The organism is Flavobacterium aerium, from assembly GCF_030766725.1.
Classification (GTDB): domain Bacteria; phylum Bacteroidota; class Bacteroidia; order Flavobacteriales; family Flavobacteriaceae; genus Flavobacterium; species Flavobacterium aerium.
The window spans coordinates 173,015-230,685 of record NZ_JARQWR010000005.1 but is presented as its reverse complement, the minus strand read 5'-3'; the positions used below and the strand labels follow the sequence as shown (position 1 = coordinate 230,685).

The following is a 57,671-nucleotide window of genomic DNA, read 5'->3' as shown; positions in this document are numbered from 1 at the left end:
ACACACATACTTTCTTAGAAAAGCCTACATTGGTTAAAAACCTTGATGGTGTAGAAGTATTAGTGAATCAGGTAGGTTGTTATGGAATTAATCTAGGTCGAATTGACTTTTACTTTGATTCAGACAAATCAAAATCACATAGCGGAAGAACTATTGTTGTTTAAAAAATAATATAAATAAAAAAAGAAGTCATCTCAATAGTACAGATGACTTCTTTTTTTTTATGTAAATCTTCAAGAATTTAAAAAACCTCAAGAAACACAACCGAATCACTCGTTTGGATCCAGATGGATATTGTATCTTAACGAATCAACCCAAGTAGATTTCACTAAAGCTTATTCTAGCATTTGAATGAAATCATCTTCAGAAATAATAGCTACATTCAATTTAGTAGCTTTTTCAAGCTTAGCAGGCCCCATATTCTCTCCAGCTACCACATAATCCGTTTTAGCAGAAATCGAACTCCCTACTTTACCTCCATGGTCTTCAATTGCTTTTTTAAGTTCATCTCTCGAGAATTTTGAAAAGACTCCTGAAACTACAAATGTTTTACCCACAAATTTATCACTAAGATTTACTGTTTCATGGGTTGTTTCTAATTGAACACCGTATTCTTTGAGGCGTTGAATAATTTTCTGATTTTCTGTATTTTCAAAGAAATCTACCACACTTTGCGCTATTCTTTCTCCAATTTCATCTACCAAAATCAAATCCATCAAAGTGGCTTGACTCAAAGCATCAATATTCTTATAATGTTTCGCTAATTTCTTCGCTACAGTTTCTCCTACATAACGGATTCCCAAGGCAAACAAAACGCTTTCAAAAGGAACTTCTTTTGATTTCTCAATACCGTTAATCAAATTATCCGCTGATTTTTCTGCCATACGTTCCAAAGGAATCACTTGCTCCTTCGTTAATTCATATAAGTCAGCATAATTATGAATTAAACCTGCATTAAATAACAGAGCGACAGTCTCACCACCCAAACCTTCAATATCCATTGCTTTACGAGAAATGTAATGCTGAATTCTACCAATAATTTGTGGAGGACAACCATAAAAATTTGGACAATAATGCTGAGCTTCTCCTTCTTTCCTAATCAATTCTGTTTCACATTCTGGGCAATGGGTTATATACACAACAGGTTCTGAATCTATAGCACGCTGTGTAATATCAACGCCAATAATCTTAGGAATAATCTCTCCTCCTTTTTCAACAAAAACTGCATCATTCACACGAACATCTAGCTTTTGAATCTGATCGGCATTATGCAAGGAAGCACGTTTTACAATAGTTCCTGCTAACTGTACAGGTTCTAAATTTGCCACTGGCGTTATCGCTCCAGTTCTTCCTACTTGATAGGATATTGAATTTAATTTTGTAGTTACTTGTTCTGATTTAAACTTATAGGCAATCGCCCAACGTGGTGATTTTGCTGTATAACCAAGTTCTTCTTGACTATAAAAACTATTTACCTTAATTACAACACCATCTGTTTCATAGGGTAAATCATGACGATGGATATCCCAATAATCAATAAATGCAAAAACCTCGTCTAAGTTCTTAGCCAGCTTTGCTTCATTCGGTGCTTTGAACCCCCAGCTTCTCGCTTTCTTCAAACCATCATACTGAGTAGAAAATGGCAAATCATTACCAATAATAAAGTATAACAAGCAGTCCAATGGACGTTTTGCTACTTCGCTACTATCTTGTAATTTTAAGCTTCCTGAAGCTGTATTTCGAGGATTAGAATACGGCGTTTCACCAATCTCAATCAATTCTTGATTCATTTTCATGAAACCCGCAATTGGCAAGACAATTTCACCTCGAATTTCAAAATGAGCAGGGTAATCTCCTTTCAATTGTAAAGGAATCGAACGAATCGTTTTAATATTATTTGTAACATCATCTCCCTGAAATCCATCACCTCTTGTTACAGCTCTTGACAGTACTCCATTTTCATAAGTAATACTAATTGAAGCGCCATCATATTTTAGCTCACAGGTGTACTCTAAGGGAACATCACCTAATACTTTTTGTATACGCTTCTCCCAATCCAATAAATCATCTTTTGAATAAGAGTTATCCAAAGAATACATTCTATTTGCATGGCGAACCGTATCAAAATTTTTAGTTATGGTTCCTCCTACTCTTTGCGTAGGAGAATTAGGATCAAAAAAATCAGGATTTTGATCTTCTAATATTTGCAACTCTTTTAATTTTATATCAAAATCATAATCAGAAATGGTTGGATTATCCAAAACATAATAGTTATAATTGTGTTGATTTAGCTCATCTCTCAGAGCTTGAATAGTTTGCAAAGTATCCATACAGAAAAGGGTTGACTTATTTAATATTTGAGTACTAAAATACGTGTTTTACGGTATTTATTTCAAAAAATTACGCTTTGATAATACTGTTTATTTGCTGCATTAATCGTCCATCACTCAAGAAAGCTCCTTCTTTAATTAAATCGAAAATAGCCACATTGCGTTCTGCTCCGAAATCTTTCTTTCCTAAATGCATTTCTACAGTTTCCGTAAACATATTATCGCTCAACCATTGTAATCCTTCTTTGGTTAAGAAATCAACATCTGGAACCAATGCTTTTAGCACAATTGAATTGAATTGATTTTCCAAGCAATGGAAAAGGAAAATATGGCTTTTAGAAAAATGTTCTAAATATTCTGCTTTAGTCAATACACCTTCCCAAATCAAATCTGAGAAAACATCTAACTCTTGTTCTGCTACTTCTGGTTGATCACGCTTAATGGTATCCCATTCTGCTTTATCAATAGATTGAGTAGCCAAGAAGTTAATAAACTCAGGGTGTAATTCTTCAAATTGTTCTTTTGTTAAACGAGTATATTTCATATCCTCAAAAATAATTATATTAAACAACTGGGCACCACAAAGCACCCGCACTTTTATTTACAAAAAAAAGCCTTCTCTTGCGAGAAGGCTTTATATATACTATTACGATAGATTACTTTTCAGCAACGATTTCGTATGGTAATTCAATGATTACATCTCTGTGTAATCTAACGCTAGCTGTATATTTACCAGTACGTTTAACGATTCCACTTGTGATGAATTTTCTGTCAATAGATTGACCGTTTTTCTCTAAAACTTCAGCAATATCAATATTGGTTACAGAACCGAATAATTTCTCACCACCTGCTTTAGCAGAAATTTTAATTTCAATAGCTTTTAAAGTTTCAGCTAATTTCTTAGCGTCATCAACAATTTTTTGTTCTTTAAATGCTCTTTGTTTTAAGTTTTCAGCTAATACTTTTTTAGCTGATGGAGTTGCTAAATGAGCAAATCCTTGAGGAATTAAAAAGTTACGACCATAACCATTTTTCACTGCTACGATATCGTCTTTAAAACCTAAATTTTGTACGTCTTTCTTAAGTATAAGTTCCATAATTACGCCTGTTTTTTATTTTAATAAATCAGCCACATATGGCATTAATGCTAAATGACGAGCTCTTTTAACAGCAACTGACACTTTTCTTTGATACTTTAAAGAAGTTCCAGTTAAACGACGAGGAAGGATTTTTCCTTGCTCATTTACAAACTTCAATAAAAAGTCAGCATCTTTATAATCAATATACTTGATACCAGACTTTTTGAAACGACAATACTTTTTAGTCTTGTTAGTTTCTATATTTAAAGGCGTAAGATATCTGATATCTCCGTCTTTTTTTCCTTTAGCTGATTGCTCTATTGTAGACATAATAATTAAGCTTTAGTTTTCAATTTAGTTCTTCTTCTTTCAGCCCAAGAAATAGCATGCTTATCTAAACTTACAGTTAAGAAACGCATGATTCTTTCATCACGTCTAAATTCAGTTTCAAAACCAGCTAAAACTTCTCCAGCTACTTTGAATTCAAATAAGTGATAAAAACCACTTTTTTTGTGTTGGATTTCGTAAGCCATTTTTTTTAGGCCCCAATCCTCTTTAGATACCATCTCTGCTCCTTTTGAAGTAAGAAAATCTTCGAATTTGCTTACTGTTTCCTTTACCTGTTGTTCAGATAAAACGGGATTCAAGATGAAAACAGTTTCATAATGATTCATAATAATTCTATTTTATTTGTTAAAAATATGGGTGCAAAAGTAATGATAATTCTCTAACTAACAAACCTGTTTGGCTTTTTTATTTTATTTTCCTATTTTCGCTTAATTGTTTTAGGATAACAATAATATTATAATTATTTTTATTGACCATTCTGCTTATTAATTTAATGCTTGCTTATGAAACTGAATTGCGTAGTTGTTGACGATAGTACTATACAGCGAATGACTGTTACAAAATTAGTGAATACGCACTCTAATTTAAACCTTGTCGGAGAATTTTCCAATGCCATAGAAACTAAAAATTGCTTATCCCATAAGGCTGTCGATTTGATTTTCCTGGATATTGAAATGCCTGTAATTAACGGATTTGATTTATTAGATGGTTTAAAGATAAAGCCTCAAATTATATTCATCACTGCTAAAGCAGAATATGCATTAAAGGCATTTGATTATGATGCTACTGATTATCTCCATAAACCTATTTCAAAAGAACGCTTCAATGCTGCTGTAAAAAGAGCGATTGATATGTTCCAATTGAAAAAGGAGAGTATTGACGAGGATGGAGAGCATATTTTCATTAAAAGTAATCTTAAGAAACTAAAAATATTTACATCTAAAATCAAATGGATTGAAGCCTATGGTGATTACGTTAAAGTAGTTACTGAGGATGAAAATCATTTGGTGTTATCTACGATGAAGGCATTTGAAAGTGACTTACCTAAAAACAAGTTTATTCGCGTACACAAATCCTTTATCATCAATATTGATAAAATCGAAAAGTTCAACAGTAAGTTTGCCGAGATAGGTATTAACAAGATTCCTCTGAGTCGTAACAAGAAGGAAGATTTGGTTAAGGCTTTAGCTACTGACTAATAAAAATCTACATTTACACTAACTTTTATAGCTCTGTATTGTGCAACAGCTTCAAAACTATTCAATATTTTCTGAATAGTTTTTTTTGTGCCTCCAATGGATTGATTTTGTGGAATTTTCACCATAATCACTCGGATATATTCATTTCTTATTCTACTAATAGGTGGTTCTTCTGGCCCTAAAACTGGAATGTCTAGATTTTGCTTCATCACATTAAACAACCATAAAGCACCTTCTTTTAATTTATCAAAATCACGGTGTTTTAAAGTCAATTTAATCAAACGGAAATAAGGTGGATATTTATATAAGTATCTTTCATATACCTGCTCATTGTACATTCCCAAATAATCATTGTTTGTCACCTGTTGAATCACATTGTGATCTGGATTATAAGTCTGGATATACACTTTTCCTCTTTTCTCAGATCGTCCTGCTCTACCCGCTACCTGTGTCATCATTTGATAACTTCGTTCAAAAGCTCTAAAATCTGGATGATACAGCATATTGTCTGCATTCATTATTCCAACAAGGCTTACATTATCAAAATCTAATCCTTTGGCTAACATCTGAGTACCTACTAATATATCGACTTCTCTGTTTTTAAAGCTGTCAATTATTTTTTCATATCCATATTTTCCACGGGTAGTATCTTGATCCATTCGTCCAATTTTCCGCTCTGGAAAAAGAGTAACTAATTCTTGTTGGATTTGCTCTGTTCCAAATCCTTTTGTCGTTAAATCAACGCTATGGCATTGATGGCAATTTGTTGGGTTTGCCATACTATACCCACAATAATGGCATCGCAGTTGGTTTTTATGTTTATGATATGTCAAACTCACATCGCATTGCGGACATTGCGGAACATTCCCGCAGGTCATACATTCAATCACTGGGGAATATCCTCTTCTATTTTGAAACAGTATTACTTGCTCCTCTAATGCCAATGCTTCTGTAATAGCGTCAATTAAGGTATCGCTAAAATGACCGGACATTTTTTTACGTTTGTATTTATCTTTTAGATCAACTAATTCAATCTCTGGCATCATTCCATTCCCATAGCGTTCTTTTAAAAACACATAACCATATTTGCCTGATTGTGCATTAAAATAGGTTTCAATACTGGGTGTTGCAGAACCTAGAAGCACCTTTGCTTGATGACTGTGCGCCAAAACAATTGAGGCATCTCGTGCATGATAGCGCGGTGCCGGATCAAATTGTTTAAAGGTTTGTTCATGTTCTTCATCAACAATGATTAATCCTAAATTTGAAAACGGTAAGAATAGAGCTGATCGTACACCTATCACTATTTTTGCTTTTGCAGATTGCGTTCTAATTTGTTGCCAAACCTCAACTCGTTCATTATTACTGAATTTAGAATGATATACTGCTACATCATTACCAAAATAAGCTCTTAATCTCCCTACAAGCTGGGTTGTCAAAGCAATTTCTGGTAACAGATACAATACCTGTTTTCCTTCCGCTACATATTGCTCAATTAACTTACTATAAATTTCCGTTTTTCCGCTGGCTGTTACACCTTGCAAAAGAGTAACTGATTGATTTTCAAAAGTAGAAACTACTTCATCAAAAGCTTTTTGTTGGGGTTCACTTAGCGTAAAATTATATTTATCCGCCACACCTTTAACAGTCAATCGATCTTCTTGTAAATGGTATTCTTCAAAAATTTCTTTTGTAATTAGCGCCTTTACAATAGCATTCGAACTATCAGCTGCTTCTACTAATTTCTTAACGGTAATTGGTTTCTTCTCTGTGGCGCTAATTTGGAAAAAACTCATTACAACGTCTTTCTGCTTGGGCGCATTTTGTAATTGTTGTAACAATTCACTCAATCCTTCATTGGTTCTGTATTGCTCACACAAACGAACGTATCGAGTCATTTTGGGTTTATACACTTCGACTACTTCTTCTTCTAACACGACTGCATCTTTATCCATCATTCCTTTTACAATTGGAAAGACATTTTTCTTTCCAAGAATATTGATAATATCATGTAGTTTTAATGAAGTTTGTCGCTGTAAAGCTTCATAAATTAAAAATTCATCGTCCGAGAATCCCGTTTGATCTATAGTCGTATTTGGTTTTTGTGAAATAATCGTTTCACTTTCTAATAATAAAGCCGAAGGCATTGCACCGCGATATACATCACCTATTGCACACATATAATAGGATGCAATCCACTTCCAATGTTCAATTTGAAGTTCATTGACAATGGGTTCTTCATCTAATATTTGGTGAATTTCTTTTGCTTCGTATAAAGCAGGTGGCGTTTGATGTATTTCGATAACTAAACCAGTATATACTTTTGTTTTACCAAAAGGTACAGCAATACGCATTCCTTTTTTAATATAATTGAATTCGGCTTCAGTAATACTATAGGTAAAAGGCTTTGGTAAGGATAATGGTAAAATTACTTCAACGAAATAAGGCATATATTGAGTTTAGAATAACAAAGATACTCTTCAAAAGGCATAAAAAAAAACACTTCATCGCTGAAGTGTTTTTCATTTTGGTTGGTATATGTTTTACTTGACTCTAGACCAAGTTTGTGTTCTTCCTAAAAGAGAGATTCCAATATATCCTCTAACGTTTAATTTATCTTTTCCGTCAAGGCTAACATTGCATTTGTACAGTTTTCCTTTGTTTGGATCTAAAATTTTTCCGCCAGAATACTCTTTACCACTTTTTGATAATCCTTTAATAATTGTCAACCCTAAAATCGGCTTATCTTTATCTTCTCCAGGACAATCTTTGCATTTTGCGTTTTTTTTCTCTGGGTTTAAGATTTCAACTACTTTACCATAAATTTTCCCGTCTTTCTCCGTAATCTCTACGATTGACTTCGCTTCTCCGGTTTCATCATCTACGGTTTTCCATTTACCTGTAACGTCTTGTGCTTGAACTGAAAAAACGCCAGCAACCGCTACAAATAAGATTGTTAATAAATGCTTTTTCATTTTCTTTTGTTTTAAGGTTTGGCTAAATATATAAATTTTTTCTTTTTAATCTATGAATTGTTGCATTTAATTCGAATCCTAATAATAAAATCATGCAGTTAATCCAAATATAGATCATTAATACAAGAAGCGTACCAATAGAGCCATATAACTCATTGTACTTTGAAAATCGCTCTACATAAATCCCAAAGAAATAAGAAGATATAATGATTAATATCGTTGTAAAAACTGAACCATAGCTAATGAAGGAGTTTTTTGATGTTTCCTTAGCACCGTATTTAAACATCACAGAGGTTGTCACTAGAATCATAATAATTACAAACAGGTATCTCCCCCATTCCACAAGATATACTTGATCCTGCAAAACACCTTCACTTTGTAGCTTTCGAATAAATATTTCAAAAATTACAATAGCAGCCACTGTAATCAATAAAATGAAAGACAATAGAATAGACATCGCTAATGCAACGGCATATTGCCTAAAGAAACCTCTTGTAATTGTAATATGATATGAGTTTTGGAAGCCGCCAAGAATAGCATTAACACCATTGGCCATTAAGAAAATAGACAATATAAATCCCGAAGAAAGTAAACTCTTGTAACTTTTATTTAAAATATCATTAATAATTGAAGCTACTGCTTCATAAGTATTTGGCGGAACGCCCTCGGCAACGAATTTTAAAAAATCTTCTTGAAATCCTTCTAAAGGGATATAAGGAATAAGGTTTAAAATAAATAATGCAAAAGGAAAAAGCGCCATAAAGAAACTGAATGCGATGGCTCCAGCACGATATGAAAAAGCACCTTTGGCTATACCGATTCCGTATAGCTCAAGTAAATCATATAGTGATAATCCTTCAAAACCGGGAAGTTTTACCTTTTTCCCCGATCGAACCAGATTCCTGATAACAGGTATCTTTTCGAGCTTATCTTCAATTTCTTTAGACATACATTATATCGCCTTCAAGCTTAAATCCATATTACTCACAGAATGAGTCAATGCTCCTGACGAGATATAATTTACTCCACATTTAGCATATTCACGTATTGTATTTTCATTAATTCCACCTGAAGATTCTGTTAAACACTGATTCCCGATTAGCTTTACAGCTTCTCTAGTCATAGCATAATCAAAGTTGTCCAGTAAGATTCTATAGACTCCTTCATTGGCTAAAATTTCTTTTACTTCTTCAATATTTCTAGCTTCAACAATAATTTTAAGGTCTAAATTGTTAGTCTTCAAATACGCATTTGTTTTTGTAATGGCTTGTGTAATACCTCCTGCAAAATCATTATGATTGTCTTTCAACATAATCATATCGTACAATCCAAAACGGTGATTCTCTCCACCTCCTATTTTCACCGCCCATTTTTCAATTGCTCGAATTCCAGGTGTTGTTTTTCTTGTATCTAATATTTTTGTTTCTGTTCCTTTTAAAATTTCAACATATGATTTTGTTTTTGTTGCAATAGCACTCATACGTTGCATTGAATTCAAAACCAAGCGCTCAGCTTTTAATATGGATTGTGAACTTCCCGCAACATGGAATGCAATATCTCCATATTTCACTGGTGTTCCGTCTTCAATAAAAACTTCTACTTTTAAGTCTTTATCTACATAATTGAAAATCATTTTAGCAAATTCTACTCCCGCCAGTATACCATCTTCTTTTACTAATAGCTTTGCTTTTCCTTGCGCAGTAGCAGGAATACAAGCTAATGAACTATGGTCACCATCACCTACATCTTCACGAATTCCGTTTTTTATAATTAATTCCAATTCTTCTCGAAATTGTGCTTCGTTTATCATATTATCAATTTTATTGAAGTGCTAAAATAGTGATTTTTTTATTTGTACTGCCTCATATTGTGTTTGCATATTACGGTTCTCTTTCTCAAATATAAAAGATTTTAAAAAGATCATGGAAACAATGTTTTATCTCATATTTTAGTTTAAAAGTAGTCTCTACTCTTGATAAAATTTAAAAAAATGTAATTTTGCAACGTAAAACCCATTCTCATGAACATCAAACTTATTGCAATTGGTAAAACGGATAACAAGGCGTTACAAACGCTAATTGATGATTATACCAAGCGATTATCTTTTTATATTAAATTTGATTTGGATATTATTCCTGACATTAAGAATGTGAAGAACCTTTCGGAAAATCAACAAAAAGAAAAAGAAGGGGAACTTATTTTATCTAAACTGACTCCTACAGATCAACTCATTTTATTGGATGAAAATGGGAAAAATTTTTCCAGTGTAGGATTTTCAGATGAACTTCAAAAAAAGATGAATTCTGGTATAAAAACTTTAGTGTTTGTTATTGGTGGTCCTTATGGTTTTAGTGAAGAAGTATATAAAAAAGCGCAAGGAAAAATTTCATTATCCTTAATGACTTTCTCTCATCAAATGGTTCGCTTGTTCTTTATTGAACAGCTCTATCGTGGATTTACTATTCTAAGAAACGAACCGTACCATCATCAATAATTTGGAATTCCTTTATTTTTGAATTGCCGCAATGATTTTAATGCATTCTACCGCTTCTTTTACATCGTGTACTCGAAGAATATTTGCGCCTTTGGTCAATGCAATTGTATTTAACACAGTGGTCCCATTCAAGGCGTCGTCTGGTTTATTCTCTAACAACTTATAAATCATAGATTTTCTTGAAATCCCAATTAACATTGGCAATTCCAGCATTTCAAACAATTCTATGTTGTAAAAAACATGGTAGTTTTGTTCTATTGTCTTAGAAAAGCCAAAGCCCGGATCAATAATCAAATCATTAATCTTGTAGCTTCTTGCTTTATTTATTTTTTCAGAAAAATAAAACAACATTTCCTTTAGAATATCATCGTATTGTGTAAATTGTTGCATGGTTTGTGGCGTACCTTTCATATGCATCATGATATAAGGAACTTGTAGTTTTGCTACCACTTCAAACATTTTCTCATCCAAGCCACCAGCAGCAATATCATTAATCAATGCTGCACCTGCTTCAACACTTTGTTTTGCTACTTCACTACGAAATGTATCAATGGACAATAAAGCTTCTGGAAAACGCTTTAAAATGGATTGCAGAATAGGTAGAATTCGTTCCAATTCTTCTTCTTCAGAAACATATGCTGCGCTAGGTCGAGAAGAATAAGCACCTACATCAATAAAAGTTGCACCATGGGTTAACATTCCTTCTACTCGATTTAGAATTTCATCTTCTTGTTTATATCGTCCTCCGTCAAAAAAAGAATCTGGGGTAATATTCAAAATTCCCATTACTTTTGGAAGTGATAAGTCAATTAATTCTCCTTTGCAATTGATAACCATTTTTATGATATAGTATTTGTATTGTATTATTCTTTTTATTCCTTCATTTTTTCATCCCAATACTGCGTAATCAATACCCAATACTAAAAATTAATTCCTATTTTTGAAAAAATTTCACACAAAGATACACCGAAAATGAATAATACGGATCAGGAATACGATAAGGTCATTGCAATTTGCAGAGAACTTTACATCAACAAAATGAAAGATTATGGTAGTGCATGGAGAATACTAAGATTGCCTTCATTAACGGATCAGATATTCATCAAAGCACAACGTATCAGAAGTTTACAGGAAAATGAAATTCGCAAAGTTGATGAAGATGAATCAGGCGAATTCATCGGAATAATCAATTACTCTATTATGGCTTTAATCCAATTGGATAGAGGTGTTGCTTCTCAACCTGATTTGGATGTAGAAACGGCTACAATTCTTTTTGATGAAAAAGTAAAATTAACAAAGGAACTCATGGAGGCTAAAAACCACGATTATGGTGAAGCATGGCGCGATTTAAGAGTGAGTTCTTTAACCGATATTATTCTTCAAAAATTATTACGTGTCAAACAAATTGAAAACAATAAAGGTAAAACTTTAGTTTCCGAAGGTATTGATGCAAATTATCAAGACATGATTAACTATGCTATTTTCGCTTTAATTTTAAAAGGTTTTGCAGATACAAAATAACTAACCCATAACTCTTCAGTACAAAATCTAGATTAAGGTTTTGTATTGAAACTTTAAAAATACTATTATGAAATTATTAGTCCACTTTTCAAGAATTTTTGTCGGTATATTATTCATTATTTCAGGTTTCATCAAATTGAATGATCCAGTAGGTTTCTCTTTTAAGCTTCAGGAATATTTTGGTGAGAATGTTTTAAATCTTGAATTTTTAATCCCATATGCTCTTGGAATTGCACTGTTTGTAGTCATTTTTGAAGTTGTGTTAGGAATTCTACTTTTAATTGGCTTCAAGTCAAAATTCACAATGTGGAGTTTATTATTGATGATAATATTTTTCACTTTCCTTACTTTCTATTCTGCTTACTTCAATAAAGTTACAGATTGTGGTTGTTTTGGTGATGCCGTAAAACTAACGCCTTGGCAATCATTTTATAAAGATTTAATTCTTTTATTCTTTATCTTAATCTTATTCTTCAACAAGCATTTAATAAAACCGATATTCAGTCGTACAGGACAAAACTTAACTGTGTTTGTGAGTTTTGCAGCTTGTATGATTTTCGCTTATTATGTATTAAATCACTTACCTCTTATTGATTTCAGACCTTATAAAATAGGAAACAACATTCAGGCTGGTATGACAATTCCAGAAAATGCTCCAAAATCAGTATATGAGTACAAATGGACTTTTAAAGTAAATGGGAAAGAGGAAGTAATTGTAAACAAAGGGGCTTATCCTACTATTGCGGGAGAATATGTATCTGTTGAAACAACAGAAATGGAAAAAGGATATGAACCGCCTATCCATGATTTTTCTATTGAAAAAGATGGAGAAGATTTCACAGAAGCCATGTTGAATGAGCCTAAGTTGGTTATGATCGTTGCTTACAATTTATCTAAATCAAACCAAGATGGATTGGCAAAACTGGAAGAATTAAATCAACAGGCAAAAGCAAAAGGCTATAAAGTAATTGCCGTTACTGCTTCTTTAGACAATCTTATTGCTAAAGCAAAAGCAGACTATCACTTTACTTTTGATTTCTATTTCTGTGATGAAACAACATTAAAAACTATCGTTCGTTCAAATCCTGGTATCTTAGTATTAGATAAAGGAACCGTAAAACAAATGGTACATTATAATGATATCAAAAAATTAAAACTGTAATTGTAGCACTGATTTATTCTAAAGAGTTTTAAATTAAATACGCCATTGATTAAATATTTCTTACATAAAACGGGGTATGCTTTACTCACTCTTTGGGGTGTAATTACAGTAATATTCTTTTTATTCACCGTATTACCTGGCGATCCCGCACGAATGATGTTGGATCAGAATGAGAATTCAGAACAGCTGGCTATCGTAAAAAAGAAGTATGGTTTTGATAAACCAGTAGGTCAACAATATTTGTATTACCTCAACGATTTATCACCGCTTTCTTTCCATAGCACTAATAAAGAGGATTATACATTCCTTTCTCCTGATAAATACAATGCTTTGTCGTTGTTTTCAATTGGGAATACTACAGTTGTTTTAAAAACACCTTACTTACGGGAATCATTTCAAAAAAGTGGTAAAAAAGTAACGCAGGTTATTGGAGATACACTACCCAACACTGTTGTGTTGGCTTGTTTAGCCATTATTATCGCATTGATTATTGGAATTATATTTGGAATTATTTCTGCTTTGTATAAAGATACTTGGATTGATCGTTCCATCGCTTTACTCAGTACCTTAGGAATGAGTGTTCCTTCCTTTTTTAGTGCTATTATTTTTGCTTGGCTTTTTGGTTTTGTCTTGAATAAATACACTCACCTGAATATGACTGGAAGTTTATATGAGGTGGATGATTTTGGTTCTGGTTCTTATATCCAATGGAAAAATTGTATTCTTCCTGCCATTGTTCTAGGTATTCGTCCCTTGGCTGTGGTTATTCAATTAATGCGAAACTCCTTATTAGAAGTTTTGGGTCAGGATTACATCCGTACTGCCCGAGCCAAAGGATTAACGGAATTTCAAATTATACGAAAACACGCTGTTAAAAATGCTCTAAACCCAGTTGTTACAGCAATATCAGGATGGTTTGCCTCTATGCTAGCAGGAGCTGTTTTTGTAGAATATATTTTCGGATGGAATGGATTGGGTAAAGAAATAGTAGAAGCTTTAAACAATTTGGATTTACCTGTAATTATGGGATCAGTTATTGTAATTGCTACTACTTTCGTTGTCATCAATATCTTGGTAGATATCATTTATGCTTATTTAGATCCTAAAATTCGATTGTAATAATTATTTATTAAAATTGATTAAAAATAATTCTGGTTCACTAATTTTACAATAAAATCACACTTATGAAAAAACTATTGTTGTTATCTCTTTTCATTTTATCTAGCGTTGGTACTATCCAAGCACAAACCCCTACAACGTTCACCCCAGAAGGTTTAGCAGAAAAGCTACAAACTGTAGACGGAAAAGAAATCAGTTTTCAAGAAATACTAAAGAAATACGAAGGAAAAACCATCGTCATGGATGTATGGGCTTCTTGGTGTAAGGACTGTGTTGCTGGTATGCCTAAATTAAAAACATTACAGAGCACTTTCAAAAAAGATGTAGTTTATCTTTTCATATCCATGGATAAAAATGCTGAAGCTTGGAAAAAAGGTATTGAAAAATACGATGTAAAAGGAGAGCATTATTTAGTTTCTGATGGAATGAAAGGTGTTTTTGGTAAATCAATTACTTTAGATTGGATTCCAAGATATATGGTTATTGACAAAAAAGGTAAAATTGCTTTGTACAAAGCTATTGAAGCAGATGATAAGAATTTGAATACTATATTAAAAAAAATTAAATAATGAGAAAAAAGATTGTCGCTGGTAACTGGAAAATGCACAAGAACAGCCAAGAAACAGAAGCTTTATTAGATGAATTACTATCAAAACGTCCTGAAAACACTACAACTAAAATTGTAGTTTCTCCAACGTTTGTTAATTTAGTTCCTGCTGTAAAACAATTATCATCCTCGAATATTATTGTTGCTGCACAAAATATGCATCAGGCAGAAAGCGGTGCTTTCACAGGTGAAATTTCGGCTAGTATGCTCAAAAGTATTGGGGTAAATACCGTAATTCTTGGTCACTCAGAGCGTCGTGCTTATTTCCATGAAACTGATGCCCTTTTAGCTGAAAAAGTAAATACTGCACTAAAATATAATTTTACAATTATTTTCTGTTTTGGTGAAGAATTAAAAGACAGACAATCTGAAAATCATTTTAATATTGTTGAAAATCAATTAAGAGAAGCTTTATTCCATCTAACTGTTGCAGACTGGCCTAACATTGTTTTGGCATATGAGCCTGTATGGGCCATCGGAACAGGCGAAACTGCTTCTCCTGAACAAGCACAAGAAATGCATGCTTTTATCCGTAATACGGTCAAAAATCAGTATGGTAATGCTACAGCAGAAAGCGTATCAATTCTTTATGGTGGAAGTGTAAAACCAGACAACGCTAAGGAGATATTTTCTAAGCCAGATGTTGATGGTGGATTGATTGGTGGGGCTGCTTTAAAAGCAGATGACTTCCTAGCAATCGTAAACGCGATGTAAGATAAGAGAATCATTTATATCATAAAAAAGCCTGTCTAAATTTAAACAGGCTTTTTTTATTTTTAGTATAAATTTTTATATTCCGATTTCAACTTGAAAGCGAACATACCAATTGTTTTTCATACTTCCATCAATATAATGTAATTCATCCAAGCTCACTTCCGCTTGCAATTTGAAGGCATGTTCCCAAATGTATTTTGTAACTCCTAAACTATATTGATTTGTATCTGGTGTTAGTGCCTTAATATCATCATTGACATCTTGGGTAGAGTAGCGACCAATAATTTCATATTTTGAAGGAAAAACATAACTCAACTGATAATCCATTCCGCTACCTGTAAAAACATATACTGGTTTTATAGTAGGATCCGTAAGATCTACTGTAATAGGGTCTTTGGATACACGATTCATATAAGCAGTTTGAAAAGCCCAGCCATTGTATTTGAACATCGCATCCAACAACAGTGAAGACATATTTCTTTTTTCAAAAAGATATTCTCCTAATTGCCCTTGTGTTTTTCGTGCCTTATTATTATACTGATAAGCTCCAGAAAACATTAATTTCGGTTTCTTTTCACGTACAACATCCCCTTCAAAATAGGTACCATCTTTTGTAAATGACCCTAATGGAAAGATCTCAACTTTACCGGTATAGGCTAATCCATTATCGGGTTGTTTTGTTGAGTTACGCCCTTCTCCCGTAGAAATAGCAGCTTTTAAATTATAGGAGAATTTATCGATGTATTCATTCAAATGGTGTACTTGAAAACCGAAATCTCTATCAATCGTAAACTTTGCATTATTGATCGTACGGTCTGTTAATTGCAACCCTCCTGAGGAGTTTACACGTTGTCTATTTCCTGGTAACTTTGTTTGTCCAAAAGCAATATTCCAATGCTTATTTGGTCTATAGAAAATTACCGCATCTCGGATAATATTAATATTTTCACCGTCTTGAATTTCTCCTACATCTCCAGGAGCGAAAGACAATTGAATTGCATATAAAAATCGTGGATCTCCTACATAACCATCAAAACGTAATCGCAAACGACGAATTTGACCATCGAATGCAGATTCTTGACCTTCGTTATCCAAATAGGTCACTCGGTTTTGCATTCTAAAACGAATATTCAGTTGAAATATACTGTCGGGTGAGGTTAACCCAAGTCCTTTTCCGTAACTATAATACGGTAGTGCTGAAAGCTTTAAATCATTATCTGTCTTAGATTGTTTAATACTTACTTGTCCTTGTACTGTAGCTATAAAGCCCAAAACAAGAACACATAATAACAATTTCTTCATGTTTTATTTCTTTAAACAAAACTAGCATTATTTTTTTAGGTTTCAAAGTCAAGATAATACTACCTTTGCCGAAATTTAGAAATTATGTCAAATATATATTTAGGTTACCATTTTAAGGTTGAACCAAAAGAATTAGGTTCAGAAATTTTAATTGCTCAATTAGGCGAAACAGCCTTTGAAAGTTTTATTGAAACCGAAGATGGTTTATCTGCTTATGTACAGAAAGATTTTTGGAACGAAAACATTTTAGAAGAGGTTACTATTCTTGATTCTTCTGAATTTAAGATTAGTTATACTTTTGAAGAAATTGAACAGGTAAACTGGAATGAAGAATGGGAAAAGAATTTCGAACCTATTGAAGTTGATGGAATCTGTCAAGTAAGAGCTCCATTTCATCCGAAAAAAGACACACAATTTGATATTATTATTGAACCAAAAATGTCTTTCGGAACGGGTCATCATGAAACTACACATATGATGATTCAACATTTATTGGAAACTGATTTAACGGGTAAAAAGACATTAGACATGGGTTGTGGCACTGCTATTTTGGCTATTTTAGCTGAAATGAAAGGTGCAAATCCTATTGATGCTATTGATATTGACAACTGGTGTTATTTGAATTCTATTGAAAATGCAAGTCGTAACAACTGTCATAATATTACAGTATACGAAGGTGATGCTGCCTTATTAGAAGGTAAAAAATACGATGTTATCATTGCTAACATCAACCGTAATATCTTATTGAATGACATGGAACAATATGTTTCTTGTTTAAATCCAAATGGAACATTATTTTTAAGTGGATTCTATGAAGAAGATATTCCTTTTATTGATGCTTCATGTACCGAAAAAGGCTTAAAATATGTTAAAAAGTTTCAAAAGAATAATTGGGTTGCTTTAAAATATGTAAATTAGCTTTTTAAAGATTAAACGTTTGAATATGAGTACCAAAGAAAAAGTTTTAGAAGAAGTATTAGTTGAGGAATCCATTGCACTAAACAATGAAATTGTATTGTATAATGATGATGTAAATACCTTTGACCACGTTATTGAAACTTTAATTAAAGTTTGCGAACATACTTCGGAACAAGCAGAACAATGTGCCTTACTGGTTCATTATAAAGGAAAATGTACTGTCAAAACGGGACAATTGCAGGAATTAAAACCGCAATGTACTCGTTTACTAGCGGCCGGTTTGAGTGCTGAAATAATTTAAATAAAAAAGACCTCACTATTGAGGTCTTTTTTTTATCTTTCTATTTCTTAGACTGAAAACAATCACATGAAAGAATTAGCAGAGATTATCACGAAACATTTAAGTAGTATTGTCGAAATCATTGCTGCTATAATTATCAGTATTGCTTTACTGAAATTCATATATGGTTATCTAAAAAACATTTTCATATTAGATAACGCTACAACAAATCAACTTTTAAGAATCCAATTTGGAAGTGCATTAGCACTGGCATTAGAGCTATTATTAGGCGCCGATATCCTTGCTACAGCTATTGCTCCTACTTGGGATGACATTGGCAAGCTAGCTGCTATTGCTGTTCTCCGTACTGCATTAAATTACTTCTTAGAACGAGAATTAAAGGCTTCTGATTTAGGTAACAAAAAAGAACCCATCTTACCCGAATAAAACAAAAAAGTCCCGATTATATCGGAACTTTTTTGTTTTATTAATGGGGTAACTTGTCTTTAAACAGTCCATACAGGAAAGTTCCAAGCATGGCTCCTACAAATACAATAAGCACGCTCCAAAAACCTGCTCCAAGTAATATAAAAATTGGCCCAGGGCATGTTCCAACTAAGGCCCAACCTAATCCAAATAATATTCCACCTAGCCAATATCTTGTAAATCCTTTTTCTTTATCTTGAATTTCAATTGGATTTCCTTTGTAATCTTTAACGTTAAAACGTTTAATGATTTGTACACCTACAACACCTGTTACTACAGCTGTCATTATTATACCATACATATGAAAGGATTGAAAATGAAACATTTCATATATTCTGTACCATGATACGGCTTCTGATTTCGTCAAAATGATTCCAAAAACAAATCCGACTACTAAAAATTTTAAAAATTTCATCTCTAGTTATAGTATTAAAGGCAATAATAAATGTGCCATGATTAAACCTCCTATAAAAAATCCGACTACCGCAATCAGCGATGGAATTTGTAAATTACTTAATCCTGAAATCGCATGTCCCGAGGTACAACCTCCTGCATAGCGGGTTCCAAAACCAACTAATATTCCTCCAATTAATAATATTACAATTACTTTAGGAGATTGAAGTGCCTCCATACTAAATAATGCATCTGGCAATAACTTCCCTTCTGGTGCATCAATATGTAATGCGGACAGTTGTTCTATCGTTTTTGGATTCAACTTTACTCCTTGCCCATCGTTCATATAATTCACTGCAACAAAACCACCTAGCATTGCACCAAGTACTACCACTAGGTTCCAACGTTGACTTTTCCAATCAAATCTAAAAAAATCAGAAAATTTCCCTGCACCCGATATGGTACACAGTGTTCGGAGGTTCGAAGACATTCCAAAACTCTTTCCGAAATAAATAAGCAATAACATTACCATTCCTATTACGAAACCCGCAACATACCATGGCCAAGTTTGATAAATCCAATCCATTATATTTATATTTTCCCCAAAAATACAAATTCAAAATTAGTTATCTTACTCTCTGTCGAAAGGAAATAAATTTTAACCTTTGCCGTTCTTTTAAAAACCTTTAACTTTGATAGGTAATAACCTGTATTGAACCGCCTTTTTATGAAAAAAATATTTTTATTATCCAGTCTTTTATTACTTACCATAGTAACTTCTTGTATCAGTACAAAAAATACAATTAGAAATATTGATGATAGTGCTATTGCTCCTACTCTATTGGATGAAAATACTTATAAAATAACGGTACAGAGTACGGATAAAAAATACGGTTATGATAAAAATTATCCTATCCATGTAGGTTTCACCAAATTGGAAGAGGGCCCCGTAAACCAAAGGCGTTTCCTTAATGCTTTGGCAGGTCCTAATGGAGAAAAAATAAAATATGAAAGATTATTCAACTGTTGCCCTTTTCCTTCTAAAAAAAGTGAACTGGGAAGTGGTTTATTAGATCAATACAAAATCACATGGGAAGGTCAAGAGAAACCGATTATGTTATACTTGGACATGTATGAAAAAGGGCAAATAATGATTCCTGTTGGCCTAACTGTGAAACAGAAATAAAGTACAGAAATTTCTTCTTCTTAAACGCAATAATATTTCAGTATAAAATCTTAAAATTAACCTTTTCCATCTTAAATATCGTAAATTTGCGGTGTTTAAAAAATATTGCAAATGAACTTACAAGATATACCACAGATTAAGCATTTAGATAGCGGTAATTTTTTCCTTTTAGCTGGCCCTTGCGCTATTGAAGGGGAAGAAATGGCAATGCGTATTGCTGAAAAAATCGTTACTATTACTGATAAATTACAAATTCCTTATGTATTCAAAGGATCTTTTAAAAAAGCAAATCGTTCAAGAATTGATAGTTTCACTGGAATTGGAGATGAAAAAGCTTTAAAAATCCTTCAAAAAGTATCTCAAACTTTTGGAGTTCCAACGGTAACTGATATTCATACAAACGAAGATGCTAGAATGGCAGCAGAATATGTTGATATTCTTCAAATCCCTGCTTTCTTAGTACGTCAAACTGATTTAGTTATGGCTGCTGCGGAAACTGGAAGAACGGTTAACCTGAAAAAGGGGCAATTCATGAGTCCGGAAAGTATGAAACATGCTGTACAAAAAGTTTTAGATTGTAAAAATGACAAAGTCATGGTTACAGATCGTGGAACAATGTTTGGTTACCAAGATATGATTGTAGATTTCAGAGGTATTCCAACTATGCGTGAATACGCATCGACAGTATTGGATGTTACTCATTCTTTACAACAGCCGAATCAATCTGCTGGTGTAACAGGTGGTCGTCCGGATATGATTGAAACCATTGCTAAAGCAGGAATTGCTGTTGGCGTTGACGGAATTTTTATCGAAACTCATTTTGACCCAGCAAATGCTAAAAGTGATGGGGCTAATATGTTGCATTTAGATTATTTTGAAGATCTAATGACCAAATTAGTAGCTATCCGCAAAACTGTAAATACTTTCTAATTTTATTATATTAAAAAACCCTTACAATTGAAACATCCATTTAAAATGGTTGTGTTGCTTTTTGTGTTTTTTTCCCTACACACCTTTGCTCAAGACGCAGCAATAACTCCGGAAAAATACACAGCCCATAACAAAGGTAAATTCTACGTCTATTGGGGAGGAAATCGTGCACATTACACGAAATCTGATGTGCGTTTCCAAGGTGATAATTACGACTTTACACTTGACAACATTACAGCCCATGATAAGCCGAAAGGATATCATATTGATTACATCAATCCTGCTCGTATGACTATTCCACAAACGAATCTTCGTTTTGGTTATTTCATTACTGATAAATACAATGTTTCGATTGGTGTAGACCATATGAAATATGTAATGGATCAGGATAAATTCGCTAATATGAATGGTTATATTAACCAACCTGCTGGTACTCCAGGAGCTGCTTTCAATGGTGTTTATACGGATTATCAAAGATTTCTTTCCGAAGATTTCTTAACTTATGAGCATACTGATGGTTTAAATTATCTTAACGTAGAAATTGCTCGTGTAGATGATTTCACAAAACTTTTATTTGACTGGGATACTGATAATATTCAGTTGAACTTTACAGAGGGTGTTGGTGCTGGTATTTTATATCCAAAAACAAATACAAAATTACTTGGAATGGATCGTCATGATGATTTCCATATTTCTGGTTTTGGTTTATCTGCTAAGGCAGGTTTAAACATTACATTCCTTAAATATTTCTTTGTACAAACGGAATTAAAAGGCGGATATATTAACATGCAAGACATTAGAACTACAAGAAGTTCTTCTGACAAAGCATCGCAGGACTTCTTCTTTTTACAAACGAATCTTGTATTTGGAGGGATTTTTAGAATCTAACATCCACTACTTTATATATAAAAAAGGCTTAAATGATATTCATTTAAGCCTTTTTTATTTTATCCAATTATTATCTTATCCTATATAAACGAATTTCTTATGTGTAAACTCAAAATCTTCTGTCATGTAAAACTTATGGGCACGATCTCTCTTAAAACTAGAGGTAACTTCTAATTGTAGAACTCCTTTATCTTTCGCTCTCTTCTTAAGCTCTGTAATTAATATTTTCCCAATTCCTAATGCTCTTTTTGAAGCATCTACATACATTTCTTGTATTTCTCCAATTGGACCACTGTGGTGTAATAGTAATTGAATATGGCAACTTATAAATCCTACAGCTGTATCATCTTCCATTGCAAGCAAATAAATAATATTGGGGTTATTACAATTTTGCTTGTATATATTCTTTTGTATCTCTCGATCAAAAACATCTTCTTCTAATGCATTGATGAATTGGTATACAGATTCGAAATCTTTATCTTCTGCTGTTTTAATATGTATAGTAGACATAACTAGATTTTTTATACAATTTCTACATTGATATTATGCTTTGCTAAAAGTCCTAACACAGATGGGAATGAAAATTTTGCTTTACGAACATTATTAAGTTCCGGGTCAATAGTATATTGTTCAGCTGTTCGGAAATCGGCTTCTTTTAAATCAGTACGATTGAATACTGCTCCTTGAAGATTTACTTTATCAAATAAGGCAGAGGATAAATTAGCATCATCAAAAAACACACCTTGCAACGAGGTGTTTATGAATTTGGTTTTTGCCATTTTTTTCCATCGAAAGGAGGCGTAATCGGCTACGCATTCATTAAAAGAAACTTCAAATAGAAAATCTTCACATTCACTAAAATTCACTCCCAGTAACTTGCATTGTTTAAAATGAACGACACAGAGACTTGTTTTTGCTAATTTGAGCATTGCCAGATTGCATCCAATAAATGTGCAATCAGAAAAACGGTTGAAAGAAAAATCACTATTCGAAAAATCACAATCGACAAAAGTACATTGCTCAAATTCTCTATTTTTAATCTGCTTCTCCGAGTATATAATTTTCGTAAAAGTCTTGTTTTCGTGTAGTAATTCTTCCATTATTTTTCTTCTAAAGTTGTAAGTAAAGATACAGAATCCTCTATTTTCAACACTCATAAAAAGCAAAAAAAGACCACAACTATTATTAAAATAGCGTGGCCTTTTTAGGGTTTAATCAACTATTATTTTAATTCGTGTACACGAATATAATCTTGTTCTTCCATTTTCCAAGATTCACCAACTACAGTAATCTGATCACCTACTTTCACTGTTCTGTATTGTTTCGGATCATCTAAATTCGGTATACTGATTGTTGCAAAATAGACTTTATTATCTTTAGTCAAGACCTGAGCTGTATAACCATCTTTTCCATTTTCTATCTTTTGAACTTTACCTTCAACAGTAATAACTTCTTCCTGAATTTCTTCAGGCAAATCATCCGCTACAGGTGGCGCTTCAGTCTCAATTTGTTCTACACTTGGGATTCCTTCAACCTTAGCTTCTTTTTTATTAGAATTACAACTTGCTAATGCTATTACAGCCAAAAGCATCATCAAATTTCTATATGTTCTTTTCATGGTTTTATATATTTATCTAGATAAAAGTATGAAACCTTTCCTAATAAAACACTGCTAATACCTCATCAAATAGATGTCTTTAACAAATAATTATCAACTGAAATAGCTAATCATTTAAAATTTATCTTTTTACTAACTTTCTTGTAATAGTCTGACCATTTTCAAATTCAATTTGCACTACATAAACTCCTTGATCTAATCCTGATAATTCCAAAGTAGTTGTAGTGCCTTTCCAAACTTCTTGTCCTAGGGTATTGTACACCGCGACTTTCTTAAGTGCCTCGGTTGATTCTATTGTCACCAAGCCCGATGTAGGATTTGGATACATTTTAAAACTATTCTGACTTACATCAGTTACACTTAATGAACCTGATTCTGCTTGTAGGTATAGAGACACTGGAATATATCCTTGTTGCCCCACAAATTGTGCTGCTGGAACATTGATCATAAAAGTATGTGTTCCTGCTGCCAAATCACCCAATGCTATTTCTCGTATTGGAATTACATCACCCGGACACCAGTTACTAAATGAAGCCCATACAGCATCCGTTCTCGGTGTAGGCCCATAAATTCCATTTCCTTGCGTATTATACATTCGAAATGGCTCACATGACAATCCTCCCGGTGTATATACTAACACTTCATTATTATCAAAATAAATATAATGTTCTCTTCTATTGTATTCCTCTCCTCCTTGGTTTGCTCCATGATTCGAAGTAATTAAATATAGTTTAGCATTTTGAGCTGGGGTTGCTAAATTCATCTGAATTGTTCGGATAGTCTGTCCAGGTACATCAGTTCCAGTTGCAGAATAATTATTCATATCTCTCTTGAATGACAATGGTAACAGAAAATTATTCGTTGCTGGAATATTTGTATCGGTATCAGATTCAAAAGTTAATGTCCCAAAAAAGACATCATTTCTTCCTGCACAACCTGCCACTTGTGTATTGGCTGCATAAGGCACCCCGAAAACCTCCAATTCAACCCAAATATCATATTGCGCTATAATCGCTGGATCTTTAAAAATTTTAGCCACATTGTTTACAGTATAAGTATATGGTACTTCATTTGGGTTTACGTTCTTATTCATAAAAGGGGTAATAAAACGTCCTACTTCAATGCGCTTTACTTCTGCTGGCACATAGGTTGTCGCTCCTTTCGGTACTAAGGCTAAGTTCACATTCCCAATACGATCGTAATTATCACAGGATGCTTTTACTCTAACCTTCATCGTTAATGTGTTTCCAAAAGGTGCTAGTTCGGCATCTGATAATTTTCGAGCATATAAATCATTGCGGTGACGTATTACTCCGTCTGGTACAGGCTGAGATACTGTAGCGGCATAACCGTCATAAAATAATATCTCATTAAAAACAGTTAGAGAATAAGGTGCTGTGGTTGGTTTCACCTTGTTGTTTAAATCATTTTTTGCCTCTACATTATATTGAATAAGAAATGTACAGCAAATTAATGCGGTTAGTAGTTTGTGTTTCATAAGTAGTTGTGTTTGATTCTGTTAATTATTTATAAATATAACAATTTTACATTATTACACACAATTATTTTAAAATATGATTATCAAAAAACACAAATACACGATAATTAAACAAGCATTTAACAGATGCATTTGATGTCTAGAAATAAAAAAGCCTCAATAAACATTGAGGCTTTTTTATTATTTACTTTCCATCGACGTAGTCTTGCAGGTACTTGAACCGCTCTGTCAATTTTCCGTTTTCTGTAATTTTTGCACGGTGTAATATTTCGTCTTTATCTCCATTGAAAAAGGCTGGTACTACATGTTCCATAAACATTTCACCAAATCCTTCTGTAGAATCTTTTGGTAATTCACATGGAAGATTGTCCACAGCCATTACTACTACTGCAGCTGGATGAAACATATCTATTTCTTTTTCTTCTTGTGGATGATAGCCGTATAATGGCTCAGCAATGGTTGAAGATCGCACCGTTGAAGCAATAGGCCCATTCACATCACATGAAATATCGGCAATTACTTTTAGATTAAAGTTCTTGCCCTTCATCATCTCATTTGTCAAAATTTCTGGGGACCCCGTTCCATAGAAGTGTCCTGCCATGTAGATGTCGGATACTTCAGAATATTTCTTAAAATCTGAAATATATTCTTCTGGGTGGGTATAGAAGTCTTCATTGTTCAAGACTTTCCCATCTTTGCGTTTATTATAGTCTAATACGTCTATTTGTGTATATACGGGAGATGCATAATTTTTGGTTAAAAAATTATCTGGGTTCACTTGTTTAATTTTCATTGCATCCAGCATTTCTTTCACGCCCATTCCTACTTTACCGTGTCCAGTAACTACAATTTTGATATTTGGTAACGTCAGTTTTTTTAGTTGATTTACTAACGCTTCTTTTCCGGATAAGGTTTCTGCTTTGGGTAATTTGAATAATTCAAATTTTAAACCAAAGGCTCTAATCCCATTATAAGCCCCTACAAGTCCTGCATAACGTCCAAACCCAATTAAACGGTGGTGATGTTCATCTACTATCGTTTCATGGTCATAAAGCTCTATATTCTTTGCTAGAACTGCTTGTAATAGCTTTCTATTGAAAGATTGTTTTTTTATGGTGTGCGAAAAGAAAAAATACTTCTTATTAGGAATTAAAAAATCAAGAGGGACTTCTTTAACTCCAATTAGAACATCACAATCTGACATATCTTCTGTGACTTCTAATCCTAATTCGGCGTATTGTTCATCAGTAAAAATTCTAATATCTGACTTTTCTACTTTAACGCTTGCTTCTGGGAACTGTTCTTCTAATTGTTTTAGTTTCTCTGGGGCAAAAACTGCTCTCCTGTCTGGAGGGGATTTTCTTTCTTTAATAATTCCGAATTTCATTGTATAGTTTTGTGATGTTGGGTGCAATATGATTAATAAACAGTGCTTTTTTTTATTGAAAATAGAATTTTCGAAATAAATAACTTTTAATTTAGTATTTGTTTCAAATGTAACATTTAATGAAATGTAGTGCAACTATTTTATATGAAAAAAATTTAAAGTACCTTTGCATTTCGTTTTTTAACAGGTGTATTCCTTATATCATTGAAGAACAACTTGGGGTCGACTGGTTTTGACAGCGAGTGGAATTAAACGGTAAGCACGTCGAGCGCTGAGACACAGCTCGTAAATATCATGTTTTAAACTTTTACACGGCGAAAATAATTACGCTCTAGCTGCATAATCTGAATTATAGTAAGATTAGCCTTGTTCCTACCAGGTAGGAAAGCAAGATTCTCCTTGAAAGCCTTGATTTGTGGCGTTCTTTAAAGGGGAACCGTAAAAATAAATCTAGAGATCTTCTTGCTTCGCGAAGGTCTTGACAACTCAGGAGATAAGTATAGAGTGGCTGTTTCTGGCCTTGCTCAATATCGAAAATTCAATCAGGAAATAAGCGTGTAGAAAGCTCTTTGATTGCTCGTTTGGACCCGGGTTCGATTCCCGGCGACTCCACTAAGCGGGATGATTTTTTTAATCATCCCGCTTTTTTTATACATCAAGTGCTCTTTCTCATTTATTACCAATCAATTGTAAGTGAATAAATTCATTCCTATTAAGTATTCGATAGATGTCATAAGACCGATTACTCCCTAATAGTTTCTTCGCACTTTCATTATAAATCACATCCATTTATTTTACTTTGTAACAAAAATTAATTCTGCCCTATTCTTCCCCTTCTTAAATACACGTATAGCATTATTACACACTGATAATCAACACAATAACACCTTTTATCATCAAAAATAAAATCTATGTGTTAATTTCGAGTCCTCCCCTATAAATTACTCTATATTTATTCCATTTAATTTTTAAGTTATTTTGCATTACTCAGAATATAGCATTTAAAAAATATAGGTTTCAAGTTGTGTCTTTAAGGTTCAGTATTTAATAATTTTTGATTTAATATGTTTATAAAATTTTTTCGTCCTGAAAACAAACTTCTGGCAAAGTATATTGAGGGTTATTATTTTTTAAGGGAAGAAAATCAGGAATCCCTTTTCTCATATTATACTTTTCCAAACAATTATCAAATTGTAACGATCGCCCTTAATAACAAATTTACATCTGATAATGAGTCGCTTCAATCACATTATAGTATTGATGAAGGTCTGGTTTCAAATATTACTTATCATTATACCAAACCTATTAAGTTTGACTATTTTGGAATGACCAATGAAATTACAATCTACTTTAAGCCTTTGGGTTTAAATCATTTTATAAAAGAACTAACATTGTATTTCTCCAATCAAAAAAAATTCATCAATTTTTTACCATTCAATGATTATGAAGTGAGAATGACTCAAATATTAGAGACTAGCGACATTACAGAGGCAAGTCATAAATTGGAAAATTATTGGGTTGAGAAATTTTTTGAAATGGATTTTGAGATATTGCATCAGGCCATCGATGAGATTGACACTACTAAAATTACAGATATTGCCAGCCAGAATAATATCTCGCGGCAATATCTACATAAATTATTTAAAAATAATTTAGGAAAGAGCCCCGTGGAATACAAAAGGATTCAGAGGTTTCGAAATTCCTTGCTCCAAGATGATTCTAACTTAACCCAAAGGGGACTAGACAGTCTTTTTTACGACCAATCGCATTTTATAAAAGAAATGGATAGAATGACTAACAACAAGCCGAAAGACTTTTTTAAAGAAGCTGTTTTTAAAACTTCTAATCCTTGGCTTATTATTTAGAGTTTACATTTTTACAATTTTGTAGCAATATTAATCAGCACATTTGTAAAAAAAACTAATACAAATGAAACAGTTATTTATCATACTACTTACGTTCTTATTCTGTAACACTTATGCTCAGGAAATTGTAAACGGTAGTTTTGAAATAGAAAATACACAAAAGCTTCCTTTAAACTGGAAATTTTATGGTGACCCAGCTCATTACAAACTAACAGTAAATAAAGACCAATATCATTCTGGAAATAAATCGGTACATATCGATGGAAGAACTTATGAGGATGCCAGCCTAAAAAACGGTGCCATTTATGCAAATGCTTATGGACTTTTATCGAGTAAAAAAATAAAAAAAATATATGTATCTGCTTATATAAAAATGGATCACCAAAAAGATAGTGCTGTAGCATTATTTGTACAGGATTTCTCTGGCGAGAATATTATTCGAAAATTTGTAACCGTATCTCGCCTAGCAAAATGGAATAAGGTTGTCTTGGAATACACACCTTCTGATACAAATCCATGGTATGGTTTTTATTATGGTGTAGAGCTTTCTAAAGATTCAGATTTTTGGATTGATACTGTTTCCCTCAGTGTAGACGACGAAAAAATTAAAGATCCTGAAGCTTTTAAATATAATCCTGATAAAAAAGATATAGCATGGCTTAATAAAAATTCTCTTCCTTTAAAGACCATTGAGAGCGGTAGCGATTTTACCGATTTAGAGAGGATTGGTAATTTATTTGGCGATTCACAAATTATAGGCATTGGTGAGCCGACTCATGGAACTAGTGAAGCATCGAAAATTAAATTGCGAATGTTAGAATATCTAGTCACAAATAAAGGCTTTAGCACTTTTGCTCTTGAAGAAAACATCCCTGTTTGCGATGCTTTAAATGATATTATAAATAATAAAGACCTGTCCTTAAAAGAGTCTCTACTTTCACTACCATTTTATAAATGCTGGAAAAACCAAGAGGTTTTAGATGTTTTTGAGTGGATTAGGAATTATAATGTATCTCACAATAATAAGGTGAAATTTATAGGAATTGATATGGAAGACAGCTGGATAGCAAGTTCATTAAAATCTATCAAACCTTATACACTAAAAGACGATAGTATATTAAAAATTTATGCTAAAACAGAGTCTGATATAAATGCACTCAAGCTAGCCAACAAACAACAAAATAAAAATGATACAAACAAGTTTGTTGATGAGTTACTAATTAACCTTGAAAATCTAACCAAAATCATTACTGAAAGTAAAACCATTACAACGGAAGATCAGTTCAAATTAAATAGTTATGTAAGAGTATCTAGTCAGTGGTTGTCTTCAAGATTTTTATTTAATGAAAGTTCAAAAACAAGAGATGAATATATGGCTACTAATCTTTCTTTTTACTTTCAAAATCATCCAGAAGAAAAAATAATGCTATGGGCTCATAATACGCATATTGCTAATAACAGGTCAAACCAAAAAACAATGGGAGCTTATCTCAAAGATTTTTATGCAAAAAAATACAGCCCTATTGCAATAACTAGTGCACAAGGATTTTACACAGCTGCAGAGGACTACACTCAAAAAACATGGAAGTCCTATCCATTTGTTGCAGCATATAAAGGAACATATGAATTTATTTTACAAAAGTCCACATCTCCTCTATACTTTATATCTATGTTAGATACGAAACAGGTAAAATGGTTAAACATGCCGATGCAATTACTGGACAAAGGCTACATATATGCCGAAGGGCCAGATTATAATTTTACAGGAAGTAATTTAAGTATGCAATTTGATGGTATGTTTTTCTGCAAAGCTACATCTGCTTCAAAGTCGTTACTAAATTAATTTTTGATTTTTGGTACTTCTCTAAAATTCAATTTATATCGTTATATAATAGTCTTTTTAAGTTATCAAAAAAATTAAAAGATATATAAGGTATTTGATTGTAATCCCATCCATCTCACTAAAAACTCTGTTAGAAATAATGGAGTTTTTATGTCATATATTTCCTGATAACTTTTAAAACTTGGCTCCAAAAAGCATTATGTTTGTTACTCGTAAAATAAGTTAACTATTAATATCCCCTAATCTATCCAAAAACCAATCAACAATGAAAAGACTACTACTATGTCTCATAGCAATTTCTTTTGTAAGCATGAATTCTTGCAAGGCGCAAAAACAAACAATAGATACCCAAGTAGATACCGAATTTTTCATACCCATTGAGAAATCAAATCTTTATGCGCGTGTTATTGGTAATTCAGAAAAACCTATAATTATAGCACTACATGGTGGACCTGGCGCTTTTTCTGTAGATCATGAATTTTATAGAGATATCTTTGAAAAAGATTATTTGATGGTTTACTTTGACCAAAGAGGTGGTGGGAAATCTGATGATTGCACAGACAAATCAATGCTTACAACAGACCAATTTGTTAAAGATTTGGATAATGTAGTAGATTACATAAAAGAGAAATACCCAAATAAGAAGATCAATTTATTAGGTACCTCTTGGGGCGGAACATATGGCTTTTTATACTTGATAAAACATCAAGAGAAAATTAATTCATTTATCTGTAGTTCTGGATTTGCAGATAGTCCGCAAAGAAACTTCGCTTTAATAATGCATGAGCGAAAATTAGCTACTGAACTTTTAAAAAACACTATCGATTCTACCAAGAAAAAAAGATATGAAGAGATTCTAACGAAATTAGATGAGATCGAAAAAAATGGGTTTAAAGATTTTTTTAATGATATGAATCTTATAAGATATGACTTCCCAAAAGATTTAGGTTTTGATGTTTATTGGGCTAAGCCGGAATTGAAAGAAAAAAAGGCAGAACTACTCAGTGATCCAGCTTTTTATACTAGGGTAAAATATACTCCTGAACTTCTCGAGAAGGCACTTGCAAAGCTTGAATACGTAAACGAAGTTTTTATGAATACTGAATCTTACAATAATCTGAATATACTAAAGGAAATTGGTGTAATTAAAAAGCCCGTATTCGTTCTTCAAGGAGAATATGATTATGCCATTGGCGTTGAGCAAGGCAGAACGATATATAATGCACTTAAAAATATACCCAAAAAAGATAAAGAACTATTGTACATAAAAAATGCTTCGCATAACACTCCATTTGAAGCTCCTGAAATATATTATGGCGCTATGAAAGCTTTTTTCAAAAAACATAATTAAACTAATCAAGGGCTCAATTATAGTCCTGCCACTCCACTAAAAAAGCCTGTAGATATAATTCTACAGGCTTTTAAAGTATAAATTAAATTTACTCTAATTGATCATCTTGATAATTGCATCTCCAATTATCAAACCTTTTTTCAGTGTTGGATTTCCTTTATAACTTACATTTACATCTCCATAAGCTGTAACTTTTAACAAACTTGAGATGTTAAATTTATAGTCTCCATCTCCATAAGCCGTAATCTTTGTTGTCTCATTTGAAACTCCCAGCATATTTATTGAGCTTCCTCCATAGGCTGATATATTTTGTTCTTTTATTATTCCTTTTAAAATTTCTAAATAACTCTCTCCATAAATTGCTATTTTAAAATCATTAATATTAGCATCTTTAATATATATTTTAGATTCCCCATATATATTAAATTTAAGCTTGTCCTTTTCTAAAGCATCTTCAAATACAATTTTTTCTTCTCCTCTCAATGAATATGTTTCAACATCTTTATAAGTTACTGTTATTTTAGCTTGCGTTCCTTGATAAATTGGAACCTTTATCTTTTCTCCATTTTTGACAACCTTTTTAGTTTCAGTACTAATCTTTGCTCCTTCAAGAAATATATGAAGTATATTTTTTTTTACTTCGATATTAAATTTCTCCATCGGTAATTTTAATTCATTGATTTCAACTGATTCTTTAGCTCCTTTTTTAAAGATTACTTCTATATGTGGACTTATAATAATTTCATTAAAACTATCCACTTCAATAACCTTTGACTGTGCAAAAATTCCGTTTGTAGCAAATAAAGTAGTAAGACCAACTATTAGCATCTGTGTTATTTTCTTTTTAATCATTGTTTTCTCTTTTACTGTATTAAAACTATCTATGAATTTAACATTATTCTTTTTATCAATGATGCATTTTACCTTTTTCAAAAAATTGAATTCTTTTAGGTTTTATTACATCTTGAATCATTTCATCTTTAAATGCTAAATAACATTTATACTCTTGATCAATCTCAATTTCTTTTAAGAAAAAGTCTTCATCATTAATTTTAGTGTGATTATTTATAACTTCAAATATATTAAGCGGGATTGAAAGCCCTTTCCCATTAGCTTTAATAACAGCTTCTTTCTGAGTCCAAAAATCAAAGAATGCTTTTTTACAGTCTTGAGCATTTTGAATTCTTTGTAACTCACTCTTCAACATTTGTGCATTAAAATCTTCAATATTAATATCTTGAATTTTTTCGATATCAATACCTACCTCGTTTGTATCTGTAATAATGCATACCGCAATCGTCCCTGAATGAGAGATATTAAATTTTAGATTATCGCATTTTAATCGAGGTTTATGATAGTCTGAATATAGGAGGTCTTCTTCTTTATAATCTTTTCCAAAATTTTTCAAACCATGTTTCAATAATAGTCTTCCAAGAAGAGTTAATTGAATATCTTCCCATCTTCTATATTTCAAAATTTTTTCTTGGAAATCTTTTGGAAAATCTGGCAAAAAAAATTGTAAAATCTCCTTATGGTTTTCCTCTTGGACATAAGCGTATAAAAGTTGAGTCATTTAATGAAATACAGAATTATAAAGATTCATATACAATTGCTTCTACAGCTCCTGTAGCAGAATTTATTACCCCAGAATTAGTTTGTACAGCTGACATTCTAACCCAAACTCCTCCATAAATTTCTCCAAAACCAAATGATCCCCATATCAATTTATGTGCTGCCCAATTATTTTGTGAATCTGGTGCCATAATATCTAATGAATCACTAAACTCTTGCGCTATCATTTTTTTTTCATTAATTGCCAATGCAATTGCTTCTTCCCATGACTCATTTGATAAAAACTTCCCAACAAATACATCAATACCTTGATATCCAAAAGCTACTTTTATAACAAATTGATCTTTATTATTCTTAAGCAAATCTATAAGATTATATTTTTCTTCTTTAAAAAGAACTTCTCGTTCTTCTACAGCATAGGTCCAAGGAATTGTTTCTAATATTAATGCTTTATCTTCTAAAGAAAATTTATCTTGCTCTGCTAATTCTCTTAACAACCCCAAATTTCTTTTATCTCTTTCTAAAATAACTCCAAGATGATCTGGAAAATATATTAAATCCATCATAAAGGCTCTAAATATAGAAGGGGTTATTTCACTCCCACTCATATTTAAAACACAATGTATTCGTGTATTATCCAGGCAAAGCTCATTTCCTGTTAATTTTAATGTGTTTAAATCTCCAATAAATATTTCTCCTTTAAGCGAGGTCTTAACCATTGACTTTATTAACAAATCATTTAAGAATTGTTTAATTTCAAGCATAGAATCCTTATCTTCTATTCCTTCCATAGAAATAAAAATATTAACTTCATCTTTTACATTAGGAACATGTTCTATAACTTTAGAAATCAAAAACTCATTGTATAATATCTGTATGTTTTTTGATTCAAATTCGTCTACAAGTAGTGGATGATAATTTTTAATAATTTCTTCAAAACTCTGTGCTTGCCATCCTCCAATTGATGATCCTATATTTGCTTCTAAAATTTTAAATCCATAATCCGTATACGTCAAATCTAGACGGCAAGGGGTCTCTATCTTTTTTTCATGACATAATAAAGCAAATTGAGCTAATGTAAGATCTCCATCTAAATAGTAATCTGCTATTTTTTGTTCATCATTATTAAAGTACAAAGTGGGTATTTTTGAGATCAATTGTGGAATTCTAGTGCTTAAATAGCTAAGTCTTTTTGATGTATTTTGATCTATTATAACTGGCCAAGAACTTACTGGATATTTATAATTTCTAAATAATTTTGGCACAATCGGTACATCAGTATCAATAATAGATGGAATATCAATTAAAGCTGCACTTATGAAATTTTTATATTCATGTGAAAGAATTGTTTTCATTGTTTATTTTTATTTAACACTTAGTTACTTATAAGGTGGAATTATATTTTCGATGATATATTAAGTCACTTTTTATAAATTAAAGGGTAATATCCCCCAATACATCATATATATCAATAATAACAAATTAGAAAAGATTACAGAAAACACAATACTTCTTTCATCAATTTTCTTGACTTTGATAAAGAAATAAGCTAGTGTAAGTATTAAAAGTCCAATAAATATTAAAATTGAGGTATATAAATAATTATAAATTGCTGGCAAGCCAAATGCTAAAATATAAAGGTTGGTTTTAGAGACATTTAATATTGCTAAAATAAAGCTAACAATTACAAAAAGTCCAGCTACCGATGTTAGTACACTAAGTATTCGGATGATTTTATCGGAGGTATTTGTATATTTTTTATTGAAGAAGTTAATCAAATATATCACGATAAAGCCCAGCATTACAAATATGGCAATGATCAACGGACTAATAAAGAATATGTTTAATTGACTTAAACTATTCCCCATTTTTGAAATCCCTGCATTCATTTCAATTTGATTCGCAAAATTTACTTTATTAGCTTTATCGTAAGCATTTAAGTCTGGTTTCTTATTTGGTTCATCTATAAAATCACTAACAATTTCGTTTCCAATTGCAGTAAAACTCGGTGTATGTCCATAGGTTGGTGCTATTAGAACCATCCCATTTTGCAATTTTTTTGCTAACGCCTCTCCATTATCAACTGGTGTTATAGGGTCATATCCTCCTGATAGGATTAACACAGGAAATGCAGCATTATTTAAATTGTTCAATTCATTAAATACAACTTTAGAATTTTTTCCTTCATTCCATTTTTCACAAACTTTAAAGTCTGATTTATAAAAAGATACTCCACCAGACAATTTTTTAAATTTCGCCGCATCTTTCTCATAGGCACTTATATCATTTACTGGTAATGTTTCATTACAACTCACACAGTAGTATACTCCATAATCCATACTCAATAATGAAGAAAAAGCAGCAACTAAGTTTCCTAAAGCTCCTTTGTTTCTTTGATTGGCTTGATATATTAACAATGGAATTACCTCCACTAGTTGTTTATGATATAGTGCTTGTTGTACAGCAACTTTAAAATCTTCTTCATTAAATGTGAACTTACCCGTTTCTACAAGATTTTTATCAACTTCAACTGTTAATGGGTTCTTTTGTAATTGTGCAATAGTCTCATAGTATTTTGCTTCTAAATCTGGATATTGAGCATTACAGTTTGGATTCTTTTTACATTCTTCAAAAACTTTAAGTAAGCTTTTCATGTAATTTGAGGTATTCTCCGTGTAATAATTAGTAATGTTATCTATTACAGAATCTAATATTAATGATTTTATATCTTCAGGAAAGGCATTTGCATATACTTGAGCCATATAAGTTCCATAAGAAACTCCATATACATTCCACTTTGAATATTTTAGTTGTTGTTTTAAAGCGTGTAAATCCTTCGCTACGGATAGACTATTGTAAGCTTCAATATCGACTCCTTTATTTAAAAGTTCCTGCTTACATAGCATTGCTGCGGCTGTTTTTTGTTTTTCATCTTCAGCCTTAGATTGATTTTTTGCTAATATTTGCAAAAATTCATTACCTAATTCAGGACATAGTCTAGGCTCAGAAAGTCCAGTTCCACGTATGTCTAAAATCACTATATCATTATTTTCTCTTAATGGATGATTTAACCATGTGGTTATATTAGCTACATTGGCTGCTCCAGGTCCACCTTGAATAAAAACTACAACATTCGGGTTTTTATTTTGTGAAAAATTCTTCAGCACAGCTACAGCTATCTTAATTTTTCGTTTTTCCGGTTTGTCCCAATTTTCTGGAACTGTTAGGTATCCCCAGTCAATTTTTTGTTCTTTTAGTATCTCCGCATTAGGAAAAAAAGATTCCGATTTTTCGAATTTAACATGCTGTGCATTAACATTTTCAAAAAATAAAAATACGGTGAGCATTATCAGTGTTACTACTTTTTGTGTATAAAAATTCATGGTTTTTTATTAAAGTGGTTTATTTTTATGGTTTAGAAGTTAAAGTCTATTTCTACGGCTTCTTGTTTTTCAAATGGTAAATCAATATCTATCGCATCTATTTGAACTGTAGGATTCAAAATTATTTGATCAATTATTTTTTTGTATTTCATAAAAATTATATCGAGTGTTTCTTTTTGATATTTACTTGTATCATAATTTACTGTACCGGATAATTCTGTATGTTTTTTATGAAAATCTATAAGCAAGGGAAGCCTATTATATGTTGATTTTATAGGATGCGAACTTAACTGTAACTGTTCGTGTAATTGAATAGTGTCATAGTTAAATTTAGTATTCTGTAATACAATTAATATTTCAAATCGCAATTTATTATGGACATCTGTTGGCATATTTTGATATTTGTCAAGCATCAATAAATCCTGATGTACATTGTTGATTATTTCTAAAAATGTTTTTTCTCCTTGAATTTTAGAACGTAGTGGAAGCGTTTTAACAAACATTCCTATTTGAGATTGTGAGTCTGAAAAGTTTCTCCCTGAATTTACTGTTGCCACACAAATATCTTCATGTTGGTACATTTTATAAATTAGAATATTGAATGCTGTTATAAGCAATGTATGTAATGTAGAATTGTATTTTACACCTAGCATTACTAAATCATTTAATGTTTTTTCATTCCAAGAGAAATAATACATCGCTACGTTTTGTTCTGTCGTTGCTAAATCATTATCAAAAGAAATAAGATTTTTCCATTTATATAATTTAAGATATTCATTCCAAAATGCCTGATTTTCTTCTTCATTTTCATTTTCTTTAATCGCAAGCCAATCCACATAATCTTTAAATTGAAATGGTAAAGAATTATCTACTATTGTTGTTTCTGATAGTAACATTGGATAGTAGTTTGCCAATTCGTTAATTAATATCTCTAATGACCATCCATCCATTATAATATGATGTGTAGCGAATACTAAATAAGAAGTGTTATTCTCTACTTGTATTAGACCGAGCCTTAGAAGCATTTCATTTGCTAAATCAAATTCTCTACATGCATATTTTACAATGTCTTCTTCTATGGTTTCAACCGTAGATTTGATTTCGTCAATTATAAAAGTATTTACACTTTTTGAACTTACTTTTTGACGAGGTAATCCATCGACTTCAATAAAATTTGTTCTAAGTACTTCGTATTTGTTAATAATTGCTATTAATGCCTTTTCTAATACCTCTTTTCTTACTTCCCCATCAATCTTGAAAGAAGCAAACATGTTATATGCGATTGATTTTTCTGGGTTTAAGGCAGCTAACCACAATGCATATTGGGAAGCCGTAATTGGATAATCAACTTGTTCTGCAATAGGTAATACTGGTTTTGTTTTTTTTACGTCTCCTTTTTCAATAAAATTGGATAGTGATTTTACAGTAGGGTTTTCAAAAATAGTTCGTAATGATAGTTGACAGTGAAACTCTCGTTCTACTAAACTTATTAGTCGTACAGCATTTAAAGAATGCCCTCCTAATCCAAAAAAGTTATCAGTATTACTTATTTTTTTATCTAAAACTAATACACTTTGAAAGAATTCTCCAATTTTGACTTCTAAATTTGTATTGGGCATTACAAATTCATTTATTCTATCAATTTGGTTCAGTTCCATATTTAATAAAAGTTTTCGTTCAATTTTTTTATTTGGTGTTAATGGAAAAGTATCTAATGAAACTATCGTATGCGGAATCATATATTCTGGTAATTTCCCACGTAATGCAAGTATAATTTCACTTGGATTTATTGCTTCATCTTCAGGTATTACATAGGCTACTAAAAATGCTTCTTGTGCTTCCGATTTTTTAGCAACGACTATACTCGATTTAATTTGCTTAAATTGATTTAAAACTGTTTCTATTTCTTCTAACTCGATACGATATCCTCTTATTTTTACTTGGAAATCATTTCTTCCTAGAAATTGTATTTCACCTTTACTATTCCATTTCCCAAGATCTCCTGTATTATAAATCTTTTCTCCTTTTATGAAAGGATGTATTGAAAATTTCTCATCGGTCTGTACTTCATCTTTTACATATCCTTTAGATAATCCATCTCCGCTTATATAGAGTTCTCCTGGAATTCCTTCAGGTACTAATTTCTTATTACCATCTAAAATGTACATTTTAGTATTGTTGATAGGCTTTCCAATGTTTGAAGCATCATCAGCTTCTTTTATTAGTTTTGTACTAGACCAAATTGTTGTTTCTGTTGGCCCATACATATTCCAAACTTCCTTACTTACAGACAACATTTTTTCAGCTAGTGATTTACTTAATAAATCGCCCCCACATAATATTTTCAATTTTTCATTTCCTTTCCAACCAGCATCAAATAGCATTTGATAAAAACTCGGCGTTGCTTGAAGAATACTGGGTTGTACTGATTCTATTTCTTCTATAATCGTAAATGGATCTGATAAGGTTTCTTTACTTGCCATGTAGACTGTACCACCTGATATTAATGGTACAAAAAATTCTAATATGGATATATCAAACGATTGTGTGGTTACTGAAAATAATAAATCGTTTGATGAAACCTTTTGATTTTGCTGAATGCTAATTAAAAAATTCGTCAAGGATTGGTGACCTATTCTAACTCCTTTTGGATTTCCTGTAGATCCTGAAGTGTAAATAATGTATGCATCTTTAGTAAAATCAGAGAAATCTATTATTCTACTAGCTTGATTAGTCTCTTTTAAAACCTCATCAATAGGTATATACACACTTGTATTTCCAACCAAGTTTGCATAACGAACTTCACCTAAAATCATTGAGACTTCACTGTGTTTTACAATATATTCTAATCGTTCTTGAGGGAAATTTGGATCTAAAGGAATATAAGAGTACCCACTTTTTAAAATCCCAAGTAATACAACAATTAAGTCTGCCGAACGATCCATTAATACTGCTACTGTACCGTTATTATTCTCAGCATAGTTCTGAATAATATAATTGGCTACTTGATTTGATTTTACCTCAAGTGTTTGGTAAGTATATCCATTATATTTATCTGTTACCGCTAATTCATTTGATTTTGTAGTAACATGAGATTTAAATAGACTACAAATTGTTTGTCTTGGATAATTAGACGCTGTCTGATTAAAATCAATTTGTATTTTTTGCTCTTCTTCTTGTGTAATGTAATTGTATTCTGACAGTTTAACCTCTGGATTTATAGCTATTTGATGCATTAAAAATTCAAAATGTATTAATACTTTTTCAATACTTTCTACATCAAAATAATTGATATTATAATCAAAGTCAATTTTTACATCTTCAGTTTTATCAAACTCTCTGATATAAATTGCTAACGCTACACGTTCCGACTCATGTGTTAACGGAACAACTGAAGTTACTGTATCTTTAAAGTGATCTGCATAGTTTTGCTTTTCATAAGACAGTGTAATATTAAATAGTCTGTCTTTGTCTTCAAAAAGTTGTAATTCATTAATTAATTTTCCTAGAGGAAAACGTTGATGACGGTAATCTTCTCTAAGTTGTTGTTTTATTTGATGTATGAGTTCTACAAATGATATTTCATAATCTAAATCAATAAGTAATACTGAAACTCCTGTAAAAAGACCAACTGTTTTTTTAAAAATAGAATTACTTCTGTTCAATACTGGGAGTCCTATTGCAAATTCATTAACTTGATGTTTTCTGCCAAAATAGAGATATAGTATTCCTAGAATAATATGAAAGGTAGAACTTTTAGTTTCCCGGGCCAATTGCTCTAATTGATTGTATACAATTCGTTTTATAAAGAGTTCTTTTCTACTACTTTTATTGGTTGTTTGTGATGAATTTATTTTATATAAAAAACGTTCAGGAAGGTTTACAAACTTTTCTTTCCAATATATTTTATCTTTTAAGAAATCTTCCGATTCAGCATATTTTATATCATTAATTATGAAATCTTTATAAGAATATGGGTATTCACTACTTATTTTACCTTCATTTGAAAGTTCGTTATAGTTCTTCACCAATCGCTGAAACATTAAAGAGGTTCCCCAACCATCCGTAATGATATGGTGATACATAGAGAATAAATAATGTAATGAATCTTTGACTTTGATTAATATAAATTTATGTAGCAATGTTTTATCTTCAAAACGAAATACATACTGGAATGTATCTCTCATAAATTCATTAGCTTTTTGCTCAGGTACTTCTTCTTTTGAAAAGTCTTTATATCCTAATGATGTATTGTGCTTCGCTAAAGTTTCTATCCTTGCATCCTGAATATTCCCAATCACAATACTTCTATAAGCATCGTGTTGATTTATTAGGGCGATATATGCATCATTTAATATATCATATGATATATTCCCATTGATGGTAATATTTGCTCCTATATTATAAATAGATTCTTCTGGATATAATAATTGTTCGAAGTATATATCTTGTTGGGGAAGTGTTAGTTTCATTAATTTATTTGTTTGTTTCTGTAATCTTTAATTACTTGTTTACTAAATTTTAATGTTAAACACTTATTCTATTAATAAGCAATTGACTATTTATTTTCTTTAGAATCTCATCTATATTCTCAGAATCTACCCCTATTTTTGTACTTAAAATGTCCGAATGACAAAATATTTCATTTATAGATAATTGCTTGATTTCCTCCTTAAGTTTTACATCACTATCATAATCTAAATGGTATCCGACAATACACACAATACTCAAGTCTTTTTTAAAATCGATTTCTACTAATCTTTCTAATGCATCCAATATTTTGTATACTTTAATTTGTTGTAGAACACTGACTTCTATATAATCTTCTGTTTCTGCTCTGAAGTAGATTGTTATATTATTTTTCTCAAATTCTGAGACAATCTTTTTATCTACAACTTCTTTGTCATACTTGCTTAAATAAGTCATTTTCAAACTCATTAAATTGTTTTTGACAGAAATTGCTCTTCTACCTAAAAATGAAGTTTCATTTGAGATAACAGTTCCTTTTCCTTCAATATGAAATGTATTTCTTAATAATAAAGGTATTTTTAGTTTTTTAGCTGGAAAAACAGTTTGAGGATGGAGTATTTTTGCACCAAAACAAGCTAATTCCGCAGCTTCATCATAAGATAGATATGGTATTAAAAAAGTATCTTTTACAACTCTTGGATCACAGTTATGGAATCCATCTACATCCGACCATATTTGTACTTCTTCTGCTGTTAGAGCAGCTCCTATTAAAGTTGCACTATAATCACTTCCTCCTCTATCTAAATGCCTCAAATCACCATTACTTGTCACTCTAATAAAGCCTTGTGTTATAAATAAATCTTTATCTCTATTTTTTTCCAATAGAGGTTTCAATTTTTTTGAAATTACACCAACATTTGGTCTTTCAATTTTGTCAACTATCATGAAATCTCTGGCATCGAGTAGTACATTTTTAACACCTATTGAATTAAGATATGCTGAATATATTTCAGTCAGTAATCGCTCTCCATATGTTATGATTTCACATTCTGTATCTTCTGAATATTCTTTTTTGGAAAGCACCAGCATGTAATTCAATGATTTATCTACTACATCTTTCATGTTTTTTTTGAAAACTTCATCAAAAAAAAGTTCTTCTATCATAGAATAGTGTCGATCTTTCAATATGTTGATATAACTATGAATGAACACTTCATCATATGTTTTTATATGCTTTGTTAAATTCAATAAAGTGTCAGTTACTCCGGACATTGCAGAACAAACTACTATTTTATTCCCATTTGTGTTTGAAATAATTTTACGTATTTGTTGTAATCCTTCAATTGATCCTACAGAAGTTCCTCCGAATTTTAAAATTTTCATTTAAATCTGTTTTTTTTTAGTGATGAAAAGAGTAATTGAAATTTGTAAATTTTTCAGGTATTATGATAATGGTATTTTTAACTATCCTAACAAATGTATTATTCTACCCAAAGACTTTCGGCTAAATTTAAACTTTGTCTAACTTGAACGTCTTTAACTATTTGTCCGTAATCAAATTTTATAATTCTATCTGCTTCATGAAAATAAGCATCATCATGTGTAACCGCAATAATTGTTTTTCCTTCATTTTTCAACCTCGGAATTAATTCCTCATAAAAATATTTTCTAAAATGAGGATCTTGATCAGCAGCCCACTCATCGAGAATTAAAATTGGTTTTTCTTCTAATAATGCGAAAATCATCGACATTCTTTTACTTTGACCTTTTGAAAAATTTCTTCGGGCAGACTCCTCTTTATCGTCTAAAACTACCTCATCTAGTCGCATCACTTTTAATAAACGTTTATATTCTTCATTGCCTTCTACAGTATAATTATCATAATTATTATTAAATATGTAATTGTCTGTAAATACCGCAGCAATAGAATCTTCTAAATCATGATTAAGACTTTCCGTTTTTTCTCCATTGATAAGAATATCTCCTTTACTTGGTTTATATAAACCCGTTAACACATTAATAAATGTACTTTTCCCAGATCCATTCCCTCCAACAATGAATAATACTTCTCCTTTATTAACTTTCAAATTAACAGGTCCCAAAGCAAATATTTCTTCATCATTCTTATTTTCATATGCAAAACATACATCCATAAATTCCAGTGATTCAAAGTTTTCATTATTTAACTTCTCTTTAACCACCTCTTCCGTATCTAATTGAAAATCAGCTTTGAATCTTTTAATTCTTGCATGTGCCACTATAAAACGTGTATATGCTTGTTGAAGATTTATTATATTATTAATAGGTCCGGATATAAATAATATCACAACTACATAAGCAATTACATCTGATCTATCTAAAATTTCAAATGCAGGAAGTATAAATAAGATTGCTGCAATTACAAAGTATAATCCATATTGACTAATCATATTAATGGATAAGAATATATAATTAATCTTAAAATCTAATCCTTCTGATTGATCTCTATTAGGTCCTAAATATTTACTCATTATATTTTTCCTTCTTGAAGAACTTAGTTTAAGTTCTTTAAATCCTGAAATAAGATCGTCTATATATCCATAGTAATGGTCATTATATTTTCTAAGTTTGGTTACTTCCTGAGTCATCGAATTCATCACTATAAAATAACAAACGGCTACCAAGACTATAAGAATAACAACTATTGTAGCAGAAAGCACAGAAAGTGTATACATATAAACAACTCCTATAACTAACATTAAAACTGAGTTTACGGTATGTGTTATCGTAAAAGGTAGATCCGCAAATAAGCGTAAGTCTTCCATTGCAGTATAGAATCGTTCAGTTCCAAATTTTTCAATTGTTTTTAAAGGAGCTTTTAATATTTGATTGAAAAGATTTTTCTCATTTTCGTATAAGATTTTGAAAGTATATTTATTTAGTTTTTTTTGGAAAACGATATTCAACAAATATGTATAAAAAACTGTTGATAAAAATACTATCACCATATAGCTCTTTAGAAACTCTTCATTTCCTGAAAGCACATTATTAATAATATGTACTATCGCGAAACTCAAAACTGTGTTAGGTATTGCGTATAGTAATAAATAAACAATATCCTTAAAATTTAATTTTAACATTTTATTGATTGTTAATTGATTGGTTGATTGACTTTAAAAAATGATATGTGTACATATACTTATATCATAAATGATATAAGTATTGATTTGCCATAATGTAAGTGTTACTTCTTGTAAATGATCAGGATATTACATTATTCATTTGGTATTGATATTGAAGTTATTGCTAGTCTTTTTAATGTATTAGATAACTCTATTTCATGATTATAAATAAAGAAATGATTCCCTTTCATTAGTTGAGATGAAAAATCCCCATCTGTAAATTTTTTCCAGTTATCAATATCTACCATAGTTTCTTCCTCATCTCCCATGATTGCTGTTATAGGGGTTTGAATCACCATTCCTCTTTCATGATAGTTATCTTTTTCTAAAACTTCAAAGTCCGAACGAAGTATTGGACTAAAAAAATCAAATAATTCTTCATTGATTAAAACTTCTTCTGGCACACCTCCCAGTGCTCTTAGTTCTTCTTTAAAATCGATATTGTTTAATAGATAGCGTATTGTTTTATCCTTACCTTTTATATTGGGTCCTGCATTTCCTGTGACCAATAGATGTAAAGGGGCGTCATTAACATTTTCCATACATTTTGTTACAGAAAGGCCTAAAGTAGCTCCCATACTATGTCCATAAATTAAATAGGGTTGATCATTTCTAAGTGATTTAATTTGATTAAAATAATCCTGTATAGCTGATTCTTTTGTGGTCAATAATTGTTCTTGAAATCGCTTTCCTCTTCCGGGTAATTCTAAAGGGATAAATTCAAAAAATTCAGAAAGTTTATCCTTTAAAAAATTATAAGAATAACTATTTCCACCTGCAAAATGCAATAAGAATAATTGTCTTTTAAATATATGGTACATAGCTTTTGTTTTTCATTAGCCTAAATGCTATTTAACTTTATTAATCTATTAAGTAACCCCTCATTTTTTATAATGATAGATCAATTATAATCTACCTCTTTCATCTTCATTTCCAGAATCCCTATCTTCCACTTTCTTACTCTTATTTCCAAAATTATAAGATACAGAAATACGAAAATCTCTATTACTTACATTTTGAAGATAGGTTTGTCTAATGCCATTTGTTTCCCAATTCCATCGTGTAGCACTTGAGTTAAATATATCATTAAATGTTAGTCCGAAATTTAATTTATTATTTAGCATGCTATAACGAAATGCTATATTTAGGCTAAAACTATCTTCATATTTGTAAAGATTATCACTATAAGAAGAGTTGTATAATAAAAATAATTGTCCTTTAAAGTTTTTAGCTTTGTTTAAAGTAAAACTGTGGTTAGAAACAAATATATATTCGAATCTACCTTTCAATTCTGCATCAACTTTACTGTTTGTAAGTTTCGGGTCGTGATTGATTAAATTCACACTATTGTAATTTTCCCACCAACCAATTTCATTGTAGCCTCCAGAAACTATTATCCCGTATGAATTTGAATCGTAATAATTTTCTCTTGTAATTATAGTCGTATTTGTTGCATTCTCTGCATTAATTACAACACCCCATCCATCAATAATTTTAGAATAAAATGCATTAGCATTTATATACTTCCCATTATATCCTAATTCAAAATTGTGCGTAAAAGAAGGTTGTAAGAACGGATTTCCTTCGCTATAGTTATTACTGTTATAATAAAATCTAAATGGATTTAAGGTAAAATAATTAGGTCTATCAATTCGCTTACCATAACTAAAATAGTAAGAAGTGTCATCATTATGGTTGTATGATAAATAGAATGTTGGAAATAAATTTTCATACGAATTTTTGTTTGTTTGGTTTAATGATTCTGTAAACCCTTTCGTTTGTGTTGATTCTAGCCGAAGTCCTATTTTTGCTTCCCATTTTTTACTTAAACTTTTACTAGCACTCACATATACTGCTTGTATACGTTCATTATATACAAAATCATCTGTTTGGTTTGGATCTAATATTGGAATTCCTGTAGAAGTTTCGAAAAATTGGATATCACTGTTATTTTTTATAAAACTCACTTTACCCCCATAAGAGAAATTAAAACTTTTAAAAGGATACTCAAAATCAATTTTAGCACTAACATTTTCAATATTTTGATCTCCTAAGTTATCCGCTTGTAATATTGTATTTAAAAATTGATTATTAGATGTCAAACTATTTGTTAGAAAGCTTCTATTATTTTTAGATTTGTATGTTAAATAATCTAGATCAAAAGCAATTTTCTTTCCCAATGTATCTAACTCAACATCAAAATGTGTATTGATATTATGGAAAGCTGTTCGTTTATCACTAAATCCATTATTCACTAATAAAGAATCTATAATACTTGTTGAATTATTAATAATCTTTGTTTTCGTATTATCTTTAAAATCTGGCGTGTTATAATTAAATAAATATTGAACTCCAAATGTAGTTTTGTCGTTAATATTATAATCCAAATTTAATTTTGTAGAAAAATAGTCTTTTGTATGCTTACGTTGTGAATAAGCATCCCATGTACTATTTTGATAAAATGTTGTAGATTCTTCATTTTCTAATTCTCTTCCTAATCCACCACTAAGATTTAATAATAATTCTAATTTATCCTTTTTTAAAGAAAAATTATCTCTTAAACTTACCATTCCGTATGTCGCTTGTGTATATGATGAAGATATAGTATTGTTCCACAAATCTGCCAATGCTTTTTTCAATTCAATATTTACAATTCCACTATTTCCTGCTGCCTCATATTTTGCTGGTGGATTACTAATAATTTCAACTTTTTTAATACTATTTGACGGAATTGATGCTAAAAAATTAGTTAAATCTTCCCCTGCTAATTCCAAGATACGACCATTAATACTAACACGCATGCTACTTTTCCCTAGCATAGAAATTTGATCATTCTGAAAAATCACACCTGGTGCGTATTTTAGAGCATCAAGAGCATCTCCTCCTTCAACCGCGACACTTTTATCTACATTGAAGACCATGCGGTCTACTTTTCGTTCGTATAGTTTTCTCTTAACAATTACTTCGACTTCCTTTAGCATTTTAATATCTTCAACTAATAAAATTTTGTTGAACGACATGTCTTTATCTAAATTAATATCATTAGACCATTCTGTGTAACCAATATAACTAACTTTTAATTTGTAAGAACCTTGTGGTGCCTCAATAGAAAATAATCCATTTTCATCTGTAGTTGTTCCTGTAATTAATTTCTCTTCACTATTAAATAAAATGACATTCACATATGGTAAACCAGCATCTTTATCGACAACCTTTCCACTAATTTTTAATTGTGCATACGTAAGGATTGGCATTAATAACAGGGTAAAAATTATTAAACTTTTTTTCATTTTTTTATTTTTTTGATTGGGATGCTTTTTTATCTATTTTCAGTACCAATTCGATACAAATAATTGTGTAGTATTTTAGGCAAAGAAATTGTTTCCTTACCTGATTTATGATACATATCAAAAGGACAAGACAGATTGATTTCCAATGCATTAATGTATTCAAAACAAGTTACATATATACCTTCTTGTTTGGTTCTTGTATCTGAATTGATTTCAATTGTATGATTTTCTCCTTCAAAATATGAATTCTCCATTTTTTGATAATCAAAAACACCGCCTAAACATGCTTCAATATTTACATTTGTAGCTTCGATAATATCTTTTTTAATGGTTTCAAAAGGAATTTCTTGATGTAGTCTTGCTTCTACATAATTTGAGTATACTTCTTTGAAGTAACTTAGTTTAAAAATATTTTCTGGTGTTTTAGTAATTTTTAATGGCAAAATATTATTTAAGACTCCTAATACATTAGATATATTCAAATCATCTATTTTTTGATCTCTTCCATTCACTAATATTCCTTGTATATTTCTTTTTTTATCATAAAAAATTTCTATGACATAACCATGTAGTGCCAAAAGTAATCCGTTGATTGGAATCTTCATATTATGAGATAGTTTCCTAAGTAATTCTAAATCTTGTCCAGTGATAACTACTTTTTGATTTATGAATTCCGATATATATTGAATGTTCGTTTCTAGATTTCTTTTTGAGGCAATTTTTCGATGATAATTTACCCAAAATTTACGCTGTAATTTTCCTTCTTTTGAAACTAAATGTTTTTGTTGTGCTTTTACAAAATTAAAATTTGGAGTATATATTTCTGTTATTATGTTTTCTTCAAAATACTTAATTGCTAAATCACGAATAATAGTATTAGTATGAAAATCCGTAAGACCATGATGTATTCCTAAAGAGATTGTCGCTTTTTTATTTTCTATTGAGTTTACTACAAATACCCTAATAAGTTCTTCTTCATATAGTGCAAACGGTTTCATAAAAAATGTATTTGCTTGTTCTTCAATTATATTTCTTTCTATTGATTCATTCATATGAGAAAATACAATATTAACATTTGCTGCTGAAATATGTTTTTGTTGTATTTTTTTTTCTGTTTTTATTAATTGAATACAAAGTGAAGGAAAGTAAGAAAGAAATTCTCTAAATTGGTCTTCAAAAGTTTCTTTATTAAAGTTTGTTATACTAAAATCATTAATTCCAATGGTTGTATTTAACTTTAATAAATGATATTGATTTCCAGAAATATCAAATATCATTTCTTCTACTACTTTTGAATCTTCTGTATTTTGACTTTTCTTAATCTTATTAGTATTAGTTATACCCTTTTTTTGATTTGGAATTGTATCATATTTTTTAACATGACTTGCCAAATCTCTCATATTTAATGCTGTAACTACATGTTTTGGTTTTAATATGTAATTATGAGATCGTAGAATAGAAATTATCCTAATTAATTTTATAGAATCTCCTCCTAATTGATAAAAATTATCTTTTAATCCAATTTGTGGTATCCCTAAAATTTCAATACATGCGTTTACTAAAATGATTTCTGTTTCTGTTTTTGGAGAGACATATTTTTTTTCTGTTGTTACTCCAAGTTCCGGAATTTCTAGTAATATTTTTCGATCTATTTTTTTATTAGGGGTTAACGGCATTTTGTCTAATTGAATAAAATATGAAGGAATCATATATCCAGGCAAACGTTTCTCCACAAATTTTCTAAGATCATTTATCTTAACTTCTCTATTATTAACTGATACAAAGTAAACTATCAATTCATTTTGTTCAGCTTTTTTTTGAGTTACCATTACAACAACTTCTTTGATTGCTCTGTGTTCGGATAAACAATATTCTATTTCTTTTAATTCAATGCGATATCCTCTTATTTTTACTTGGAAATCATTTCTTCCTAGAAATTGTATTTCACCTTTACTATTCCATTTCCCAAGATCTCCTGTATTATAAATCTTTTCTCCTTTTATGAAAGGATGTATTGAAAATTTCTCATCGGTCTGTACTTCATCTTTTACATATCCTTTAGATAATCCATCTCCGCTTATATAGAGTTCTCCTGGAATTCCTTCAGGTACTAATTTCTTATTACCATCTAAAATGTACATTTTAGTATTGTTGATAGGCTTTCCAATGTTTGAAGCATCATCAGCTTCTTTTATTAGTTTTGTACTAGACCAAATTGTTGTTTCTGTTGGCCCATACATATTCCAAACTTCCTTACTTACAGACAACATTTTTTCAGCTAGTGATTTACTTAATAAATCGCCCCCACATAATATTTTCAATTTTTCATTTCCTTTCCAACCAGCATCAAATAGCATTTGATAAAAACTCGGCGTTGCTTGAAGAATACTGGGTTGTACTGATTCTATTTCTTCTATAATCGTAAATGGATCTGATAAGGTTTCTTTACTTGCCATGTAGACTGTACCACCTGATATTAATGGTACAAAAAATTCTAATATGGATATATCAAACGATTGTGTGGTTACTGAAAATAATAAATCGTTTGATGAAACCTTTTGATTTTGCTGAATGCTAATTAAAAAATTCGTCAAGGATTGGTGACCTATTCTAACTCCTTTTGGATTTCCTGTAGATCCTGAAGTGTAAATAATGTATGCATCTTTAGTAAAATCAGAGAAATCTATTATTCTACTAGCTTGATTAGTCTCTTTTAAAACCTCATCAATAGGTATATACACACTTGTATTTCCAACCAAGTTTGCATAACGAACTTCACCTAAAATCATTGAGACTTCACTGTGTTTTACAATATATTCTAATCGTTCTTGAGGGAAATTTGGATCTAAAGGAATATAAGAGTACCCACTTTTTAAAATCCCAAGTAATACAACAATTAAGTCTGCCGAACGATCCATTAATACTGCTACTGTACCGTTATTATTCTCAGCATAGTTCTGAATAATATAATTGGCTACTTGATTTGATTTTACCTCAAGTGTTTGGTAAGTATATCCATTATATTTATCTGTTACCGCTAATTCATTTGATTTTGTAGTAACATGAGATTTAAATAGACTACAAATTGTTTGTCTTGGATAATTAGACGCTGTCTGATTAAAATCAATTTGTATTTTTTGCTCTTCTTCTTGTGTAATGTAATCTATTTCATTAATAGGTTTTGTTGGCGATTCAAGTAAGTTACACATTATGTTTTTATAATGATTCATTAATTGTATCATCATAGATGGCTCATAGATATCTGTATTATATGTAATTTGAAAATATAAGCCTTTCCCTACTTCTTTAAAATGAAATGATAAATCAAATTTAGCAAGCTCCTCTCCTCCATCTGTAATTGTTTCATAAAGCTCAGAATTTATTGTTATATTTTCTTCTACATCTCCTGTATTTTGTAGTGTTAGCAAAACATCAAATACAGGGTTTCTACTCATGTCACGTTTTACTGAAAGTTGTTCAACCAATTTATCAAAAGGATACGTTTGATGTTCAAAACTTTGCAGTGTACTTTCTTTAACTGCTTCAAAAAATAAGTCGAAATTTTTGGAAGAATCTATGTTGGTTCTTAATGCTAATGTATTAACATAAAAACCTATTTGATCTTTTAAATCTACATGATCTCTTCCTGAAACAGGACTTCCAATAATAATATCTTCTTGTCCCGAATATTTATGCAAAAGAATTTTCCAGATAGCCAATAAGCCAACAAACAGCGTCCCATGATTTTTTTTACAATATTCTTTTAATGTTTGAGTGGCTATATCCGATATACAAGTTTCAAAACGATGTCCTGAGTGTGTATAAACTTTAGGACGAATTTTATTGCTTGGTAGACTAAAAACAGGTAATGTTCCAGATAATTGTTCTAACCAAAATCCTCTGCCTTTATTAGAAGTTTCTGATTCAAGCCGTTTTTGTTGCCATAATGCATAATCTTTGTATTGGATTTTTAGTGGAGGAAGCTTGGATTCTTTATTACTTATAAATGCTTCATAATAGGCCATAACATCTCGTTCAAGAATGTTCATTGACCAACCATCACTAATGATATGATGCATATTATAATAGAATACATACTTATGATTTTCCAACTGCAACAAGGCCATCCGAATTAATGGTCCTTTTTCAAAATCAAACTGTATAAGTGAATCGTCTACAATATAGGCTGTTGCTAACTGCTCACCATTATCTAGCATTCTAAAATCTTTATAATCTATAATGAAATCTAATTCTTCTCTCTTTTTAATAATTTGTTTAAGTTCGCCTTGTATCTCTTTAAATACAGTTCTAAGTACTTCATGTCTATCAATTACACAGTAAATCGCTTTTTTAAATAATTCAATATTGAATGAATTCTCTATTATAATAAAGTTAGGCATATTATAAGCCAAAGAACTTTCTTCATATTGACTTAAAATCCATAACCTAAATTGAGATGAGGAGACTCTATAATTCTCACTTATTTCCACCTTAGGAATTTCATAATAAATTGTTGTCTGTGAAGAACTTATTTTTTTTGCTAAATCTTTTAAAACTGGAATACTAAATAAATCTAAAATTGTTAATTCTATTCCTAAATCAGAATGAATTCGTCCAGCTATTTGAATTAACTGTATACTATTTGCCCCTAATAAAAATATGTTGTCTAATGTACTTATTCTATCTACTCCTAAAAGTTCTTTCCAGATTGCACTTAATTTTTCTTCAACTTCATTAATCGGTAATACAATTTCTTTGTGCTGTTGAAAATATATTGCTATTTTTTCATTCAGTATTGCAGTATCTATTTTACCATTTGCATTTACAGGAAATTTTTCGATATATAGTAAGTGTAATCCAAACAGTTCATATTCTGATAATGTTTTTAAACAATATGCTTTTAACTCTTCATTAATTTCTACGGGAGAAGAATAAAAACACATAATCAATTGATTAGTTCCTTTTTCCAGATATGGAATACATTTTACTTCTTTTATCTTTGAAAATTCAAGAATGTTGCGTTCAATTGAATTTAGATCACAACGGACACCATTTATCTTTACAATTCCATCTTTACGTCCTAAAACAATAGTATTTCTTTCTGTATCATATTTGCCATAATCACCTGTTTTGTATATAATATCTTGAAATTCACTTAAAGGATTTTGGATAAACTTTTCTTGAGTTAATTCAGTATCTTGATAGTATCCTTTCGTTAAAAAAGGTGTTTGAATGTAGATATCACCTACTTCACCTATTTCACAAATTTTATTTTCAGTATTTAGAATTAAAATATTAGTGTTAGAAATCGGTTTTCCAACACAAAGTTCTTCAGCGTTAGCATTTTGAATATCATCTTTAACTCTATAGAATGTTTTAACTAAAGTAGATTCTGTAGCTCCATATAAATTAATAATACATGTATTTTCCCCAAACTTTTCTCTCCAATTCACTATATCTTTTACATATAATTTTTCTCCAGCTAAAAGCAAATATTGTAGGTCTTTAAAATAATTTTGCGTACTACTCTTCTTATCGAATGCTTTTAATATCGACCTCATCATAGTGGGTACAGTATGCAATATGGTAATTTGTTTTTCAATGAACCATTCACACAATTTAGTAGTGTTTTCTGATGTTCCCTTTGAAGGTAAACAAATACAGCCTCCTTTCAATAAAGGGAGAAATATATCTCTGAGCGATGCGTCAAAAGAAAAGGACGTTAATTGTCCTATTCTTGAAGTGCTATCAATATCTAGTTCTTTAGCTTCCCAATGTATAAAATGACTTAGGCTTTTGTGTTGTCCTAAAACTGCTTTAGGCTTACCTGTAGAACCAGAAGTAAAGAAAATATAATTTGCTCCATTTTCATCAATATCAACAATGAGATTTGTTGTATTTTCTTTTATGACAGTATTATCTTCCGTGTAAATTCCATTTTCATATTTCTGAGAAATACACAAGATTTCATTTTTATTATTAATGCATACTACAATTAACTCTGGTATTGTGTAGTCAAATAATTTGTTGAATTTCTCAAAAACACTTAAATTATCTTTAGTTATAATTAAAGCATTTGGCTGCACTTTATTAAATAAAACATCCCAATGATTTTCTTTATATTTTACACTTAAAGGCACATATATATTTCCAGATTTAAAAACACCCATTAACGCTATTAATTGCGCCACAGCATCTTCACAGAAAACAGCTATTCTAGACTCATTGTTATACCCTTTTTGATATAATAAATGAGCAATTTTATTTGCTTCTTCGTTGAATTGTCTATATGATATTTTTGTATTCTCAGTTTCAATAGCAATGTTTGTCCCATGAGACATTGCTACATTTTCAAAAACTGTATGTATAACTTTTTTATTCATTAAAAATACGTCTAAAAGATTTTCCTTTTTTAAATGCTATTAATGGATGTCAATAGTCTTAAAAAACTTCATCAAGATTTTGATTTAACTGATCAGCAAATGATTCTTGTTCGATTTTTAGTATATCGTCTTTCAGTAAACTACTATAGTCCTCAATTTTTCTTTGACTGTTTTCGGCAATTAAATCTATGAGTAGTCTAAATTGTGAATTTATTCTTTCTATGTCTGTAAACTTGAATAAATCAGTGTTATAGCTTATAGTATACGAAGCTTCTTCTTCTGTAATATTTATATAGAATGTAATATCAAACTTCGAATTTGTATTTTCTATAAATATTTTTTTAGCAGCAGTAGTTTTCTCTAGTTCTTCATCATGTGTCATAACTAGCATGACATCAAATAAAGGATTTCTGGATAGATCAGGTATAATTTTTGAATCTTCTACCATTAAGTCAAATGGATATTCTTTGTGAGCAAAACCATCTAATACTGTTTTTTTAACCTTTGCTAATAATGAAAGATATGTCTCTTTAATATCAACCTTATTTCTAAAAGGAATTGTATTGATAAATAAACCTATTTGATGTTGTAAATCTTGATGATCTCTACCTGCTAAAGGGCTTCCGATAATAATATCTTTTTCAAAAGAATTTTGATGAAAAATAACACTTAAGATTGTTATAAAATTCATAAATGGAGTTACATTAATTCCTTTTGTACTCTCATAAAAAGCTTTGATTTTTTTTATAGCAATTACATCAAATATTTCTGCTCCATTATATGTTTTTAATTTGGGTCTATTATTAGCAAAAGAAAATTGTAATTTAGAAATATCTCCTGACAAAATATTCTTCCAATATTCTTTGTGCTTTTTAAATTCTGGACTATTGAATCTTTCGAACTGCCACACTGTGTAGTCTTTATATTGAATTATTAATTCTTCCAGATTTAAAGGTATACCTATACTGTAATGTTGGTAATATTTTTCAAATTCTTCAGACAGTATATCTATTGACCATGCATCGGCAATAATATGATGCATGAAATAATAAAAGACACTTATACTTGGTGATTTTTTCAACAAACCAATTCTAATAAGTGGTCCATTTTTTAAATCAAATACTTTTTCACCCTCTAAAGATATAAATGCATTTATATCATGATCAGCATGAGAAGAATTACTGAAATCTCTTTTTACTATTTCTAATCCTAAATTTTCAAATGGTTGTATATATTGTCTTGTCTCACCTTTTTCATCTTCTTTGAAAATTGTTCGTAATGATTCATGTCTTTTAATGATTGCAATGATTGATTTTTCAAAGCTTTTTTCATCAATATCATATAAGGCTATTTCTGAACCCATATTATAAGCTAAAGAGCGATCTTTATTTTGACTTAGTAACCAAAGTCGTTTTTGCATTAAAGAAATCGGATAACTTTCTGCTAATGGTGCTTTCTCAATTTTACTAATTATTTCTTTATCTGATTTTTCTAAAACTAATGCATGAGATTCCAATGTTGTATTTTCAAAAAATATCTTAAACTCTAATTTTGTATTAAATTCCGTTTGATATTGATTGATTAATTTAATTAATTTGATACTGTGTCCTCCTAAAAAGAAGAAATCATCCTTAGTTCCTATTTGCTCTTTTGTAAATAGTTCTTTCCAAATATTTGCAACCTTTATTTCAATTGATGTTCTTGGAGCGATGTAAACTACATTTTTTAATAGTTCTTGTTTTCTGATTTCTAGAAGTTCTTTTTTATCAATTTTTCCATTTGTGGTTAAAGGTGTTTTTATTATTTTTATGAATTGTGAGGGTATCATATAGTCTGGAAGATTCTTTCTTAGTAATCTTTTAGTTTCGTCATGATTCAATTCACCCTCTACACGAATAAAAGCTATTAAAGTTTTTGTTTCTTCTTCTTCATTCACTAAAACAATGGCTTCTAATATATTTTTGTCTTTTGTAAGCTCTTTTTCGATTTCTCCAAGTTCAATTCTGAAACCTCTTATTTTTACTTGATCATCAACTCTTCCTATATATGCTATGTTTCCATTGGGTAACCAATAGCCTATGTCTCCTGTTTTATAATTTAATACATCTGAAATTTTTATAAACTTTTCTGATGTCATTTCTGGTCTATTAATATAACCTTTAGAAACTCCCGCACCACTTATATATATTTCACCATACACTCCTATTCCAACTTTATTTTGTTCCGAATCATATAATTGGATTTCTGTATTTGCTATAGGCTTCCCTATTAAAATTGTTTCATCATTAACAGAAGTCTCTTTTACAATACAACCTACTGTTGTTTCCGTAGGTCCATATTCATTAAATACTTTGATCTTAGGGTTGATTGTATGAACAATTTCTAAATGTCTTTTTTGTAGTTGTTCTCCTCCACAAATTATTGTTCTTATAGTTGTATTTTCAATCCCTAAATCTTGTAGAATTGTTAAGTGAGTCGGTGTCAGTTTTATAGTATCTATATCTGGATTAGTAAAACTTTCTTTTAATAGTTCTACAATATCTTTTTCATTACTACCAATATGTAATTGTTTGCCTCTGGTTATGCTTGTATATAGTGCCGTTACTGTAAGATCAAAGGATACTGACGTTATTAAGCCCCAATTCCCTTGTACCTCAGCTTCTTTAAAATAGTATGCATTTGCCCACTGAATATAATTTAAGAGATTACCGTGTGTAACACTACATCCTTTAGGAGTTCCCGTTGATCCAGATGTATATATACAATACGCAATATCATGTTGGTCTATAGTTGTTGATATTTTCGTATTATCATTTATATATATGTTTCTATCAGAAGCTATAAGTATTTCTTTTATTGGAAAATCAAGTTTTTGTATTATTTCAGTACCTGTTACAAGTACTTTTGCATTGGAATCGCTTAGTATAAATTGAATTCTTTCGGATGGATATTCAGTATCAATTGGGATATAAAAGGCTCCTGATTTTAATACTGCTAGCATTGTTATTATAAACCATTCCGAACGATCTAATAGGATTCCTACAGCATCTCCCTTTCTTATTTTGTTTTCTGTTATAAGATGGTTTGCTAATTGATTCGATTTTTCGTCTAATTCTTTATAGGAAATTGTTACCTCTCCATAAATAATAGCAATAGCATTTGGTACTTCTTTTACTTTATTTGCAACTATTTCTAAAACAGAGTTGCTAAAAGGAAATACCTCAACAGTATTATTTGCTTTCTTTATAATCTCTATTTCGGTATTTGAATTTTCGATTTCTTCTCCTAAAGGAGTTGAATATTCTGAGGTCAGTTGAGCTAATAATATTTCTGCTGTTAACTCATCGATTGTGTTCGTATTATAGTAAACATTTACAGAAAGTTCTTTTCCATTATCAATACAACTGATTTTAAAATCAAAAAGATCAGTTACACTATATAAATCTTCAACCGAGCATATTGAATTTTCAGTATATTTTGAAATGTCTATATATTCAAAATTATAATTAAAATATTCTTTTTTAGGTTGTTTTCTTTTTTCTCTGTTGATATAAAAATAATCAGACCAAACATCTATAGCACTTAAATTCTTCTCTATAACTCCTTCATAATTTTTGCTATATTCAGATATATCTATTGAGACTGGTAATGTTTTTGTTACTGAACCAAAAGTATTACTTAACTCGTCATACGATCTTTTAAAAGGTATGTATCCTACAGTTATTCTTCCTTGCTCAAACTTTGTGAGGTAATGTATTAATTTTCCAAAAAGTACTAATTCAATCGTGGTATTTTTCTCTTTTGCTTCTTTCTTTAATTCAGAATATTGATCTTCTTTAAAGTTCGCAATACCTGTTCTTTTTGGTAAAAATGTATTTATTGAGTTGGATATAAATGGAATTATACTTTTTTCTAAAGT

General features: G+C 30.8%; 46 protein-coding genes and 1 other RNA gene (2 of these 47 running past the window's edge). 18 read left to right on the top strand and 29 right to left on the bottom strand.

Annotated features, from left to right (window positions below; translation table 11 throughout):
- Nucleotides 1-164: the 3' portion of a bifunctional metallophosphatase/5'-nucleotidase gene (locus P6733_RS08815; RefSeq protein WP_306352490.1), read on the top strand. 751 nt of this gene lie to the left of the window's left edge; only the last 164 of its 915 coding nucleotides appear in the window; its start codon lies off the left edge, out of view; its stop codon occupies nucleotides 162-164.
- A 171-nt stretch (nucleotides 165-335) separates the two neighbouring features.
- On the opposite strand, the gene ligA is transcribed toward P6733_RS08815, so the two are convergent.
- From ligA to rpsF, 5 genes are all read right to left on the bottom strand, one after another.
- Nucleotides 336-2,330 (bottom strand): NAD-dependent DNA ligase LigA, encoded by a 1,995-nt coding sequence (gene ligA, locus P6733_RS08810; RefSeq protein ID WP_306352489.1) that lies wholly within the window; start codon nucleotides 2,328-2,330, stop codon nucleotides 336-338.
- 70 nt (nucleotides 2,331-2,400) lie between these two features.
- On the bottom strand, nucleotides 2,401-2,874 hold the full coding sequence (locus P6733_RS08805; RefSeq protein WP_306352488.1) for a DUF6495 family protein: 474 nt from the start codon (nucleotides 2,872-2,874) through the stop codon (nucleotides 2,401-2,403).
- 112 nt (nucleotides 2,875-2,986) lie between these two features.
- Entirely contained in the window at nucleotides 2,987-3,427 is a 441-nt protein-coding gene (rplI, locus tag P6733_RS08800; RefSeq protein ID WP_306352487.1) for a 50S ribosomal protein L9, read from the bottom strand.
- A gap of 15 nt (nucleotides 3,428-3,442) precedes the next feature.
- Complete coding sequence (gene rpsR / locus P6733_RS08795; protein ID WP_002987043.1) at nucleotides 3,443-3,739, bottom strand: 30S ribosomal protein S18; 297 nt, start codon at nucleotides 3,737-3,739, stop codon at nucleotides 3,443-3,445.
- Nucleotides 3,740-3,744: 5 nt separating this feature from the next.
- On the bottom strand, nucleotides 3,745-4,083 hold the full coding sequence (rpsF, locus tag P6733_RS08790; RefSeq protein ID WP_306352418.1) for a 30S ribosomal protein S6: 339 nt from the start codon (nucleotides 4,081-4,083) through the stop codon (nucleotides 3,745-3,747).
- Between the two features lie 177 nt (nucleotides 4,084-4,260).
- Here rpsF and P6733_RS08785 point away from each other — a divergent pair, with 177 nt between their 5' ends.
- On the top strand, nucleotides 4,261-4,956 hold the full coding sequence (locus P6733_RS08785) for a LytR/AlgR family response regulator transcription factor (protein ID WP_306352416.1): 696 nt from the start codon (nucleotides 4,261-4,263) through the stop codon (nucleotides 4,954-4,956).
- On the opposite strand, the gene priA is transcribed toward P6733_RS08785, so the two are convergent.
- From priA to nadC, 4 genes are all read right to left on the bottom strand, one after another.
- Nucleotides 4,953-7,406, bottom strand: coding sequence for a replication restart helicase PriA (gene priA, locus P6733_RS08780; protein WP_306352415.1), 2,454 nt, complete (start codon nucleotides 7,404-7,406; stop codon nucleotides 4,953-4,955). The genes P6733_RS08785 and priA overlap by 4 nt on opposite strands.
- Nucleotides 7,407-7,499: 93 nt before the next feature.
- Complete coding sequence (locus tag P6733_RS08775) at nucleotides 7,500-7,931, bottom strand: DUF2147 domain-containing protein (RefSeq protein WP_306352413.1); 432 nt, start codon at nucleotides 7,929-7,931, stop codon at nucleotides 7,500-7,502.
- A 22-nt stretch (nucleotides 7,932-7,953) separates the two neighbouring features.
- Nucleotides 7,954-8,880, bottom strand: coding sequence for a YihY/virulence factor BrkB family protein (locus tag P6733_RS08770; RefSeq protein WP_306352411.1), 927 nt, complete (start codon nucleotides 8,878-8,880; stop codon nucleotides 7,954-7,956).
- 3 nt (nucleotides 8,881-8,883) lie between these two features.
- Nucleotides 8,884-9,741: a carboxylating nicotinate-nucleotide diphosphorylase gene (gene nadC / locus P6733_RS08765; protein ID WP_306352409.1), complete on the bottom strand. Its 858-nt coding sequence runs from the start codon at nucleotides 9,739-9,741 to the stop codon at nucleotides 8,884-8,886.
- A 210-nt stretch (nucleotides 9,742-9,951) separates the two neighbouring features.
- Here nadC and rlmH point away from each other — a divergent pair, with 210 nt between their 5' ends.
- A complete protein-coding gene (rlmH, locus tag P6733_RS08760; protein ID WP_306352407.1) occupies nucleotides 9,952-10,425 on the top strand; it encodes a 23S rRNA (pseudouridine(1915)-N(3))-methyltransferase RlmH in 474 nt (157 codons plus the stop codon).
- 12 nt (nucleotides 10,426-10,437) lie between these two features.
- Here the strand turns inward: rlmH and folP are convergent, their stop codons facing one another.
- Nucleotides 10,438-11,262 carry a dihydropteroate synthase gene (gene folP, locus P6733_RS08755; RefSeq protein ID WP_306352405.1) on the bottom strand — a complete coding sequence of 275 codons (825 nt, stop codon included), beginning with the start codon at nucleotides 11,260-11,262 and terminating at the stop codon, nucleotides 10,438-10,440.
- Nucleotides 11,263-11,397: 135 nt separating this feature from the next.
- On the opposite strand from folP, the gene P6733_RS08750 reads away from it, so the two are divergent.
- The 5 genes from P6733_RS08750 (at nucleotide 11,398) to tpiA (ending at nucleotide 15,548) form a co-directional block, all read left to right on the top strand.
- Nucleotides 11,398-11,946 (top strand): DUF1599 domain-containing protein, encoded by a 549-nt coding sequence (locus tag P6733_RS08750; RefSeq protein WP_306352403.1) that lies wholly within the window; start codon nucleotides 11,398-11,400, stop codon nucleotides 11,944-11,946.
- 67 nt (nucleotides 11,947-12,013) lie between these two features.
- On the top strand, nucleotides 12,014-13,108 hold the full coding sequence (locus P6733_RS08745; protein WP_306352401.1) for a BT_3928 family protein: 1,095 nt from the start codon (nucleotides 12,014-12,016) through the stop codon (nucleotides 13,106-13,108).
- A gap of 45 nt (nucleotides 13,109-13,153) precedes the next feature.
- Entirely contained in the window at nucleotides 13,154-14,227 is a 1,074-nt protein-coding gene (locus P6733_RS08740) for an ABC transporter permease (protein WP_306352399.1), read from the top strand.
- 65 nt (nucleotides 14,228-14,292) lie between these two features.
- Nucleotides 14,293-14,796: a TlpA family protein disulfide reductase gene (locus P6733_RS08735; protein ID WP_306352397.1), complete on the top strand. Its 504-nt coding sequence runs from the start codon at nucleotides 14,293-14,295 to the stop codon at nucleotides 14,794-14,796.
- Nucleotides 14,796-15,548, top strand: coding sequence for a triose-phosphate isomerase (gene tpiA, locus P6733_RS08730; protein ID WP_306352395.1), 753 nt, complete (start codon nucleotides 14,796-14,798; stop codon nucleotides 15,546-15,548). The genes P6733_RS08735 and tpiA overlap by 1 nt, the downstream gene beginning before the upstream one ends.
- A 75-nt stretch (nucleotides 15,549-15,623) precedes the next feature.
- On the opposite strand, the gene P6733_RS08725 is transcribed toward tpiA, so the two are convergent.
- Nucleotides 15,624-16,850, bottom strand: coding sequence for a porin (locus P6733_RS08725; protein WP_306352393.1), 1,227 nt, complete (start codon nucleotides 16,848-16,850; stop codon nucleotides 15,624-15,626).
- Nucleotides 16,851-16,934: 84 nt separating this feature from the next.
- Here P6733_RS08725 and prmA point away from each other — a divergent pair, with 84 nt between their 5' ends.
- From prmA to P6733_RS08710, 3 genes are all read left to right on the top strand, one after another.
- On the top strand, nucleotides 16,935-17,768 hold the full coding sequence (gene prmA / locus P6733_RS08720; protein ID WP_306352391.1) for a 50S ribosomal protein L11 methyltransferase: 834 nt from the start codon (nucleotides 16,935-16,937) through the stop codon (nucleotides 17,766-17,768).
- Nucleotides 17,769-17,793: 25 nt separating this feature from the next.
- Complete coding sequence (locus P6733_RS08715; protein WP_306352389.1) at nucleotides 17,794-18,069, top strand: ATP-dependent Clp protease adaptor ClpS; 276 nt, start codon at nucleotides 17,794-17,796, stop codon at nucleotides 18,067-18,069.
- 66 nt (nucleotides 18,070-18,135) lie between these two features.
- Complete coding sequence (locus tag P6733_RS08710; protein WP_306352388.1) at nucleotides 18,136-18,495, top strand: DUF1622 domain-containing protein; 360 nt, start codon at nucleotides 18,136-18,138, stop codon at nucleotides 18,493-18,495.
- 40 nt (nucleotides 18,496-18,535) lie between these two features.
- Here P6733_RS08710 and P6733_RS08705 read toward each other — a convergent pair whose 3' ends face one another.
- Nucleotides 18,536-18,949: a DUF6691 family protein gene (locus P6733_RS08705; protein WP_306352386.1), complete on the bottom strand. Its 414-nt coding sequence runs from the start codon at nucleotides 18,947-18,949 to the stop codon at nucleotides 18,536-18,538.
- Between the two features lie 6 nt (nucleotides 18,950-18,955).
- Nucleotides 18,956-19,513, bottom strand: coding sequence for a YeeE/YedE family protein (locus P6733_RS08700; RefSeq protein ID WP_306352384.1), 558 nt, complete (start codon nucleotides 19,511-19,513; stop codon nucleotides 18,956-18,958).
- A gap of 141 nt (nucleotides 19,514-19,654) precedes the next feature.
- Here P6733_RS08700 and P6733_RS08695 point away from each other — a divergent pair, with 141 nt between their 5' ends.
- The 3 genes from P6733_RS08695 to P6733_RS08685 all read left to right on the top strand — a co-directional run bounded on the left by P6733_RS08695 (nucleotide 19,655) and on the right by P6733_RS08685 (nucleotide 21,931).
- The gene (locus tag P6733_RS08695) at nucleotides 19,655-20,113 is read left to right on the top strand and encodes a 2-dehydro-3-deoxyphosphooctonate aldolase (RefSeq protein WP_306352383.1); all 459 of its coding nucleotides are present in this window, start codon (nucleotides 19,655-19,657) and stop codon (nucleotides 20,111-20,113) included.
- A gap of 111 nt (nucleotides 20,114-20,224) precedes the next feature.
- Nucleotides 20,225-21,043 carry a 3-deoxy-8-phosphooctulonate synthase gene (gene kdsA / locus P6733_RS08690; protein ID WP_306352381.1) on the top strand — a complete coding sequence of 273 codons (819 nt, stop codon included), beginning with the start codon at nucleotides 20,225-20,227 and terminating at the stop codon, nucleotides 21,041-21,043.
- 27 nt (nucleotides 21,044-21,070) lie between these two features.
- Nucleotides 21,071-21,931, top strand: coding sequence for a hypothetical protein (locus tag P6733_RS08685; protein ID WP_306352378.1), 861 nt, complete (start codon nucleotides 21,071-21,073; stop codon nucleotides 21,929-21,931).
- Between the two features lie 75 nt (nucleotides 21,932-22,006).
- On the opposite strand, the gene P6733_RS08680 is transcribed toward P6733_RS08685, so the two are convergent.
- The 5 genes from P6733_RS08680 to P6733_RS08660 all read right to left on the bottom strand — a co-directional run bounded on the left by P6733_RS08680 (nucleotide 22,007) and on the right by P6733_RS08660 (nucleotide 26,434).
- A complete protein-coding gene (locus P6733_RS08680) occupies nucleotides 22,007-22,441 on the bottom strand; it encodes a GNAT family N-acetyltransferase (protein ID WP_306352376.1) in 435 nt (144 codons plus the stop codon).
- Nucleotides 22,442-22,452: 11 nt separating this feature from the next.
- Nucleotides 22,453-23,031: a pentapeptide repeat-containing protein gene (locus tag P6733_RS08675; RefSeq protein ID WP_306352374.1), complete on the bottom strand. Its 579-nt coding sequence runs from the start codon at nucleotides 23,029-23,031 to the stop codon at nucleotides 22,453-22,455.
- Between the two features lie 122 nt (nucleotides 23,032-23,153).
- Nucleotides 23,154-23,549 (bottom strand): hypothetical protein, encoded by a 396-nt coding sequence (locus P6733_RS08670; protein WP_306352372.1) that lies wholly within the window; start codon nucleotides 23,547-23,549, stop codon nucleotides 23,154-23,156.
- Between the two features lie 121 nt (nucleotides 23,550-23,670).
- Complete coding sequence (locus P6733_RS08665; protein WP_306352370.1) at nucleotides 23,671-25,047, bottom strand: peptide-N-glycosidase F-related protein; 1,377 nt, start codon at nucleotides 25,045-25,047, stop codon at nucleotides 23,671-23,673.
- A 184-nt stretch (nucleotides 25,048-25,231) separates the two neighbouring features.
- Nucleotides 25,232-26,434: an NAD(P)-dependent oxidoreductase gene (locus P6733_RS08660; RefSeq protein WP_306352368.1), complete on the bottom strand. Its 1,203-nt coding sequence runs from the start codon at nucleotides 26,432-26,434 to the stop codon at nucleotides 25,232-25,234.
- Between the two features lie 218 nt (nucleotides 26,435-26,652).
- On the opposite strand from P6733_RS08660, the gene ssrA reads away from it, so the two are divergent.
- The 4 genes from ssrA to P6733_RS08640 all read left to right on the top strand — a co-directional run bounded on the left by ssrA (nucleotide 26,653) and on the right by P6733_RS08640 (nucleotide 31,493).
- Nucleotides 26,653-27,049: a transfer-messenger RNA gene (gene ssrA, locus P6733_RS08655) on the top strand.
- A gap of 449 nt (nucleotides 27,050-27,498) precedes the next feature.
- Nucleotides 27,499-28,299 (top strand): helix-turn-helix transcriptional regulator, encoded by an 801-nt coding sequence (locus P6733_RS08650; protein WP_306352366.1) that lies wholly within the window; start codon nucleotides 27,499-27,501, stop codon nucleotides 28,297-28,299.
- Nucleotides 28,300-28,363: 64 nt separating this feature from the next.
- Nucleotides 28,364-30,142: an erythromycin esterase family protein gene (locus P6733_RS08645; RefSeq protein WP_306352363.1), complete on the top strand. Its 1,779-nt coding sequence runs from the start codon at nucleotides 28,364-28,366 to the stop codon at nucleotides 30,140-30,142.
- Between the two features lie 265 nt (nucleotides 30,143-30,407).
- On the top strand, nucleotides 30,408-31,493 hold the full coding sequence (locus P6733_RS08640; protein ID WP_306352362.1) for an alpha/beta fold hydrolase: 1,086 nt from the start codon (nucleotides 30,408-30,410) through the stop codon (nucleotides 31,491-31,493).
- A 93-nt stretch (nucleotides 31,494-31,586) separates the two neighbouring features.
- Here the strand turns inward: P6733_RS08640 and P6733_RS08635 are convergent, their stop codons facing one another.
- The 11 genes from P6733_RS08635 to P6733_RS08585 form a co-directional block, all read right to left on the bottom strand.
- Complete coding sequence (locus tag P6733_RS08635) at nucleotides 31,587-32,426, bottom strand: GIN domain-containing protein (protein ID WP_306352360.1); 840 nt, start codon at nucleotides 32,424-32,426, stop codon at nucleotides 31,587-31,589.
- Nucleotides 32,401-33,066: a 4'-phosphopantetheinyl transferase family protein gene (locus P6733_RS08630; RefSeq protein WP_306352358.1), complete on the bottom strand. Its 666-nt coding sequence runs from the start codon at nucleotides 33,064-33,066 to the stop codon at nucleotides 32,401-32,403. Before P6733_RS08630 ends, P6733_RS08635 begins: the two co-directional genes overlap by 26 nt.
- 16 nt (nucleotides 33,067-33,082) lie before the next feature.
- On the bottom strand, nucleotides 33,083-34,420 hold the full coding sequence (locus P6733_RS08625; RefSeq protein ID WP_306352356.1) for a hypothetical protein: 1,338 nt from the start codon (nucleotides 34,418-34,420) through the stop codon (nucleotides 33,083-33,085).
- A gap of 72 nt (nucleotides 34,421-34,492) precedes the next feature.
- Nucleotides 34,493-36,448: an alpha/beta fold hydrolase gene (locus P6733_RS08620; protein ID WP_306352354.1), complete on the bottom strand. Its 1,956-nt coding sequence runs from the start codon at nucleotides 36,446-36,448 to the stop codon at nucleotides 34,493-34,495.
- Between the two features lie 32 nt (nucleotides 36,449-36,480).
- Nucleotides 36,481-40,920 carry an amino acid adenylation domain-containing protein gene (locus P6733_RS08615; RefSeq protein ID WP_306352352.1) on the bottom strand — a complete coding sequence of 1,480 codons (4,440 nt, stop codon included), beginning with the start codon at nucleotides 40,918-40,920 and terminating at the stop codon, nucleotides 36,481-36,483.
- Between the two features lie 55 nt (nucleotides 40,921-40,975).
- Nucleotides 40,976-42,301, bottom strand: a complete 1,326-nt coding sequence (locus tag P6733_RS08610) for an aspartate kinase (RefSeq protein ID WP_306352350.1) — start codon at nucleotides 42,299-42,301, stop codon at nucleotides 40,976-40,978.
- A 98-nt stretch (nucleotides 42,302-42,399) separates the two neighbouring features.
- The gene (locus tag P6733_RS08605; RefSeq protein ID WP_306352348.1) at nucleotides 42,400-44,037 is read right to left on the bottom strand and encodes a cyclic peptide export ABC transporter; all 1,638 of its coding nucleotides are present in this window, start codon (nucleotides 44,035-44,037) and stop codon (nucleotides 42,400-42,402) included.
- Between the two features lie 134 nt (nucleotides 44,038-44,171).
- Nucleotides 44,172-44,900, bottom strand: a complete 729-nt coding sequence (locus P6733_RS08600; protein ID WP_306352346.1) for a thioesterase II family protein — start codon at nucleotides 44,898-44,900, stop codon at nucleotides 44,172-44,174.
- Nucleotides 44,901-44,984: 84 nt separating this feature from the next.
- The gene (locus tag P6733_RS08595) at nucleotides 44,985-47,369 is read right to left on the bottom strand and encodes an outer membrane beta-barrel family protein (protein WP_306352344.1); all 2,385 of its coding nucleotides are present in this window, start codon (nucleotides 47,367-47,369) and stop codon (nucleotides 44,985-44,987) included.
- A gap of 29 nt (nucleotides 47,370-47,398) precedes the next feature.
- A complete protein-coding gene (locus P6733_RS08590) occupies nucleotides 47,399-53,752 on the bottom strand; it encodes a non-ribosomal peptide synthetase (RefSeq protein WP_306352343.1) in 6,354 nt (2,117 codons plus the stop codon).
- A gap of 58 nt (nucleotides 53,753-53,810) precedes the next feature.
- A protein-coding gene (locus P6733_RS08585; RefSeq protein WP_306352341.1) for an amino acid adenylation domain-containing protein crosses the window boundary here: on the bottom strand, nucleotides 53,811-57,671 show its 3' portion. 597 nt of this gene lie beyond the right edge of the window; 3,861 of the gene's 4,458 nt are visible here — the last part of the coding sequence; the start codon falls outside the window, past its right edge; its stop codon occupies nucleotides 53,811-53,813.

Excerpts from the sequence above, each read along its gene's own strand:
- ligA (WP_306352489.1), bottom strand. The coding sequence starts at position 2,330 with ATGGATACTTTGCAAACTATTCAAGCTCTGAGAGATGAGCTAAATCAA.
- P6733_RS08805 (WP_306352488.1), bottom strand. The coding sequence starts at position 2,874 with ATGAAATATACTCGTTTAACAAAAGAACAATTTGAAGAATTACACCCT.
- rplI (WP_306352487.1), bottom strand. The coding sequence starts at position 3,427 with ATGGAACTTATACTTAAGAAAGACGTACAAAATTTAGGTTTTAAAGAC.
- rpsR (WP_002987043.1), bottom strand. The coding sequence starts at position 3,739 with ATGTCTACAATAGAGCAATCAGCTAAAGGAAAAAAAGACGGAGATATC.
- rpsF (WP_306352418.1), bottom strand. The coding sequence starts at position 4,083 with ATGAATCATTATGAAACTGTTTTCATCTTGAATCCCGTTTTATCTGAA.
- P6733_RS08785 (WP_306352416.1), top strand. The coding sequence starts at position 4,261 with ATGAAACTGAATTGCGTAGTTGTTGACGATAGTACTATACAGCGAATG.
- priA (WP_306352415.1), bottom strand. The coding sequence starts at position 7,406 with ATGCCTTATTTCGTTGAAGTAATTTTACCATTATCCTTACCAAAGCCT.
- P6733_RS08775 (WP_306352413.1), bottom strand. The coding sequence starts at position 7,931 with ATGAAAAAGCATTTATTAACAATCTTATTTGTAGCGGTTGCTGGCGTT.
- P6733_RS08770 (WP_306352411.1), bottom strand. The coding sequence starts at position 8,880 with ATGTCTAAAGAAATTGAAGATAAGCTCGAAAAGATACCTGTTATCAGG.
- nadC (WP_306352409.1), bottom strand. The coding sequence starts at position 9,741 with ATGATAAACGAAGCACAATTTCGAGAAGAATTGGAATTAATTATAAAA.
- rlmH (WP_306352407.1), top strand. The coding sequence starts at position 9,952 with ATGAACATCAAACTTATTGCAATTGGTAAAACGGATAACAAGGCGTTA.
- folP (WP_306352405.1), bottom strand. The coding sequence starts at position 11,262 with ATGGTTATCAATTGCAAAGGAGAATTAATTGACTTATCACTTCCAAAA.
- P6733_RS08750 (WP_306352403.1), top strand. The coding sequence starts at position 11,398 with ATGAATAATACGGATCAGGAATACGATAAGGTCATTGCAATTTGCAGA.
- P6733_RS08745 (WP_306352401.1), top strand. The coding sequence starts at position 12,014 with ATGAAATTATTAGTCCACTTTTCAAGAATTTTTGTCGGTATATTATTC.
- P6733_RS08735 (WP_306352397.1), top strand. The coding sequence starts at position 14,293 with ATGAAAAAACTATTGTTGTTATCTCTTTTCATTTTATCTAGCGTTGGT.
- tpiA (WP_306352395.1), top strand. The coding sequence starts at position 14,796 with ATGAGAAAAAAGATTGTCGCTGGTAACTGGAAAATGCACAAGAACAGC.
- P6733_RS08725 (WP_306352393.1), bottom strand. The coding sequence starts at position 16,850 with ATGAAGAAATTGTTATTATGTGTTCTTGTTTTGGGCTTTATAGCTACA.
- prmA (WP_306352391.1), top strand. The coding sequence starts at position 16,935 with ATGTCAAATATATATTTAGGTTACCATTTTAAGGTTGAACCAAAAGAA.
- P6733_RS08715 (WP_306352389.1), top strand. The coding sequence starts at position 17,794 with ATGAGTACCAAAGAAAAAGTTTTAGAAGAAGTATTAGTTGAGGAATCC.
- P6733_RS08710 (WP_306352388.1), top strand. The coding sequence starts at position 18,136 with ATGAAAGAATTAGCAGAGATTATCACGAAACATTTAAGTAGTATTGTC.
- P6733_RS08705 (WP_306352386.1), bottom strand. The coding sequence starts at position 18,949 with ATGAAATTTTTAAAATTTTTAGTAGTCGGATTTGTTTTTGGAATCATT.
- P6733_RS08700 (WP_306352384.1), bottom strand. The coding sequence starts at position 19,513 with ATGGATTGGATTTATCAAACTTGGCCATGGTATGTTGCGGGTTTCGTA.
- P6733_RS08695 (WP_306352383.1), top strand. The coding sequence starts at position 19,655 with ATGAAAAAAATATTTTTATTATCCAGTCTTTTATTACTTACCATAGTA.
- kdsA (WP_306352381.1), top strand. The coding sequence starts at position 20,225 with ATGAACTTACAAGATATACCACAGATTAAGCATTTAGATAGCGGTAAT.
- P6733_RS08680 (WP_306352376.1), bottom strand. The coding sequence starts at position 22,441 with ATGTCTACTATACATATTAAAACAGCAGAAGATAAAGATTTCGAATCT.
- P6733_RS08675 (WP_306352374.1), bottom strand. The coding sequence starts at position 23,031 with ATGGAAGAATTACTACACGAAAACAAGACTTTTACGAAAATTATATAC.
- P6733_RS08670 (WP_306352372.1), bottom strand. The coding sequence starts at position 23,549 with ATGAAAAGAACATATAGAAATTTGATGATGCTTTTGGCTGTAATAGCA.
- P6733_RS08665 (WP_306352370.1), bottom strand. The coding sequence starts at position 25,047 with ATGAAACACAAACTACTAACCGCATTAATTTGCTGTACATTTCTTATT.
- P6733_RS08660 (WP_306352368.1), bottom strand. The coding sequence starts at position 26,434 with ATGAAATTCGGAATTATTAAAGAAAGAAAATCCCCTCCAGACAGGAGA.
- P6733_RS08650 (WP_306352366.1), top strand. The coding sequence starts at position 27,499 with ATGTTTATAAAATTTTTTCGTCCTGAAAACAAACTTCTGGCAAAGTAT.
- P6733_RS08645 (WP_306352363.1), top strand. The coding sequence starts at position 28,364 with ATGAAACAGTTATTTATCATACTACTTACGTTCTTATTCTGTAACACT.
- P6733_RS08640 (WP_306352362.1), top strand. The coding sequence starts at position 30,408 with ATGAAAAGACTACTACTATGTCTCATAGCAATTTCTTTTGTAAGCATG.
- P6733_RS08630 (WP_306352358.1), bottom strand. The coding sequence starts at position 33,066 with ATGACTCAACTTTTATACGCTTATGTCCAAGAGGAAAACCATAAGGAG.
- P6733_RS08625 (WP_306352356.1), bottom strand. The coding sequence starts at position 34,420 with ATGAAAACAATTCTTTCACATGAATATAAAAATTTCATAAGTGCAGCT.
- P6733_RS08620 (WP_306352354.1), bottom strand. The coding sequence starts at position 36,448 with ATGAATTTTTATACACAAAAAGTAGTAACACTGATAATGCTCACCGTA.
- P6733_RS08615 (WP_306352352.1), bottom strand. The coding sequence starts at position 40,920 with ATGAAACTAACACTTCCCCAACAAGATATATACTTCGAACAATTATTA.
- P6733_RS08610 (WP_306352350.1), bottom strand. The coding sequence starts at position 42,301 with ATGAAAATTTTAAAATTCGGAGGAACTTCTGTAGGATCAATTGAAGGA.
- P6733_RS08605 (WP_306352348.1), bottom strand. The coding sequence starts at position 44,037 with ATGTTAAAATTAAATTTTAAGGATATTGTTTATTTATTACTATACGCA.
- P6733_RS08600 (WP_306352346.1), bottom strand. The coding sequence starts at position 44,900 with ATGTACCATATATTTAAAAGACAATTATTCTTATTGCATTTTGCAGGT.
- P6733_RS08595 (WP_306352344.1), bottom strand. The coding sequence starts at position 47,369 with ATGAAAAAAAGTTTAATAATTTTTACCCTGTTATTAATGCCAATCCTT.
- P6733_RS08590 (WP_306352343.1), bottom strand. The coding sequence starts at position 53,752 with ATGAATAAAAAAGTTATACATACAGTTTTTGAAAATGTAGCAATGTCT.